Source organism: Streptomyces sp. NPDC058773, from assembly GCF_042746015.1.
Classification (GTDB): Bacteria; Actinomycetota; Actinomycetes; order Streptomycetales; family Streptomycetaceae; genus Streptomyces.
This window is the reverse complement of record NZ_JBHYPE010000029.1, coordinates 1-56,123: the sequence shown is the minus strand read 5'-3', so window position 1 is coordinate 56,123 and position 56,123 is coordinate 1. Positions and strand designations below refer to the sequence as shown.

At 71.5% G+C, this 56,123-nt stretch carries 52 protein-coding genes, 5 pseudogenes and 1 riboswitch; of the genes and pseudogenes, 32 read left to right on the top strand and 25 right to left on the bottom strand.

The window, feature by feature from the left end; all coding sequences use genetic code 11:
• Positions 1-15: 15 nt before the first annotated feature.
• Genes ACFW5B_RS23750 through ACFW5B_RS23725 form a run of 6 tightly spaced genes read right to left on the bottom strand, consistent with a single transcriptional unit; the run spans position 16 to position 5,304 of the window.
• Complete coding sequence (locus tag ACFW5B_RS23750; RefSeq protein ID WP_386442973.1) at positions 16-768, bottom strand: SDR family oxidoreductase; 753 nt, start codon at positions 766-768, stop codon at positions 16-18.
• The gene (locus ACFW5B_RS23745; RefSeq protein ID WP_386442971.1) at positions 761-1,282 is read right to left on the bottom strand and encodes a cupin domain-containing protein; all 522 of its coding nucleotides are present in this window, start codon (positions 1,280-1,282) and stop codon (positions 761-763) included. Before ACFW5B_RS23745 ends, ACFW5B_RS23750 begins: the two co-directional genes overlap by 8 nt.
• Positions 1,273-2,070, bottom strand: coding sequence for an alpha/beta fold hydrolase (locus ACFW5B_RS23740; RefSeq protein WP_386442969.1), 798 nt, complete (start codon positions 2,068-2,070; stop codon positions 1,273-1,275). The genes ACFW5B_RS23745 and ACFW5B_RS23740 overlap by 10 nt, the downstream gene beginning before the upstream one ends.
• Positions 2,067-2,861 (bottom strand): aspartate dehydrogenase domain-containing protein, encoded by a 795-nt coding sequence (locus ACFW5B_RS23735; RefSeq protein WP_386442966.1) that lies wholly within the window; start codon positions 2,859-2,861, stop codon positions 2,067-2,069. The genes ACFW5B_RS23740 and ACFW5B_RS23735 overlap by 4 nt, the downstream gene beginning before the upstream one ends.
• Positions 2,858-3,763 (bottom strand): VOC family protein, encoded by a 906-nt coding sequence (locus ACFW5B_RS23730; RefSeq protein WP_386442964.1) that lies wholly within the window; start codon positions 3,761-3,763, stop codon positions 2,858-2,860. The genes ACFW5B_RS23735 and ACFW5B_RS23730 overlap by 4 nt, the downstream gene beginning before the upstream one ends.
• 17 nt (positions 3,764-3,780) lie before the next feature.
• The gene (locus ACFW5B_RS23725) at positions 3,781-5,304 is read right to left on the bottom strand and encodes an aldehyde dehydrogenase (RefSeq protein ID WP_386442961.1); all 1,524 of its coding nucleotides are present in this window, start codon (positions 5,302-5,304) and stop codon (positions 3,781-3,783) included.
• A gap of 320 nt (positions 5,305-5,624) precedes the next feature.
• On the opposite strand from ACFW5B_RS23725, the gene ACFW5B_RS23720 reads away from it, so the two are divergent.
• Positions 5,625-7,010, top strand: a complete 1,386-nt coding sequence (locus ACFW5B_RS23720; RefSeq protein ID WP_386442958.1) for an MFS transporter — start codon at positions 5,625-5,627, stop codon at positions 7,008-7,010.
• 151 nt (positions 7,011-7,161) lie between these two features.
• On the opposite strand, the gene ACFW5B_RS23715 is transcribed toward ACFW5B_RS23720, so the two are convergent.
• Positions 7,162-8,805, bottom strand: coding sequence for a histidine decarboxylase (locus ACFW5B_RS23715; protein ID WP_386442955.1), 1,644 nt, complete (start codon positions 8,803-8,805; stop codon positions 7,162-7,164).
• 746 nt (positions 8,806-9,551) lie between these two features.
• Positions 9,552-10,514 carry a helix-turn-helix transcriptional regulator gene (locus ACFW5B_RS23710; protein ID WP_386442953.1) on the bottom strand — a complete coding sequence of 321 codons (963 nt, stop codon included), beginning with the start codon at positions 10,512-10,514 and terminating at the stop codon, positions 9,552-9,554.
• 95 nt (positions 10,515-10,609) lie between these two features.
• Here ACFW5B_RS23710 and ACFW5B_RS23705 point away from each other — a divergent pair, with 95 nt between their 5' ends.
• The 4 genes and pseudogenes from ACFW5B_RS23705 (at position 10,610) to ACFW5B_RS23690 (ending at position 14,054) form a co-directional block, all read left to right on the top strand.
• The gene (locus ACFW5B_RS23705; RefSeq protein ID WP_386442951.1) at positions 10,610-11,353 is read left to right on the top strand and encodes an alpha/beta fold hydrolase; all 744 of its coding nucleotides are present in this window, start codon (positions 10,610-10,612) and stop codon (positions 11,351-11,353) included.
• 483 nt (positions 11,354-11,836) lie between these two features.
• Positions 11,837-12,132 (top strand): annotated as a pseudogene (locus tag ACFW5B_RS23700) (transposase); the annotation flags it as partial.
• A pseudogene (locus ACFW5B_RS23695) lies at positions 12,102-12,188 on the top strand (IS5/IS1182 family transposase); the annotation flags it as partial. The pseudogenes ACFW5B_RS23700 and ACFW5B_RS23695, both read left to right, overlap by 31 nt.
• Before the next feature lie 237 nt (positions 12,189-12,425).
• Positions 12,426-14,054 (top strand): class I adenylate-forming enzyme family protein, encoded by a 1,629-nt coding sequence (locus ACFW5B_RS23690; RefSeq protein ID WP_386442948.1) that lies wholly within the window; start codon positions 12,426-12,428, stop codon positions 14,052-14,054.
• A 35-nt stretch (positions 14,055-14,089) separates the two neighbouring features.
• On the opposite strand, the gene ACFW5B_RS23685 is transcribed toward ACFW5B_RS23690, so the two are convergent.
• The gene (locus tag ACFW5B_RS23685; protein ID WP_386442945.1) at positions 14,090-14,749 is read right to left on the bottom strand and encodes a hypothetical protein; all 660 of its coding nucleotides are present in this window, start codon (positions 14,747-14,749) and stop codon (positions 14,090-14,092) included.
• Between the two features lie 37 nt (positions 14,750-14,786).
• Entirely contained in the window at positions 14,787-15,269 is a 483-nt protein-coding gene (locus ACFW5B_RS23680) for a YfbM family protein (protein ID WP_386442942.1), read from the bottom strand.
• A 402-nt stretch (positions 15,270-15,671) separates the two neighbouring features.
• Here ACFW5B_RS23680 and ACFW5B_RS23675 point away from each other — a divergent pair, with 402 nt between their 5' ends.
• The 3 genes from ACFW5B_RS23675 to ACFW5B_RS23665 all read left to right on the top strand — a co-directional run bounded on the left by ACFW5B_RS23675 (position 15,672) and on the right by ACFW5B_RS23665 (position 17,496).
• Positions 15,672-16,010 (top strand): hypothetical protein, encoded by a 339-nt coding sequence (locus ACFW5B_RS23675; RefSeq protein ID WP_386442939.1) that lies wholly within the window; start codon positions 15,672-15,674, stop codon positions 16,008-16,010.
• Between the two features lie 136 nt (positions 16,011-16,146).
• Positions 16,147-16,317: a 50S ribosomal protein L32 gene (rpmF, locus tag ACFW5B_RS23670; RefSeq protein WP_363157731.1), complete on the top strand. Its 171-nt coding sequence runs from the start codon at positions 16,147-16,149 to the stop codon at positions 16,315-16,317.
• Positions 16,318-16,326: 9 nt separating this feature from the next.
• Positions 16,327-17,496, top strand: coding sequence for a GTP-binding protein (locus tag ACFW5B_RS23665; protein ID WP_386442935.1), 1,170 nt, complete (start codon positions 16,327-16,329; stop codon positions 17,494-17,496).
• Between the two features lie 84 nt (positions 17,497-17,580).
• On the opposite strand, the gene ACFW5B_RS23660 is transcribed toward ACFW5B_RS23665, so the two are convergent.
• A complete protein-coding gene (locus tag ACFW5B_RS23660; protein WP_386442933.1) occupies positions 17,581-17,976 on the bottom strand; it encodes a hypothetical protein in 396 nt (131 codons plus the stop codon).
• Positions 17,977-18,033: 57 nt separating this feature from the next.
• Positions 18,034-18,270: a hypothetical protein gene (locus ACFW5B_RS23655; protein ID WP_386442931.1), complete on the bottom strand. Its 237-nt coding sequence runs from the start codon at positions 18,268-18,270 to the stop codon at positions 18,034-18,036.
• Between the two features lie 202 nt (positions 18,271-18,472).
• Between ACFW5B_RS23655 and ACFW5B_RS23650 the strand changes: the two genes are divergently transcribed.
• From ACFW5B_RS23650 to ACFW5B_RS23640, 3 genes are all read left to right on the top strand, one after another.
• Complete coding sequence (locus ACFW5B_RS23650; protein ID WP_386442929.1) at positions 18,473-19,108, top strand: ATP-dependent Clp protease proteolytic subunit; 636 nt, start codon at positions 18,473-18,475, stop codon at positions 19,106-19,108.
• Positions 19,109-19,114: 6 nt separating this feature from the next.
• Positions 19,115-19,423: a hypothetical protein gene (locus ACFW5B_RS23645; RefSeq protein WP_386442926.1), complete on the top strand. Its 309-nt coding sequence runs from the start codon at positions 19,115-19,117 to the stop codon at positions 19,421-19,423.
• A 277-nt stretch (positions 19,424-19,700) separates the two neighbouring features.
• Positions 19,701-19,898: riboswitch (cyclic di-AMP (ydaO/yuaA leader) on the top strand.
• Between the two features lie 4 nt (positions 19,899-19,902).
• A complete protein-coding gene (locus ACFW5B_RS23640) occupies positions 19,903-20,376 on the top strand; it encodes a C40 family peptidase (protein WP_386442923.1) in 474 nt (157 codons plus the stop codon).
• A 253-nt stretch (positions 20,377-20,629) separates the two neighbouring features.
• Here ACFW5B_RS23640 and ACFW5B_RS23635 read toward each other — a convergent pair whose 3' ends face one another.
• Positions 20,630-21,289: a LysE family translocator gene (locus ACFW5B_RS23635; protein WP_386442920.1), complete on the bottom strand. Its 660-nt coding sequence runs from the start codon at positions 21,287-21,289 to the stop codon at positions 20,630-20,632.
• A 71-nt stretch (positions 21,290-21,360) separates the two neighbouring features.
• Here ACFW5B_RS23635 and ACFW5B_RS23630 point away from each other — a divergent pair, with 71 nt between their 5' ends.
• A complete protein-coding gene (locus ACFW5B_RS23630; protein WP_386442917.1) occupies positions 21,361-22,278 on the top strand; it encodes a LysR family transcriptional regulator in 918 nt (305 codons plus the stop codon).
• Positions 22,279-22,302: 24 nt separating this feature from the next.
• Here ACFW5B_RS23630 and ACFW5B_RS23625 read toward each other — a convergent pair whose 3' ends face one another.
• A complete protein-coding gene (locus ACFW5B_RS23625) occupies positions 22,303-22,731 on the bottom strand; it encodes an ATP-binding protein (RefSeq protein WP_386442914.1) in 429 nt (142 codons plus the stop codon).
• Positions 22,732-23,065: 334 nt separating this feature from the next.
• Positions 23,066-24,268 carry an 8-amino-7-oxononanoate synthase gene (locus ACFW5B_RS23620; protein WP_386442911.1) on the bottom strand — a complete coding sequence of 401 codons (1,203 nt, stop codon included), beginning with the start codon at positions 24,266-24,268 and terminating at the stop codon, positions 23,066-23,068.
• A 156-nt stretch (positions 24,269-24,424) separates the two neighbouring features.
• Between ACFW5B_RS23620 and bioB the strand changes: the two genes are divergently transcribed.
• From bioB to ACFW5B_RS23600, 4 genes are all read left to right on the top strand, one after another.
• Positions 24,425-25,579: a biotin synthase BioB gene (gene bioB / locus ACFW5B_RS23615; RefSeq protein WP_386442908.1), complete on the top strand. Its 1,155-nt coding sequence runs from the start codon at positions 24,425-24,427 to the stop codon at positions 25,577-25,579.
• A complete protein-coding gene (locus ACFW5B_RS23610; protein WP_386442905.1) occupies positions 25,572-26,876 on the top strand; it encodes an adenosylmethionine--8-amino-7-oxononanoate transaminase in 1,305 nt (434 codons plus the stop codon). Before bioB ends, ACFW5B_RS23610 begins: the two co-directional genes overlap by 8 nt.
• Positions 26,877-26,995: 119 nt before the next feature.
• Entirely contained in the window at positions 26,996-27,712 is a 717-nt protein-coding gene (gene bioD, locus ACFW5B_RS23605) for a dethiobiotin synthase (RefSeq protein ID WP_386443112.1), read from the top strand.
• 189 nt (positions 27,713-27,901) lie between these two features.
• Entirely contained in the window at positions 27,902-28,573 is a 672-nt protein-coding gene (locus ACFW5B_RS23600) for a class I SAM-dependent methyltransferase (protein WP_386442902.1), read from the top strand.
• A 39-nt stretch (positions 28,574-28,612) separates the two neighbouring features.
• On the opposite strand, the gene ACFW5B_RS23595 is transcribed toward ACFW5B_RS23600, so the two are convergent.
• From ACFW5B_RS23595 to ACFW5B_RS23580, 4 genes are all read right to left on the bottom strand, one after another.
• Complete coding sequence (locus tag ACFW5B_RS23595; RefSeq protein WP_386442900.1) at positions 28,613-28,984, bottom strand: fic family toxin-antitoxin system, toxin component; 372 nt, start codon at positions 28,982-28,984, stop codon at positions 28,613-28,615.
• Positions 28,981-29,253, bottom strand: a complete 273-nt coding sequence (locus ACFW5B_RS23590) for a toxin-antitoxin system HicB family antitoxin (RefSeq protein ID WP_386442897.1) — start codon at positions 29,251-29,253, stop codon at positions 28,981-28,983. The genes ACFW5B_RS23595 and ACFW5B_RS23590 overlap by 4 nt, the downstream gene beginning before the upstream one ends.
• 136 nt (positions 29,254-29,389) lie before the next feature.
• Positions 29,390-30,019 carry a CAP domain-containing protein gene (locus ACFW5B_RS23585; RefSeq protein WP_386442894.1) on the bottom strand — a complete coding sequence of 210 codons (630 nt, stop codon included), beginning with the start codon at positions 30,017-30,019 and terminating at the stop codon, positions 29,390-29,392.
• Positions 30,020-30,593: 574 nt separating this feature from the next.
• Positions 30,594-32,057: a cytosine permease gene (locus ACFW5B_RS23580; protein WP_386442892.1), complete on the bottom strand. Its 1,464-nt coding sequence runs from the start codon at positions 32,055-32,057 to the stop codon at positions 30,594-30,596.
• Between the two features lie 551 nt (positions 32,058-32,608).
• On the opposite strand from ACFW5B_RS23580, the gene ACFW5B_RS23575 reads away from it, so the two are divergent.
• The 4 genes and pseudogenes from ACFW5B_RS23575 to ACFW5B_RS23560 all read left to right on the top strand — a co-directional run.
• On the top strand, positions 32,609-33,034 hold the full coding sequence (locus ACFW5B_RS23575) for a GNAT family N-acetyltransferase (protein WP_386442889.1): 426 nt from the start codon (positions 32,609-32,611) through the stop codon (positions 33,032-33,034).
• A gap of 231 nt (positions 33,035-33,265) precedes the next feature.
• Positions 33,266-34,609 (top strand): hemolysin family protein, encoded by a 1,344-nt coding sequence (locus ACFW5B_RS23570; protein WP_386442886.1) that lies wholly within the window; start codon positions 33,266-33,268, stop codon positions 34,607-34,609.
• Positions 34,606-35,625, top strand: a complete 1,020-nt coding sequence (locus ACFW5B_RS23565; protein WP_386442883.1) for a hemolysin family protein — start codon at positions 34,606-34,608, stop codon at positions 35,623-35,625. The genes ACFW5B_RS23570 and ACFW5B_RS23565 overlap by 4 nt, the downstream gene beginning before the upstream one ends.
• A 92-nt stretch (positions 35,626-35,717) precedes the next feature.
• Positions 35,718-36,962: pseudogene (locus ACFW5B_RS23560) on the top strand (FAD-dependent oxidoreductase); the annotation flags it as partial.
• Positions 36,963-37,031: 69 nt separating this feature from the next.
• Here ACFW5B_RS23560 and ACFW5B_RS23555 read toward each other — a convergent pair.
• A complete protein-coding gene (locus ACFW5B_RS23555) occupies positions 37,032-37,655 on the bottom strand; it encodes a TetR/AcrR family transcriptional regulator (RefSeq protein ID WP_386442880.1) in 624 nt (207 codons plus the stop codon).
• 124 nt (positions 37,656-37,779) lie between these two features.
• Between ACFW5B_RS23555 and ACFW5B_RS23550 the strand changes: the two genes are divergently transcribed.
• The 3 genes from ACFW5B_RS23550 (at position 37,780) to mug (ending at position 40,686) form a co-directional block, all read left to right on the top strand.
• Complete coding sequence (locus ACFW5B_RS23550; protein ID WP_386442877.1) at positions 37,780-38,580, top strand: SGNH/GDSL hydrolase family protein; 801 nt, start codon at positions 37,780-37,782, stop codon at positions 38,578-38,580.
• Between the two features lie 103 nt (positions 38,581-38,683).
• The gene (purB, locus tag ACFW5B_RS23545) at positions 38,684-40,117 is read left to right on the top strand and encodes an adenylosuccinate lyase (RefSeq protein ID WP_386443109.1); all 1,434 of its coding nucleotides are present in this window, start codon (positions 38,684-38,686) and stop codon (positions 40,115-40,117) included.
• An 11-nt stretch (positions 40,118-40,128) separates the two neighbouring features.
• Complete coding sequence (mug, locus tag ACFW5B_RS23540; RefSeq protein WP_386442875.1) at positions 40,129-40,686, top strand: G/U mismatch-specific DNA glycosylase; 558 nt, start codon at positions 40,129-40,131, stop codon at positions 40,684-40,686.
• Positions 40,687-41,022: 336 nt separating this feature from the next.
• Here the strand turns inward: mug and ACFW5B_RS23535 are convergent, their stop codons facing one another.
• Both ACFW5B_RS23535 and ACFW5B_RS23530 read right to left on the bottom strand, forming a co-directional pair.
• On the bottom strand, positions 41,023-41,739 hold the full coding sequence (locus ACFW5B_RS23535) for a response regulator (RefSeq protein WP_386442872.1): 717 nt from the start codon (positions 41,737-41,739) through the stop codon (positions 41,023-41,025).
• Positions 41,736-42,989: a sensor histidine kinase gene (locus ACFW5B_RS23530; RefSeq protein ID WP_386442869.1), complete on the bottom strand. Its 1,254-nt coding sequence runs from the start codon at positions 42,987-42,989 to the stop codon at positions 41,736-41,738. The genes ACFW5B_RS23535 and ACFW5B_RS23530 overlap by 4 nt, the downstream gene beginning before the upstream one ends.
• 449 nt (positions 42,990-43,438) lie before the next feature.
• Between ACFW5B_RS23530 and ACFW5B_RS23525 the strand changes: the two are divergent.
• From ACFW5B_RS23525 to ACFW5B_RS23505, 5 genes and pseudogenes are all read left to right on the top strand, one after another.
• A pseudogene (locus tag ACFW5B_RS23525) lies at positions 43,439-43,921 on the top strand (type II CAAX prenyl endopeptidase Rce1 family protein); the annotation flags it as partial.
• Positions 43,922-44,196: 275 nt separating this feature from the next.
• Positions 44,197-44,283: pseudogene (locus tag ACFW5B_RS23520) on the top strand (IS5/IS1182 family transposase); the annotation flags it as partial.
• A gap of 217 nt (positions 44,284-44,500) precedes the next feature.
• Complete coding sequence (locus ACFW5B_RS23515) at positions 44,501-45,433, top strand: alkaline phosphatase family protein (protein ID WP_386442866.1); 933 nt, start codon at positions 44,501-44,503, stop codon at positions 45,431-45,433.
• A 3-nt stretch (positions 45,434-45,436) separates the two neighbouring features.
• Entirely contained in the window at positions 45,437-46,753 is a 1,317-nt protein-coding gene (locus tag ACFW5B_RS23510; RefSeq protein WP_386442863.1) for an MFS transporter, read from the top strand.
• 11 nt (positions 46,754-46,764) lie between these two features.
• A complete protein-coding gene (locus tag ACFW5B_RS23505; RefSeq protein ID WP_386443106.1) occupies positions 46,765-47,781 on the top strand; it encodes a TolB family protein in 1,017 nt (338 codons plus the stop codon).
• Here ACFW5B_RS23505 and ACFW5B_RS23500 read toward each other — a convergent pair.
• Positions 47,778-48,212, bottom strand: a complete 435-nt coding sequence (locus ACFW5B_RS23500) for a hypothetical protein (protein WP_386442861.1) — start codon at positions 48,210-48,212, stop codon at positions 47,778-47,780. The genes ACFW5B_RS23505 and ACFW5B_RS23500 overlap by 4 nt on opposite strands.
• Positions 48,213-48,384: 172 nt before the next feature.
• Between ACFW5B_RS23500 and ACFW5B_RS23495 the strand changes: the two genes are divergently transcribed.
• Positions 48,385-49,557, top strand: a complete 1,173-nt coding sequence (locus ACFW5B_RS23495) for an ROK family transcriptional regulator (RefSeq protein ID WP_386442858.1) — start codon at positions 48,385-48,387, stop codon at positions 49,555-49,557.
• Between the two features lie 84 nt (positions 49,558-49,641).
• Here ACFW5B_RS23495 and ACFW5B_RS23490 read toward each other — a convergent pair whose 3' ends face one another.
• Both ACFW5B_RS23490 and ACFW5B_RS23485 read right to left on the bottom strand, forming a co-directional pair.
• Positions 49,642-50,388 (bottom strand): GntR family transcriptional regulator, encoded by a 747-nt coding sequence (locus tag ACFW5B_RS23490; RefSeq protein ID WP_386442857.1) that lies wholly within the window; start codon positions 50,386-50,388, stop codon positions 49,642-49,644.
• A 358-nt stretch (positions 50,389-50,746) separates the two neighbouring features.
• Complete coding sequence (locus ACFW5B_RS23485; RefSeq protein ID WP_386442855.1) at positions 50,747-51,640, bottom strand: RNA polymerase sigma-70 factor; 894 nt, start codon at positions 51,638-51,640, stop codon at positions 50,747-50,749.
• A gap of 190 nt (positions 51,641-51,830) precedes the next feature.
• On the opposite strand from ACFW5B_RS23485, the gene ACFW5B_RS23480 reads away from it, so the two are divergent.
• The 3 genes from ACFW5B_RS23480 (at position 51,831) to ACFW5B_RS23470 (ending at position 56,005) form a co-directional block, all read left to right on the top strand.
• Positions 51,831-52,667, top strand: a complete 837-nt coding sequence (locus tag ACFW5B_RS23480) for an alpha/beta fold hydrolase (RefSeq protein ID WP_386442852.1) — start codon at positions 51,831-51,833, stop codon at positions 52,665-52,667.
• A 251-nt stretch (positions 52,668-52,918) separates the two neighbouring features.
• Positions 52,919-54,529 carry an alkaline phosphatase D family protein gene (locus ACFW5B_RS23475; RefSeq protein ID WP_386442849.1) on the top strand — a complete coding sequence of 537 codons (1,611 nt, stop codon included), beginning with the start codon at positions 52,919-52,921 and terminating at the stop codon, positions 54,527-54,529.
• Between the two features lie 84 nt (positions 54,530-54,613).
• Complete coding sequence (locus ACFW5B_RS23470) at positions 54,614-56,005, top strand: GNAT family N-acetyltransferase (protein ID WP_386442846.1); 1,392 nt, start codon at positions 54,614-54,616, stop codon at positions 56,003-56,005.
• Positions 56,006-56,123 lie beyond the last annotated feature (118 nt).

The window sequence follows — 56,123 nt, the reverse complement described above, 5'->3', positions numbered from 1 at the left end:
CGGTTCTCCAGTCGCTCAGTTCATGGTGAAGCCGCCGTTGACGGCGATGGTCTGTCCGGTGAGGTAGCGGGAGGCGTCGCTCAGCAGGAAGGAGACGAGGCCGGTGAGGTCGTCGGGCTGCTGGGGGCGGGAGACGGCCCGGTTCAGGCGGTAGAGGTCGTGCCGCTCGGCGGGCACGGTCTCGGTCGCCTCGCATGTGGTGAGGCCGGGCGCCACCGCGTTCACGGTGATGCCTTCGTCGCCCAGCTCCCGGGCCATGCCCCGGGTGAGGGCGATGACCGCGCCCTTGGAGGCGATGTAGTGGGCCAGCCGCGGGGAGCCGTACAGGGCGGCGTCCGACGCGATGTTGATGATCCGGCCGGGGGTGGTGAACAGCGGGCGGAGGGCCTTCGACACGAGCCAGGGGCCGCGGGCGTTGACGGTCATCAGCCGGTCCCAGGCCTCGATGCCGAGGTCCCAGAACGCCTTGCCGCCGACGCCGTCGGCGAGCCCGGCGTTGTTGACCAGGCCGTACAGCCGCCCCTCGGCCCGTACCGCGTCGGCCAGGCGGTCGACGGACCGCGGGTCGGCGACATCGCACCGTACGAAGCGGGCGTCGAGGCCGTCGGCGCGCAGCATCGCCGCCGCCCGCTCGCCCCGCGCGGCGTCCAGTTCGGCGACGACGACCCGGAAGCCGTCGGCGCCGGCCCGGCGGGCCATGGCCAGTCCCAGGCCACGGCCGGCGCCGGTGACGACGACGGTGCGGGCGCCGCCGGGGGTGTCAGTCACGGGTGACGCCGTGCATCGGGGAGTACGCGGGGTAGGACGGCACCTGCGGCTTGCGGGTGCCGATGACGACGCAGAACAGGGCGTCGGTGTCGCCCTCGTTCTTCAGTGAGCGGGTGACACCGGCCGGCACGACGATCATGTCGCGGTAGCCGAGCGTGCGGTACTCGGCCTCGTCGGGGCCGCGGTGGATGCCGACCCGCACCCGGCCCTCCAGGACGAAGAAGGCCTCTTCGACGTCGTGGTGGGTGTGGGCCGGGCCCTCGGCGCCGGGCGGCAGCAGCATGTTGGAGAAGGTGAAACCGCCGGAGGGGAGGATGCGGCGGTCGCCGTCGTGATTGCCGGTGGCGCCGGAGCCGACGTAGCGGATCTGGCCGCGCCGGTACTGCGGGCCCGCCTTCTCCTGGAAGGAGAGCGTGTCGAAGTCGGCGACGCGGGAGTCCTTGGTGGCGATGAGGGAGTCGGTGTAGGCGGCGAGGTCGCCGCCGTTGTCGTAGGCGCTGGTGGTCAGGGGCATGACGGGCCTTCCGGTTGCTCGGTGACGAGGTCGAGGTGGGACAGGACCCAGGCGTTGAAGTGCGCGGGCTGTTCCTGGTTGGCCAGGTGACCGGCGTCCTTGACGATCACGTAGGCGGCTTTGTGCAGGGCCCCGGCGAGGGCCTGGGAGGCTTCGACGCCGGTGACCCGGTCCTGGTCGCCGCAGAGGACGAGGGCGGGGGCGGTGAGGTCCGCCAGTTCGCCACGGAGGTCCGCCGAGGCCATGGACGCGGCGGCGTAGGCGTAGCCGGGCAGGCGGACGGCGGCGGCCATGGTGTCGATGACGTGCCGGACGAGCGCGGGCGGCGCGTGCGGTGAGACGAGCCGGGGGCCGCGCCGCTCGGCGAAGGCGGCCGGGCCCAGCTCGGCCAGCTCGGCGGACCGGGCCCGCATCGCGTCGGCCTTCGCCGGGTCCGTCCCCGACCCCGGACCGGAGTCGGCGACGATCAGCGAGTCGACGAGGCCGGGGTGGCGGGCGGCGAGCCGCAGCGCGATCACACCGCCCCAGGAGACGCCGAGGACGTGGGCGGAGGTGCCATGCGAGCGGATCAGTGCGGCGGCGGTGTCCGCGTACCCGTCGAGGTCCAGCGGTTCCGGCGGATCGGGCGACGTGGCGTATCCGGGCGCGTCCCAAGCCACCACCCGGGCGTGTGCGGAGAGCTCGGCGAGCTGCGGGGCGAAGGCCGCGGACGAGGAGCCGATGCCGTGCAGGCACAGCAGCAGCGGCCCGTGCTCGCCGGCTCGCACCGTGTGGACCGGGGCGCTCACAGGATCTGTCCCGTCCGTCCGGCGAGCGCGCTCAGCGAGCGCAGCACCGCGTACGGCACGACCTGGCTGGTGGCGGGGTTGTCCGGGTCCGGAAGGTGGGAGACCTCGAAGCGGTAGGAGCCGTGTGCGCCGGATGCCTCGATGACATGGCGGGTGTGGTGGGCGGCGGGGTCGGCGACGACCCGGACCCGGACCGCGTCCAGGTCGCCGACGGCGAGTGCGACCGAGGCGGCCACGTTCGTGGAGCGGGGGAACCGCGCCGGGACCTCGCGGGCGGTGCCGGACAGCACCTCGACGGGGCCGGTGGCGGTCCGCATCCGGGTGAGCAACGCGTCGTCCATCCAAGGCTGTTCGAGGGTGGCGGGCAGTTTGGTGGTGGTCAGCCGGACGTCGTCGAGGGGCCCGAGGGACCGTACGGCCTGGAGGAGGTCCAGACCGCCGACCGCGCCGCCGGTGAAGTAGACCCGGCCCGGCCCGGTGGTGCGCAGCCGCCGCGACAGTTCCTCGTCGGTGAGGGCGCCGGTCGAGGCGACCAGCAGGTCCGTCCCGGAGGCGAGGACCCGCTCGCCCCAGGCGCGGACCACGCCCGCTCCCGCGGCCTCCACGATCAGATCGCAGCGCTCCAGGGCGTCCTCGAAGGGGACCTGCGGCGCGGGCGCGGACTCGCCCAGCGGACGGTTGTCGACCAGGCACACCAGCTCGGCTCCGGGCACCTGCTGCCGGGCGAGGGCGGCGGCGACGACGCGGCCGATGGCGCCCCAGCCGATGAGTCCTATCTTCCGGGCCGTCATGCGCGCACTCCTTCAGGGGAGCCCGCCATGTGGCGGCGTATCTCGGCGCACGGCGGGCCCGCCGTGCCCCACAGGTCGGACAGTTCGGGGGTCCGCCGCCACACCTTGGCGATCCAGCGGTCCTCCACGACCTGTGCGACCTCGGAGGTGTACTCGCACACGAGCCCGGTCGGGTCGGTGAAGTAGGAGAACGTGTTGTTGCCGGGGCCGTGCCGGCCGGGCCCCCACTTCGGGGTGATGCCGTGGTGCCGGAGCCTGCCCAGTCCCCGCATGAAGTGGTCGACCGAACTCATCTCGTACGCCACGTGGTTGAGGGAGACCCATTCGGCCTGGTTGAAGGCGATGCAGTGGTGGTCGGCGTTGCAGCGCAGGAACGCCATCTGATGCTCGGACCAGTCGGAGACGCGCAGGCCGAGCACGTCGCGGTAGAAGGCCACGGAGGCGTCGATGTCGGTGGTGTTGAGGACGGCGTGGGTGACGCCGACGGGGACGCCGGCGTCCCGGCCGCGCGGGGGGACCGCCCAGGTGTCGGCGGACAGCTCGACCAGGCGTCCTTCGTGGTCGTGGAAGCGCAGGCCGTAGCCGCCGCCGGCCTGGTCGAGCGGGCCGGGCCCGGACACCGTCCGGATGCCGCGCGCGGCGAGCCGGCGGGCGGCCTCGTCGGCCTCCGCGGGGGTGGCGACGGCGAACGAGAGCCGGCCGAGGCCGGTCCGGTCGGAGCGGGTGAGCTGGAGTGCGTGGTGTTCGTCGCCGGTGCCGCGCAGCCAGCTCGCGCCGCCGTCGGCCTCGACGGTCTCCAGGCCCCAGGCCTCCTGGTAGAAGTCGGTGGCCTCGGCGAGGTGCGGGGTGAGCAGCTCGACGGAGCGCAGGGCGCGCAGCCGGGCGATCGGGGGGTGGGGCATCGGATCCTCCGGGGTTGTCAGCGGGCCCAGGGCAGCGGGGCTTCCGAGAGGCCCCAGTACAGGGACTTCTGGCGCTGGTAGGCGCGGATGCCGTCGCGGCCCTTCTCCCTGCCGAGGCCGCTGTCCTTCATGCCGCCGAACGGCGTGGCGGCGCTGAACTGCTTGTAGGTGTTGATCCAGACGGTGCCGGCGTCGATGCGGCGCGCGAGGCGCCAGGCGGCGCGGTGGTCGCGGGTCCAGATCCCGCAGGCCAGGCCGTAGACCGAGTCGTTGGCCTGGTGTACGAGGTCGTCCTCGTCGTCGAAGGGCAGGGCGACCAGGACCGGGCCGAAGATCTCTTCCTGGCAGGTGCGGGCGGAGTTCGGCAGGCCGTCGAGGACGGTGGGCAGGTAGTAGGCACCGTCGCGGTAGGCGTCGCCGTCGGGGACGGTCCCGCCGCAGAGCACCCGGGCGCCTTCCGCGCGAGCCAGGTCGACGTAGGCGGCGACCTGGTCGCGGTGCGCATGGTGCACGAGCGGCGCGACCTGGGTGCCGGGGTCCGTTCCCGGCCCGATGCGCAGCTTCCGTGCCCGGTCGACGAGGGCGGTGAGGAACTCCTGATAGCGCTCGCGGGCCACGAACAGCCGCGAGCCGGCGATGCAGGACTGGCCGGTGGACGAGAAGATCCCGTACAGCACGCCGGCCAGGGCCTGTTCGAGGTCGGCGTCGGCGAGCACGACGGTCGGCGACTTGCCGCCCAGCTCCAGCGAGACCGGCATCAGCTTCTCGGCCGCCGCGTGGGCGATGGCCCGGCCGGTGCGGGTGCCCCCGGTGAAGCTGATCCGGCCGACCTGCGGGTGGCGTACGAGGGCATCACCGACGACCCGGCCGGGGCCCGGCAGGACGGACAACAGCCCTGCGGGGAGCCGGAGTTCGGTGAGCGCCCGGGTGATCAGGCGTCCCAGGGCGAGTGAGCCGAGCGGGGTCCATGCGGCGGGCTTGAGCAGGACCGCGTTGCCGGCGGCGAGCGCCGGGGCGAGCTTCTGTGCGTCACTGGCGAGCGGTGAGTTCCACGGGTTGATCGCGCCGACCACGCCGATCGGCTCGTACCGGCTCATCGTGAGGTAGTCGCCGCGGGCGGGGGTGAGGACCTCCTCCGCCGTTTCGACGGCGGCCGCGGTGTAGCGGAAGGTGGCGGCGGCGCTGGCCACGAGGGCGCGGGTCTCGGTGAGCGCCTTGCCGGTGTCGGCGGTCTGGAGCGCGGCGAGCCGCTCGGCCCCGGTGTCGACCGCCTCGGCGATGCGGTGCAGCAGCCGGGCCCGCCCGTGGGCCGGCAGCGCACGCCAGACGGGGTCGGCGGCGGCGCGGGCGGCGCGATGGGCGGCCTCGTCGACGTCGCCGGCGTCGGCACCGGCCAGGGTGACGAGGGTGCGGCCGGTGGCGGGATCGGTGGTCTCGACCGGATCGCCGCCGCCGCGCCGCCACTCCCCCGCGACGAGGATCTCGTCCGGGGTGGACTCCGGTGCGGGCACCGGTTGCTGCGCCGGTTCTTCGACGGTCATCCGCGGCCTCCTGACGGCGACTTGAGGGAGTCGGGCGAGCCGCCCGGCGCACCGGACGGGTCCGGCCGCTTCTCCCTACTTGCTTCAGCACTAGAAATCTAAGCACTTAACTATCTTCTCGCAAGGGTCGACGTCGAAAAAAGTTCCGTTGGTCAAGCCCTTGACGACCGCACCCCTCAGATCGGTAGAACTTAAGGGCTTAGAAATTTTGCGCTTACGGACGGGATGCCCGAGCGAGCTCCAAACGGACCCCGAACCCCCCGACGCCCCCTCCCCCTCGTCCCTCACCCGCCGCACCGGCGGGTCTGGAGGAATCCCGGATGAGCCTCGACACCTCCCCGGACCGCGACGCCGGCGCCGCCCGCGCCGCCATCGCGGCCCGCTTCGAACGCCTCCCGCTGTCGCGCTGGCAGGTCACCGTCCGCGTCGTGATCGGCGCGGTGACCTTCTTCGAAGCCTTCGACCAACTACTGATCGCCTATACGTTGCCCCAGCTGCGACAGGAGTGGAGCCTGTCCACGGCGCAGTCCACCCTGGCCCTGACCGTCGGCTCGGTCGGGATGCTGATCGGCGCACTGCTCTCCGGACGGATGGCGGACCGCACCGGCCGGGTCAAGGTCATCGCGCTGTGCATCGCCGTCTCCGGCGCCGCCTCGCTCGCCCTGGCCGCCGCCTCCGGGCCGGGCCCCTTCATGCTGCTGCGGTTCGTCCAGGGCCTCGCCATCGGCGGCGAGGTTCCGGTGGCGGCCGCCTTCATCAGCGAGATCATCCGCAGCCACGGGCGCGGCCGCTTCGTCCTCCTCTACGAGCTGGTGTTCCCCGCCGGGCTCACCGTCGGCGCGCTCTGCGCCGCCTGGATCGTGCCGGTGCTCGGCTGGCGCTGGATGTATGCGCTGGCCGCCGTGCCCGGACTGCTGTGCGTGCTGGTGTGGCGCACGGTGCCGGAGTCGCCGCGGTGGCTCGCCGAGCGCGGACGGCAGGCCGAGGCGGAGGCGACGATGGACCTCATCGAGGCGAAGGTGGCGCACGCGACGGGCCGGCCGCTGCCGCCGGTGGCGCCCGCCGCACCCCTCGCCGCGGAATCCGGCGGCGGCACCGGCGGCCTGTTCGGCGGCCGTTACCGCCGCCGCACCCTCGTCGTCGGCAGCCTCTGGTTCACCGGCTACTTCGTCAACTACGGCATCACCTCCTGGCTGCCCACCATCTACGGGGCCCGCTTCGGGCTCTCGCTCCCCGACGCGCTGCTCTACTCGACCGTCACCTCGGTCGCCGGACTGCTGGGCTGCCTGCTGGCCGCGCTCACCATCGACCGGATCGGCCGCCGCCGGATCTTCGCCCTCTTCCTGGGCGGCGCGGCCGTCGTCCTCCTCGTCCTGGCCGCTCTGGGCGCCCGTACGCCGGTCCAGGTGCTGCTGTGGACGTCACTGGCCGCGGTCTGCTTCTTTGGCTCCAACATCAGCCTCTACCTCTACACACCGGAGCTGTATCCGACCCGGATGCGGGCGCTGGGCTGCAGCGTCGGAGGCGCGCTCAACCGCGTCGGCGTGATCCTGGGCCCTGTGCTGGTCGGCGCGGTCTACGCCGGGAGCACCGGACTGACCGGGGTCTTCACGATGCTGGGCGGGGTCGCGCTGCTGGGGGCACTGGTGGCGGCCGCGTGCTGCGAGGAGACGGCGGGTCGGACGCTGGAGGAGCTCTCGCCCTGAGGTCCAGGGCCGCGACCCCCGTTCACCCGCCCCACCCGCCCCACCCGCCCTCAACCATCAGCAGATCGCCTGTTGCCGCGCACGCGGGGATGGACGGGCAACATCCCCAGAAGGCGGGCAGTCGGTTACGGTCCGACTGCCCGCCTGCGGGTTAGCGTTGGTGGGGGAGCTGGGGTCGTTCGGCGTCTTGTTCGGCGGAGCGGTCGAATGCTCCGGGGCGGGAGAGGTCGTCAAGGAGCTCGTCGATGAGTTCCTGCGTGACGTGCGGCATCACGTAGACGTGGCTGTAGTCGTGCCGGCGGCCGCCGAGGTTGAGCGGCACGCAGGCGAGCGAGTACTTGTGTGTGATCTCGGCGCGGGGCTGCTGGAACCAGACGCTGAGCGCGTGATCGCCGTGTCCTACCTCGATGCCGTCCTCGGCCCAGGGCTCACCGCGTTCCTGCAACTGCACGCTCAGCTGGCGCAGGCGCTCGGCGGTGTACTCGGCGATCCGCAGGACCTCGGCGGCCTGGCGGACCTGCTGCTCCTCGCTGAACTGGGCGAGGTGATTCCACATGGCCAGGGAGGCGAAGCCGCTACGGGAGCCGGCGAAAGTGCTGTCGGGGGAGGAGACGACCGCCGGGTCGGACGGCGGGCGCAGTTTGGATCCCGCACGGGACATGTAAATCCCGGTGGGGACGGGCGCGCCGGGGTACTTGTGGCCGCTGGTGACGATCGAGGACACTTCGGGAATCCGGAAGTCGAAGACCGGGGGCGCGCTGTCGATGAGCCCGTTGTCGCGGGCCTTCTCCAGGTACGGGGCGTAGGCGCCGCCGAGGGCTCCGTCGACGTGGATCCAGTACCCGTTGCGGATACTGACGCGCTCGGGGTCGTCAGGGTCGAAGCGCACGGTGCGGTCGACGAGGCCGTGCTGCTCGAATACCGGGCGCAGGCGCTCGCAGGCGCCTTGGACGTCGTCGTAGGCGCCCTTGAAGACGCTGCCGATGTTGAAATTGACCAGGACGGGGTGGCCCTTGGCGGCGAAGAAGTCCACGAGGGCAACCAGGGCGTCGACGTCGACCGTGCCCGGCCCCTCGTCGCCACCAGTGGTCGGGACTCCGCCGAGCGGCCAGCCGTTGTACGCCTGCATCCCGGTGCCGGCCACGTCGATCGGGCACTCGCCTGGGTAGAGGCTGCCACCCAGGTCGTAGAAGGTCGGGATGTCCAGCACCCGCATCGCCTTGATGTGCGAGTAGTGGGTCTCCTGTGAGAAAAACGCCACCGGCATGTATGCGTTGGGGTTGTCGTCGGGGTGCTTGGCCCGTAGATAGCTGGTACGACAGCTGGCGTCCCCGGAGACCTCGTCGCGTACCAGAGCGTTGCCGTCGAGGTAGTCCCGCGCGTTCCACATGGCGTACAGGTTGCCCTCGGTGCTGCCCATGGACAGGACATACCCCCACCCGTCCTGATCCCCAGGGCTGGCCGGATCCTTGGGCAGGGGGGCATGCCACAGACGGGCGTAGTGCTCCAGGACAGCCCGCTCCAACCACCGCGAGTGCAGGCTGTAATTGCTGTCGACGAACGGGTCCCCGATGTTGTTGATGTGATAACCGAGGAAACGCCCCAGAGCGGCGTGGCCGTCGAGCGACAGGTTCACCTGGTAACCCAGAAGACGCCCGCTCTGCCCGCCCAGATACCTCTCCAGCTTGGCGAGGACCGCGGTCCGCTGCTCATCGGTGTAGGCGACGCTGCCCAGCCGGTAGTCGTCGTTGGCCGGCTGCGCCGTCAGTTGCGCATCGGAGTGTTCGGCAATCATTCTGTTTCCGATTCTGAAGGGTTGTGAGATGAGGTGTGAATCGCCGCCGGGCGGCACCGATCTCGACAATCGCTCGGATCCAAAGGGACGAAGCAGGCTGTGAGAATCAGCCGCCTTTATGAACTTCAACGGGCGGTAGTCGGAGTGGCCGGTCGCCGGACGCCGAACCGCCGCAGCAGTCATCGTGATGCGTTGCCGCCCTGCCCAGGGCCTCGCCACACACAGGATATGCATAATGCGATGCCCCGACTACCCACCTGTCTACCTTTATCGCCATCTAGTCATTTCGAGCGAGAAAAGGTTTGCTCTCAATTTCCCGGAGTTCCTTCAGGAGTGACGTTTCGGCAAGCGGCGGAGAGCATACTTGCGTCATTTGATTGCCCTCCTGAGCAAATGCGATCTCTTTCGGCCGCGACTACCCCGCTCGTGCCCAGGCCACCGTCGGCTGGCCGACCCTTCCCAGGCCGAGACGTGCTGGGCACAGGCCCGCGGCAGGCGCAGTCCGGCGAGCTGCGGCAGAACCCCGTGTGCCGGACCGCCAACCGCGCCGTTGGTCGCCCGTCTGCCCATGCAGGGATGGGCTGCGCAGTCTCACCCCTCAGGTATGGACCCGCAGGCCGGCTGGAAGATCGTTTCGCCGGTGAATCGAGCCGCCCGCCCGGTGAGTTGGCAAGCCGCACCACATTCAGGCACCGGCTGGGCAAGGCGGGCACCGGCGACCGTCTCGGTGGCCTCCACGGCCTGCTCTACTTCTGAGTGCCCTCAGGCGGTCGGTCGGCGGCGGCCGTGAGCTGTTGGGCCAGGTCCTTGAGCGATTGGCGCAGTTGGTCGGGGCCGTGGATGGTGAAGGGCCATTCCAGGGAGGCGAGCAGGCGAGCCACGCTGTCCAGCCGTGCGGCCTGCGCGCGCATCAGTACGCCGGTGGGGGTGGCGGTGAGGGTGGCGATCGTGCGGGGCAGCCGGCGCGCGATGTCCTCGATGGGGCCTTTGATCAGTACCTCGATCTTCCACGGTGCGGGTGTCCGGGCCAGAGATGCGGTGAGGTGGGTAACCGGGTCGAAGTCGTCGGGGGCGGTGAATTTCGCCGCGCGGGGAGTGGCGGATGCGATCCGGTCGATGCGGAAGGTGCGCAGGCCGTCACGGAGGTGGTCGTGACCGACGAGGTACCAACACCCGGAATGGAGGACCACGCCGTACGGGTCGACGTCGCGCTCTGTATGTTCCTGGTGCCAGGAGCGGTAACGCAGGCCGACGGTGTGACCGGAGCGGCATGCCCGCGCCAGGGGCAGCAGTATGCCCGCTTCGGGGGCCTGCGCGAGCACGGTGCTGTTGGTGAAGGACAAGGTGTCCCGCATGGCGGCCAGCGGCTCACGCAGGTCATCTGGGAGCACTCGTTCGATCTTGGCAAGGGCGCCGGCGCCTGCTGGAGCGGTGGTGCTCATGCCCAGGCGGTCTGCGGCGAGCAGGCCCAGCATGATCACGAGGGCTTCTTCGTTGGTGAGCATCAGCGGTGGCATCCGGTAGCCACGGGCCAGCCGGTAGCCACCGAAGCGTCCCCGGTCCGATTCCACCGGGATGCCCAGCTCGCGCAGGCGTGCTGCGTAGCGCCGCACCGTACGCACGTCGGCCCCCAGGCGGTCTGCCAGCTGTGCACCGGTCAGTCCTGGGCGTGTCTGGAGGAGTTCCAACAGGGCCAGGACGCGCGTCAAGGGATATGACATGGATCACTCGGAATTTCAGGGCGGAAACTGTCCTGTATGGACTCTACTCTCGCCAAAACCCCTTTAAGTCAAGGAGAAAACGTATGGCCACCTTCGTACTCGTCCCTGGCGCCTGGCTCGGAGCATGGGCGTGGGAGGCCACCGCGCATGCGTTGCGGTCGCGTGGCCACGCGGCGCTGCCGGTGACGCTGACCGGCCTGGGCGAACGATCCACCCTCGCCACCCCGGAGGTGGGCCTGGACACTCACATCGACGACATCACCGCGTTCGTCATGGAGCGGGGCCTGCACGAAGTCACCCTCGTGGCGCACAGCTACGCGGCGGTCCCCGTCACCGGTGCTGCGGGCCGCCTCGGGTCGCGACTGGAACGCCTGGTCTATCTCGACAGCGCTCCCTTCGCAGAAGGCACGTGCCTGCTCGACGTCATGCCGGACGACACGGTGGACCAACTGCACCAGCAGGTTGCCGAGCACGGAGACGGATGGCAGTTGCCCTTGCCGCCCTTCGGCCTTCTCAGCACATTCAGCTCTCTCGAAGGGCTCAGCGAGGACCAACTCGACCTCATGCGCACCCGAGCCACGCCCCAGCCGTTCTCCACCTTCGCGCAGCGGCTGGCCCGCCCTGGTGAGCTCGACGATGACGTCGACCACGTGATGGTCGCCTGCCACGACGCACAGGCCCTGCTGGATGCCGGAATGCCGACCCTGGCCTTCCTCAACCAGCCACCGTGGCGGCGTTTCTATCTGCCCACCGGGCATTGGCCCATGCTGTCCGCGCCTGTCGAACTCGCCAAGACCCTCGACGCAGTCGTCTCTTCCGGATGCTGACAGCCATGACCAGCTCCCATGCGTCCCCTGCGCGTTGTGGATCGCCTGTCATGTGCCCTCGCACAGAAAGTCGCCGGCGACGAAGGTGCCAAGAGCTTGGGGAAGGGCGGGCCCGCCTCGTTCGGGAGCGTTGAGAACGGTCTTGTCGTCCGGGTGAAGACGGATGGCCGGGCCGCCCAGTGCACGCGACCGGGACTCGCCTTCAGGAGTCCGAGCCGGGCTTCGGTTCCCGTTTCGGTGCTGCCGAAGTTCAAGCGCCAGTCGTTCCCCTCGAACGGTCCGCACTGCCTTGGTCATCCCTCGATTGCGTCACCGAGGCGGCACCGGCCCCTCGGCGAGCGTTTATCAACATGCCGGTCGGTCGATCCTCAGACGCTTCTGCGAAGCCACCGGCTCCGGCTCGGACAGAAAGGACAAGTAGGCCTCGGCCCTGTCGAGAAGTGGCCGTTAAGAGCGATGAGGTGGATCGGTCTTGGTGGGGGAAGACGGTTCAGATATCCAGGCCGCAAGCCAGCCCCGGCCCGGCAGGTGCTGTGCGGGATCCTGTTCGTACTGCACGCCGGCATCCAGTGGGAACACCTTCCCCAGGAGCTTGGCTTCGGGTCCGGTACGACGTGCTGGCGGCGGCTGCGGGACTGGAAGGAGACCGGAGTTTGGCACCGGCTCCACGAGGTGCTGCTGGCCGAGCTGAACGCGGCGGCCGCCTCGACTGGTCGCGGGCGGTCGTCGACTCCAGCCACGTCAGAGCGTTAAACGGCCACCAGGCGGCGAACTCGCCCTCACCCCACGCACCGTCAACCGGGCCCTGGCCGCGACCAGGCCGCCGGTGTCGAAACCGGACGCGGAGCGCAGCGCCGGCCCACCTCCACCTGCGCGGAGAGCACACCGCCTACTCCCACGGAGAGCGGTTCCCCAGCCACGATGACGGGCGTACTGTGCACGCTCTCAAGCGCTCAACTGACCTGCGGATACCGATTCTCCATCAAGGCATGGGCATGGTACTCCGCCAGCTGATGGCCGAAGGTGGCCCCCGTGAGGCCACGGCTTCTGAGCAGCATGTTTGGATGTGTTGGTGATTGTTAACGCACAGCAAACATCCGAGCCGCGGACGTACTTAGACCGCATTCTGGAGCACTGGTACAAGGACGAGGACGCCGAGGCGCTCGTCCAAGGGGTGCAGCGGCTGACCAGGGGAGAGGCCCGTCGGCGGCTGTTCGAATTGGGGCATGCGCTGCGCGGGCAGGGTCTCGCGCCCGGCGACGGAGTGGGCCTTTTCCTGGCCAACCGTGTGGACTCCGTCCTGGTGCAGCTCGCCGTCCATCTCATCGGCTGCCGTGTCGTGTTCCTGCCGCCCGAGCCAGGGCCCGGCGAACTCGCCGCGCTGGTCGAGCAGTCCCGGGCGCGCGCCGTGGTCACCGACCCGCTCTTCGCGCAACGGGCCGCCGACGCGGCCGGCCGCAGCATGCACACCCCCGCACTGCTCAGCCTCGGGCCGTGTGAGCAGCAGTGCACCGACCTGCTGGCCCTGGCAGCCGAGTGCCCGGACACGCGCCCCGAGGGCGTGCCCGCCCCGGGAGCGGACGAAGTCGTCACCGTGCTCTACACGGGCGGAACCCTGGGCCGCCCCAAACTCGCCTCGCACAGCCACCGGCTCTACAACATGCTGGTGGACTTGGTGGATGACGCCCAGCAGGGCTCCGGCTCCACGTTCTTCCCGAACATGGACCAAGGCACGGACAGGGTGCTCGCCGCCACACTGCTCACGCACGGCAGCGGCCACCTCACCTCGCTCCAGGCTCTGGTGACGGGGTCCACCCTCGTCGTGCTGCCCGAGTTCGAAGCGGGCGCGGCGCTGACGGTACTCCGGGAGGAGCGGATCACCGCCACCATGTTCGTACCGCCCATGCTGTACGCGGTTCTCGACCACCCGGAGTGCGAGCCGGGCGCGCTGCCCGAGCTGCGGCGGATCGTCGTCGGCGGTGCGGCCACGTCGCCCAGTCGGCTGCAGCAGGCGGTCGAGGTGTTCGGGCCCGTGATCGGCCAGGGCTACGGGCAGTCGGAGGCGCTCGGTATCACCGCGTTCGGTGCGGAGGATCTCGCCTCGGAGGGAGCCGGGCGCCCCGAGCTCTGGCGCAGCTGCGGCCGTGCGATATCCGACGTCGAGATCGAGATCCGTGGTGAAGACAGCACGGCGGCACTCCCCGTCAGGCAGGTCGGCGAGGTGTGCGTCCGTGGCGAGACGGTGATGCTCGGCTACTACGAGGACCCGGAGCGCACCGCGGCGGCGCTGCAGGACGGCTGGCTGCGCACCGGGGACATGGGCTATCTCGACGCCGAGGGGTACCTCTACCTCGTCGACCGGGCCAAGGACATCATCGTCACCGGCCGTACCAGCGACAACGTCTACTCCCGGGTCCTGGAGGACTTCCTGCTCACGCTGCCCGGTGTGCGCAACGCGGCGGCCCTGGGCGTGCCGGACGAGGAGTACGGAGAAGCCGTACAGATCTTCCTGGCCACGGCCGAGGGCGGCCCCGACGTCGACCCGGAGGCGGTCGGCGCGGCTGTGACCGGCGAGTTGGGCGAGTTGTACACGCCCCGAAGGACGGTCCTGCTGGACCAGCTGCCGACGACCAAGGTCGGCAAGGTGGACAAGAAGGCGCTGCGCACCGCGTGGGCGAGCGGGAGCTTGGACACGCCGTAGGCTCCGTTGTTGTGGAACACCCGGCCGGTGCGGGGTCAAGTGCGTTGGGAAGACAGGGTCTTTGTGGCGCATCTGGACCGGCCCCCTTTCCCCTGTGAAAGGGGAAGGACGGCGCTGCTGTCCCCTGGGTGCCCTGTGGGGAGGTCGCGGGAGCTGCGTCCGCACCGGAGCTTCCCGGCCTCGATCTCTTCACCGAGGGGCACGTCGCCGGCTGGATCCCGGACGGGTGGCTCGCCCTCGGTGAAGAGCATGCCGAACTGAGGAAGCCCATCCGGCGTTCCCGGAGTGCGCGAAGGGCGTTTCAGAGCTGGCCGTTCCCGGACATAGAGATCGACCTGGGGATGGGCGGCGCGAGCGAGGCGCGAGAAAGCCGGGGCCGTGATGCTGCCGAATACGCATAGGACTCCTCGGTCCCCATCGAGATCGTGGAGCTTGCCGATGAACTCCTCGACCGTCGCAAGGCCGACCGCGGTCTCCAGCCCCCGCTTGCACACACCCCGCCGCACCCCGCGCGCGAGCCGGATAGACAGATGAAGCAGCAACCACAACCCGGCCGGCATCGGCAGCACCACGAACACGGAATCCGCGACCACCCCCAGCCTGTACAGCACCGGCGGCACCGCCATCAGCAGCACACCGACGGCGAGCCGCCCGGCGGCATCTCGCTTCAACAGACCGGAGTTGTGCCGCAGCACCTACGCGATATCGGGTGCCACCGGCGTCTCCGCATCCTCAGAAGCTGAACTCCATGAACGCCCCATATCCCCCCTCGGCCGCTTCGGTGAAGAACGTGACGACCTCCTCGTACGCGTCCTTCAGCCATTCCAGTTCGCCCTCGCAGTCCCAGACCCGGGGGTAGATGTTCTCCGCCAGCATCTTCTCCGGGTCGAAATGGACCGCCAGTTGCTCCCACGGGAGCGCTCGCAGCCGCTTCGCCAGGCTCGCGACCTGCTCCGGCGGCCAGGCGAAAAGGGTGCCGTCCTCCAGGAGCATGTCCCCGTCCATCAGGAATTCGAGGCTCACATCGTCAACCTGGCCGAGCAGGTACTCCAGGCCCGCCCATGCCTTGTCAGGGCCGCCGCAGGGGCGGTCCGGCGTGGAGAACTCTCCGTCTCCCCAAAGCCCATCGATGAAGTCCTCGACCCACCCGGGATCCTGCTCGCCCTTGTCCAGCTCTTCGAGCGTCGCGGCGGTGAAATGGATGGTCATGCCCATGGAAGTCAATCCCCCTTGTCGCAGCGGCAGTTCGAGCCGCTGCTCGTACAGTCACTGCGAGTGTGGCACGGGGGTCTGACAAGAGGCCGGGCCCCCGCGCGCATCATGCGCGTCACACCACTTGTCTGGGCAAAAAACGCACTCTCGGAGCCGGGCCCCTGCAATCCGCAGCCACAACCGCCGGGGAGCTGTTGGAGCGGCTGAGCGCGCGGGCGGGACTGAACCGTCGCGTCGGGGCGCACATGGCCCGCCGGGCGTTCGCCCCGAGCGTCGCCGACGCCGGCGGTGGGCCGGATGAGGTCCAGGCGGTGCCGGGGAAAAAGAGCCCTGTGTCGCAGGGGCCATACCGGTTCCCCGACCCGGGGCGGGTACGAGCGGCGGTCGAGCGGGTGCCCTTGCCTCGTGGGATTGACGGTGCGGAGGCGCCGCGCGGACAAGGCGATCTGCACCACCCGCGACCTGTCCGTCGACGGCCGCTGGGCCGTCTGCTCGACGCACCAGCGGAAGACGTTGCTGTGGGAGACGCATCGCCCGACGACCCGGCCGGTCGAGTGCGCGGACACCTCGGGCCGGCACGCCCCGGTCTTCAGCGAGAGCGGGCGCAAGCCGGCCGTACCGGCCGAGCGCCATCTGCCGCTCTGGTCCATCGGCCCCTGGCGCATGCTTGCCGTGGCGGAACGGGGAGGCCGCATCACGCTCCTGGACGTCAGCGGTGACACCCCACCGCGGCCCGGACGGTGACGGAGGAACGGACGGTGGCAGGGCAGAGGGCCGAGGTGGTTGTGCGACCCGGCAGCCGCCCATCCCCGCCAGTTTGGAAATGGAAGTCATTTTCATATAAGCTTTGCCCGTCACCTACTCGTGCAGGAGGTCGGCCATGGCCGTACCCAAGCGGAAGATGTCCCGCAGCAACACCCGCCACCGCCGCGCTCAGTGGAAGGCGGCCACCCCGCAGCTCGTGCCCGTCACCGTCGACGGCACCCCCTACCTCGTCCCGCAGCGGCTGGCCAAGGCGTACGAACGCGGGCTGCTGCGCCCGGAGAGCTGAGACCACGGCATGACGCACAACCGACTGCCCGTCACCGTCCTGTCGGGCTTCCTGGGCGCCGGCAAGACCACTCTGCTCAATCACGTCCTGACCAACCGGGAGGGCCTTCGGGTCGCGGTCATCGTCAATGACATGAGTGAGGTCAACATCGACGCGAGCCTGGTGCGTGGCGGCGAGGCCGCTCTCTCGCGTACCGAGGAACGCCTCGTCGAGATGACCAACGGCTGTATCTGCTGCACGCTGCGCGATGACCTGCTCGAAGAGGTCGACCGGCTGGCCCGCGAGGGCCGCTTCGACTACCTCCTCATCGAGTCCAGCGGCATCTCGGAACCGATGCCCGTCGCCGCCACCTTCGCCTTCCCGCGCGACGACGGAGCGACCCTGGGCGACCTGGCCAGGCTCGACACGATGGTCACCGTCGTCGACGCCGCCAACTTCCTGCCGGAGCTGGCCGGCGGCGACGGGCTGGCCGAGCGGGGGCTGGACCAGTACGAGGACGACGAACGCACCGTCAGCGACCTGCTGATGGACCAGATCGAGTTCGCCGACGTCATCATCCTCAACAAGATCGACCTGGTCGATGCGGAGAACGCCGAACGGCTCGAGGCCACCCTCGCCCGCCTCAACCCGGCCGCCCGCATCGTGCCCGCACTGCACGGCCGGGTGAGCCCCGGCGAGATCCTGGGCACCGGACTGTTCGACCTGGAGCGGGCACAACAGGCCCCCGGCTGGGTGCGGGAGATCAACGGCGACCATGTCCCGGAGACCGAGGAGTACGGCATCTCCAGCACGGTCTTCCGTGCCGGTGCGCCGTTCCACCCGGGCCGGCTGTGGACCTTCGTCACGGAGGGGCTGGACAGCGGCGCCTACGGTCAGATCCTGCGTTCCAAGGGCTTCTTCTGGCTGGCCAGCCGCCCGAACGTCACGGGCTTGTGGTCGCAGGCCGGAGCGGTCGCCCGTTTCGAGCCGTCCGGTGCCCGCGGCACCGGAGACAGCCAGGGGCAGGAACTGGTCTTCATCGGCACCGGGTTGCGCGCTGAGGCACTGCAAGCAGCCTTGGCCGACTGCCTTCTGGCCGACGGGGAACAGCTCTCCGACGACCCGTTCCCCGTCTGGGACACGTACGGAATCGACGACGCCTGCGAGCACGAGCACCCGGAGCTGGTGCCGCAGGCATGACAGGCTCCGGGTTGGGCGGTGGTCGCAGCCACGGCACCGCCCAACCCGGCAACTCACAAGGTGCGCACACCGGTGCCCCTGTGCTCATGCGGAGCACGGGGGCACCGGTGCGTCCGAGCTGCTGCACTGCACCCTGCGGTGGCGGAGACCAGGCGAAGGTGCGCACGACCGGCATGCCCTGGACGATTTGTCGACCTTGCCGAGGGCGGTGCGTGGGAAGGCCGGCAACACCACGACGTCGTCGGGGAGTTTGTAAGCCGCGAGCCCGCGTTCGGTGAGATAGGCGGTCAGGTCGGCACGCGGCGGTGGGGTGCCGAGGGCGATGACACAGGCACAGCTGCGCTCCCCCAGCTGCGCGTCGGGGAGCCCGATGACGGCCACGTCGTGGAGGGCGGGGTGGGCGAGCAGGTGGTTTTCGACTTCCTCGACGGGGACTTTCTCGCCGGCCCGGTTGATGACGTCCTTGAGGCGCCCGGCCACGACGAGGTGTCCGCCGGGCAGCCGACCACGAGATCGCCGCTGCGGTAGCAGCCGTCCTCAGTTGGCCATGCCGAAGACCTGCTGGAGCCGGCAGCCGAGGGCCGGGGTGATGCGCCGGGCGGTCTCGGGCTGGAGCCGGGAGCCGCCCACCTGGAGGAGCTGGAGGCTGTCGAGGTCGCCGGCGGCCCATTCCGTGGCCTCCAGCCACAGCAGTGCCGGGAGGGAACGAGGGCGGTGACGGTGATCCGTTCGCGGGCGATGAGGGGGAAGGCGGGCACCACGAACACCCCTCACCCCATCATCATCCGGAGTGGCACATTCCTGCCCTCAACGTCCCCGTCAATGTGGACGTCGGTGACCGCGATGTGAGATAGGCACCCCTCAGCCAGGAGCAGAAAACCCCTCTGACCTGTGCATTTGACTTGATCACCAGAATCGGGTCCTATTCTCACTGGACGTACGTCCTGTACATTTTTTACGGAAGAGAGGAGCAGGCATGCTGCCACCGACGGCCCGTTATGTCCTTCCGGAGTTCACCGAGCGCACGTCCCAGGGGACGCGCACCATGGACCCGTACTCCAAGCTGCTGAGCGAGCGCATCATCTTCCTGGGCACCCCGGTCGACGACGCCTCCGCCAACGACGTGATGGCGCAGTTCATCCACCTCGAACACGCCGCGCCCGAGCAGGACATCGCGCTCTACATCAACTCCCCCGGCGGCTCGTTCACAGCGATGACCGCCATCTACGACACGATGCGCTTCGTGTCGTGCGACGTGCAGACCATCTGCCTGGGCCAGGCCGCCTCCGCCGCCGCGGTCCTGCTGGCCGCCGGCACCCCCGGCAAGCGGCTGGCCCTGCCCGGCGCCCGGATCCTGATCCACCAGCCGTCGCTCCCCGAGCCCGTCCAGGGACAGGCGACCGATCTGCAGATCGAGGCGGAGGAACTGCTGCGCACCCGCGACATGCTGGAGCGGATGCTGGCCGAGCACACCGGCCAGCCGCGGGAGCGGATCGCCGCCGACATCGAACGCGACAAGATCTTCGACGCCCCCGCCGCCCAGGAGTACGGCCTGATCGACGGACTCACCCGGCAGCGCAAGCAACCCGTTGCCCAACTCGGCGCGCGGTGAGTCCGGATGCTTCCGCCGGAACTGCCGCCGCTGCCCGCCCTGACGCGTGCCGAGGGCGAGCTGATCGACCGTTACCTGGAGGTACTCGACCTGCTGGGCAGGATCAACCCGGCCCGCAACAGCGGCACGTACACCGGACTGCGCGCCGCCCAGGCACTGGTCACCAAGGCCGCCGCGCTGCGTGACGCGTTGACGGTGATGCACAACCGCGGCGAGAGCGAGCTGCACGGGGAGACCTTGGCGCGGGCGCTGCGGGTACTGGACGGTGAGCGCCGGGCCGGCCTCGTGACCGTGCCGCCACCCGCGGACAACTGACCCGACACGCGTACCGGGCTGCGCATACGGCGTAGCGTCCGGGCCCGATGTGAGGAGGCGACGAATTGCGCGGGGCGAACACAATTCCTGGGACCTTTGATGTTTCGCCCCTGGTCCCAGGGGTGCGACACCCCGCGCCACGGCACTTGAGGGAACAAATCTAACCATTCAGGCGAAATGTGACCCATCTCACATACGGCATTTTCAGCTCGGAATTCAGGTGGCGGGTGCGTGACGATCCCTTCGACGGCAAGACCCCGCCACAGCGACGGGGCGGTCCGGACGGGCGCCTAATCCCGCCGCCGTACCGGATGTCAGGTCGACGTTGTGGACCGGCGGGAGCGGAGGACCCGAGCAGGACGGGGTCCCGGCCTCAGGGCCGAGACTCCTTGGGGTGAAGCCGTACGCACGGCCGGGCATCTTCGCCTGCCCGAACCCGACAGGTCTTCCTTCGCAGGCGGCTGACGAAGGGTTTGCGCATGACTGTGCGCATGCAGACGCCGAATCTGCTGGCGCGTGCCGGCACCGTCACCGCTCTGACGCTGGTCACCTTGGGCGGGACAACCGCGGCCCAGGGAACGGCCGGGAGCGCCGACGCCGCGTCCGTTTCCACCTACGCACTCCAGATCGCGGCCTCCAAGAGCGGTGCTCCCTACCGGTACGGAGCCCAAGGGCCGCACGCCTTCGACTGTTCGGGGCTGACGCTGTACTCGTTCAAGCGCGCCGGACGGGATCTCCCGCGCACCGCCGCCGCGCAGTACGGCCGCACCCGGCACATCCCGGCCACCCTGCGCCGCCGCGGCGACCTGGTCTTCTTCCGTTCCGCAGGCGGCATTTACCACGTCGGCATCTACGCGGGCCGCGGCCAGATGTGGCACGCGCCCAAGGCCGGAAGCGTGGTGCGGCTGGAGCGGATCTGGAGCCGGTCGGTCTCGTACGGCCGGGTGGGCTGATCGGTAGTTCGTCCTACGTGTGATCAATTGTCAGTGGGCCCGGTTGAGTTGACCGGGTGAGTTCGCCACTGAGCAAGCTGCCGGCGGCCGCGGCGCGCGGAAGCTTCCCGCCCGCGGACGGATCGGTGACGGTGCTGCCCGCGCCGTCACCGCGGGATGCCGGAGTGCTGTTCCTTGTTCGTGCCGGTGGGCGCCGAGGTTCTGATGGTGCCGCACGGCGGCCGCGGTTGAGCGGCCGTCCCGGGCCCGTCGTTCAGGCGAGCACGAGCTCGATGAGCAGGATGCCGCCCAGCGCGGTGAGCAGTGCTCCGGTGACGCCCTCCAGGGTGCGGGTGACCTGGGGGCGGCGCAGCCAGTTCCCGAGCCGGTCGACCAGCAGGGCGACGGCGGGGAACCACACCAGGGCGATGGCGACGACCATCGTGGCGAGCAGCAGCGTCCGGGGCAGTGCGGGCTCGCCGGCCGGGACGAACTGCGGGAGCAGGCTGAGGAAGAGGACCGGAGCCTTGGGGTTGAGGGCATTGGTCAGGAAGCCCTGGCGCAGGCTCTGGGCGGTGCTCAGGAGCGCGGGCGGGTGGTCGGCCGGCGGGGCGGCCGGGCCCGACGCGTCGTCCTCGCCCGCCTTCCCGCGCCGGACGACCGCGAGCAGCGCGCCGACGCCGAGGTACAGCAGATAGAGCCCGCCCAGGAGTTGGACGGCCCCGAAGAGCGCGGGCACGGCGACCAGGACCGCCGCGAGCCCGCCCACCGCCAGTGCGGTGTGCACCAGCAGTCCGCCGGCGACTCCGACGGCCGTCGCCACCCCCGCCCGGCGCGAGTCGAGCGCGTTGCGCACCACGACTGCGAAGTCCGCGCCCGGCATGGTGACCATGCCCGCGGCGACTCCGGTGAAGGCGATCAGCTGTCCGTCCATGGGAGCAGCTTCGCTGGTCAGGGCCTTTAATAGGTAGTGGCAATGTTCTTGGGCCGCCTAAAGAGGTTCTTATGTACGACCCCACGCGGCTGGCCGCTCTGGTGGCGGTGGCGGAGGCCGGATCGATCTCCAGGGCCGCCGACCGGCTGGGCTACACCGCCCCCGCGCTCTCCCAGCAGCTCGCCAAACTGGAGCGGGAGGCCGGGACGGCGCTGCTGGTGCGCCACCACCGCGGGGCACGGCTGACGGCGGCCGGTGAGCTGCTCCTCGTCCGGGCCCGGCGGGTGCTGGACGAGCTGGATCAGGCGCGGCACGAGCTGTCCCGGCTGACGGGGCTGTCCGGCGGCCGGCTGCGGGTCGGCACGTTCATGACCGCCGGGACGCATCTGCTGCCGCCCGCGCTCAGCGCGTTCCGGCGGGCGCACCCCGATGTGGAGCTGAGCGTCACGGAGTACGTACCTCCGCAGGCCACCGCGGCGGTGGCGCTGGGCGAGGTCGACCTGGCGCTCACACACGAGTATGTGCCGGGCGAGGCGATGCCGCCGCCGGACGGGGTGAGTCTGGAACCGCTGCTGACCGAGGAGCTGGTGCTGGTCACCGCGCCGGGCCATGTCCTGTCGGCGGGCGCCGGACGGCTGCCGCTCGCCGAGCTGGCCGGTCAGCCGCTGGTCAGCATGGCGCCGGCCAACCCCAACCGGCGCGCGGTGGAGGCGGCGCTGGCGGCCGCCGGGGCGAGTGTGGCGGTGCGCTGTGAGTCGCCGAGCTATGCGGTGGTGTGTGCGCTGGTGAGCGCGGGGCTCGGGGTGGCGGTGGTACCGGAGATGATGGCGGAGGGCTCGTTGACCCCGCTGGGCATCCGCCGACTGGACCCGCCGGAACTGCGCCGCCGGATCGCGGTGGCCTACCGCCCCGGCGGCGGAAACCCTGCCGCGGACACCCTGCGGGCCCTGCTGCGCGGGGCCTTCACCCGCCACTCCCCCACGCCGTAGCCCGCCGCCGGTGCGCCGATGCCCTCAGCGGACGGCGGTCGGCCACGGCAGGGTGATCCAGACGGTCTTTCCGCCGGAGTCGGTGGGGACGACCGAGAAGCGGCCGCCGGCCTCCGCGGCGAGGGAGCGGATGATGACCAGGCCGCGGCCGTTGTCCTGCTGGACCGCGGCGGGCAGCCGGCGCGGGCGGCGGGGATGGCTGTCGGTGATGCCGACCCGCAGCAGTTCGTCGCGCTCCAGACGCAGTTCGACGGTGAAGTCCGGAGACCGGCCGAAGGTGTGCACGACCGCGTTGGTGGCGAGTTCGGAGATGATCAGACGGACGGCATCGGCGAGTTCGGAACCGGCGGGCAGACCCCATTCGGTGAGCACGGCGAGGACATGGCCGCGGGCGGTGCGGACCGAGGCGGGGACGCTCGGCAGAGTCAGTGCGGATTCCTGGTGGTCTGCCATCGAGGCGCCGTCCCTTTCCCGCCGAGGCCCGGCTCCGGCCCGTTGACCGGCGAGCCTGGATGCCGCTCCGGACACCGGTGCGGCCTCGGCCTGATGCTGGCCGCCAGACTGCCACCCCTGCCGTCGATGGGGTACCCGATCCACCCACATATACGGGGTTCTATCGCTCGTTGCGGTGAACCCCGCTGTGCGCGACCGGATGTGGGAGCTGCGTCACCGGATTCCGGATGCGCGGGACCGGTCCGACGGCGGCCGACGCCCAGGCACGCGAGCGCCGGCCGGGGCATACCCGTCAGCCGGGATGTCGTACGTGCCGGCCGGAACGTCGTACGCGTCAGGCCGCCGGCGCCGTGGCCACGATCGTGCCGACCGCCGTGTCGAGCTGGGCGTCCGTCAGGTCCGCCCGGGCCGTCAGCCGCAGCCGGGAGATCCCGTCGGGCACGGACGGCGGGCGGAAGCAGCCGACCGCGAGTCCGGCCGCACGGCAGTCGGCGGCCCAGCGGACCGCCGCCTCCGGTGAGGGGGCGCGGACCGAGACCACCGCGGCGTCCGGCCGGACCGCGGCCAGTCCCGCCGCGGTGAGCCGGTCGTGCAGTTCCCGGGCGACCTGTCCGGCGCGGGCGGCGCGCTGCGGTTCGCGGCGCAGCAGCCGCAGCGCGGTCAGTGCACCACCCGCCGCCGCCGGGGCGAGGCCGGTGTCGAAGATGAACGACCGGGCGGTGTTGACCAGATGCTCGATGACCCGGGCCGGGCCGAGCACCGCACCGCCCTGGGAGCCGAGCGACTTGGAGAGCGTCACGGTGGTCACCACGTCGCCGTCCCCGGCGAGACCGGCGGCCCACGGCGCACCGCGGCCCCCGTCGCCCAGGACCCCCAGGCCGTGGGCGTCGTCGACGAGCAGTGCGGCGCCCGCCGCCCGGCAGGCCTCGGCGAGGGCGGGAAGCGGCGCGGCGTCGCCGTCGACCGAGAAGACCGTGTCGGTCACGGCGATCGCCCGGCCGTCGTGGCCGGTCAGCGCGGCGCGCACGGCCTCCGGGTCGGCGTGCGGGGCCACTTCGGTACGGGCCCGGGAGAGCCGGCAGCCGTCGATGAGGGAGGCGTGGTTGCCGGCGTCGGAGACGACCAGGGTGCCGGGGGCGGTCAGCGCGGTGACGGCGGCGAGGTTCGCGGCATAACCGGACGACAGCACCAAAGCGGCCTCGAAGCCGCAGAACGCGGCGAGTTCCGTCTCCAGTTCGGCGTGCAGCTCGGTGCTGCCGGTGACGAGCCGGGAGCCGGTCGCGCCGGCGCCCCAGCGGTGTGCGGCGGCGGCCGCGCCACGGGTGACCTCGGGGTGCCGGGCGAGCCCCAGATAGTCGTTACTGGCCAAATCCAGCAGCGGGGAATCGGCGGGGCGGGGGCGCAGCGTGCGGACCAGACCGGCACGATGGCGTTCGGCGCGGGCCGTGTCGATCCAGTCGAAGGCCGCGGCGGTGGGCTCGCCGGGGGTCGCCGGCGGGGTGTCGTGGAGCAGCGACGGGGCGGAGTCCTGCGGCATCGGCGTCCTTCGTCCTTCGGCCTCGATTGTGGGCTGTCGATAGACGTTAGCGGTCGTTCCGCACGGCCACGGTGTGGTGATACACACACCTCGATCCGGGGGCATTGTGGGAATCCTCCTTGGCCGGGGGCGGTGGCGTAGGCCAGGATCAACGCCATGGACCTGCTGAACACACTGGTGGACAAGGGACTGCGGCGCGAGTTGCCGACCCGCGAAGAGGCGCTGGCCGTGCTGGCGACCTCCGATGACGAACTGCTCGATGTCGTGGCCGCGGCCGGAAAGGTGCGCCGCCAGTGGTTCGGGCGGCGGGTCAAACTCAACTATCTCGTCAACCTCAAGTCGGGTCTGTGCCCCGAGGACTGCTCCTACTGCTCCCAGCGACTGGGGTCGAAGGCCGAGATCCTCAAGTACACCTGGCTGAAGCCGGATGACGCCTCCAAGGCGGCGGCCGCCGGGGTGGCCGGCGGCGCCAAGCGGGTCTGTCTGGTGGCCAGCGGCCGGGGTCCCACGGACAAGGACGTGGACCGCGTTTCGGAGACCATCTCCGCCATCAAGGAGCAGAACGAGGGCGTGGAGGTCTGCGCCTGTCTCGGTCTGCTCTCCGACGGCCAGGCCGGCCGGCTGCGCGCGGCGGGCGCCGATGCGTACAACCACAACCTCAACACCTCGGAAGCCACATACGGCGACATCTGCACCACACACGACTTCTCGGACCGGGTGTCGACCGTCCAGCAGGCCCAGGCGGCCGGTATGTCCGCCTGTTCCGGTCTGATCGCCGGGATGGGCGAGAGCGACGCCGACCTCGTCGATGTGGTCTTCGCGCTGCGTGAGCTGGACCCGGACTCCGTTCCGGTCAACTTCCTGATCCCCTTCGAGGGCACCCCGCTCGCCAAGGAGTGGAACCTCACCCCGCAGCGCGCCCTGCGCATCCTGGCGATGGTGCGGTTCGTCTGCCCGGACATCGAGGTCCGGCTGGCCGGCGGCCGTGAGGTCCATCTGCGCAGCCTGCAGCCGCTCGCGCTGCACCTGGTCAACTCCATCTTCCTCGGCGACTATCTGACCAGTGAGGGCCAGGCCGGCAAGGACGACCTGGCGATGATCGCGGACGCCGGCTTCGAGGTCGAGGGCGCGGACACCACGACGCTGCCCGAGCACCGCCGGCCGGGCTGCGGCGATGCGCACGCACCGTGCACCGACGACGCTGCCGCCGAGGCACCCGCCGCCGTCCCCGCTCCCTCCGACGAGGACCGCCGTGATCTGGTCTCGGTGCGCCGCCGCGGTGCCGGTACCGACCTGCCGCCCAATGCCTGAGCCGCTCTCCCCCGGCGAACTGCTCGCACTCGACCGGCAGCATGTGTGGCATCCGTACGGGCCGATGCCCGGCCGGACCGCACCGCTGCTGGTGGAGTCGGCATCCGGGGTCCGGCTCCGGCTGGCCGAACCGGTCGAGGGCCGGGACGAGTTGGTGGACGGCATGTCGTCCTGGTGGTCGGCGGTACACGGCTACAACCACCCGGTGCTCAATGACGCCGCACGCAGCCAGCTGGGGCGGATGAGCCATGTGATGTTCGGCGGGCTCACCCATGAGCCGGCCGTCCGTCTGGCGAAGCGGCTGGTCGACATCACCCCGGAGCCGCTGGAGCATGTCTTCCTCGCCGACTCCGGTTCGGTGTCGGTCGAGGTCGCCGTCAAGATGTGCCTGCAGTACTGGCGCTCGCTCGGGAAGCCGCGCAAACAACGGCTGCTGACCTGGCGGGGCGGCTACCACGGCGACACCTGGCAGCCGATGTCGGTGTGCGATCCGGACGGCGGGATGCACGAGCTGTGGCAGGGGGTGCTGCCGCGGCAGGTCTTCGCGGACACCCCGCCGGCCGGCTTCGACGCGGCGCCGGACGAGGCGTACGCGGCCCAGCTGCACGAGCTGATCGCCCGGCACGCCGAGGAGCTGGCAGCGGTGATCGTGGAGCCCGTGGTGCAGGGCGCGGGCGGGATGTCCTTCCACTCCCCCGGCTATCTGCGGGTGCTGCGGGAGGCCTGCGACGCCCATGACGTGCTGCTCGTCTTCGACGAGATCGCCACCGGCTTCGGGCGTACGGGCGCGCTGTTCGCCGCCGGACACGCGGGCGTCACCCCCGATGTGATGTGCCTCGGCAAGGCGCTGACCGGCGGGTATCTCACGCTGGCGGCGACGCTGTGCACGGCGGCGGTGGCGGACGGGATCTCCCGCGGCGCGCTGCCGGTGCTGGCGCACGGCCCCACCTTCATGGGCAACCCCCTGGCCGCGGCCGTCGCCGAGGCCTCGATCGAACTGCTGCTGTCCCAGGACTGGGCACAGGAGGTCAAGCGGATCGAGACCGGACTGCGGAACGGGCTGGCGCCGGCCGGGGACCTCCCCGGGGTGCGCGAGGTGCGAGTGCTCGGCGCGATCGGTGTCGTCCAGCTCGACCACGAGGTGGACATGGCGGCCGCGACCCGGGCGGCGGTCCGGGAGGGCGTGTGGCTGCGCCCGTTCCGGGATCTGATCTACACCATGCCGCCGTACATCACCGGCGACGACGATGTGGCGCGGATCTGCGCCGCGGTGTGCGCGGCGGCCCGCGAGGGCTGACCGCACGGGCGGCGGCGGTTGGTGGTCCGCACCCCGCCGTCGCCTGGCCACCGGTGCCGGTGAGTTACGGGCACACCGCACCCCCTGCACAACTACCGCGCGCGGGACCGGCCGCGCAGATTCGGAGACACACCATGTCGGTGCTGTTCGTGACGGGCACGGGCACGGAGATCGGCAAGACCGTGACCACGGCCGCGCTCGCCGCGGCGGCGCTCGCCCGGGGCCGTTCGGTGGCCGTGCTCAAGCCGGCCCAGACCGGGGTCACCACCGACGAGCCGGGTGATGTGGCGGAGGTCGAGCGGCTGGCGGGACCGGTCACCGGCGTCGAACTCGCCCGTTTCCCGGAACCGTTGGCGCCGGCCACGGCCGCACTGCGGGCCGGGCTGCCGCCGGTGGGCCCCAAGGAGATCGCCGCGGCCGCCGCCGAACTGGCCGCCTCGCACGACCTGGTGCTGGTCGAGGGCGCGGGCGGGCTGCTGGTCCGCTTCGACGCGGACGGCCATACCCTCGCCGACGCCGCGCGGCTGACCGGCGCCCCCGTCCTGGTGGTCGCCCAGGCAGGCCTGGGCACCCTCAACGCCACCGCGCTGACCGCGCTGGCCCTGCGCTCGTACGGCCTCGACTCACCGGGCGTCGTCATCGGCAGCTGGCCGGCCGAGCCCGATCTCGCCTCCCGCTGCAATCTGGCGGATCTGCCGGAGGCCGCGGGCGCCCCGCTCCTCGGTGTGATCCCGGCGGGCTCCGGCGGGCTGGCGCCGGAGGCCTTCCGCGCCGCGTCCCCGGACTGGCTGGCGCCGGCGCTCGGCGGCTCGGACGCGTTCCGTATCCCGTCCTGACGCCGTTACGGCCGCGGCACCGCCGCGCGGAGCGAGGACGGGCGCGCCGGGAGGACACTCCTGGTACGACGGCCGACCGGGCCTCGTACGGATTTCCGTGCGGCGGACGGGGTGGCTCCCGGTGACTCCCTGCCCGCCCGGTGGGGAGACTGATCCCAGGAGCGGGCATCGTCGGCGAAGGGGTCCGTCATGTGGCAGCGCAGAAGAGTTCCGCACGGCACGGTGCACCATCCGGTGTTCGCCCGTTTCTATGCGAGCTGCTGTGGTCCGGCCGCCGATGCGCGGGCGGGGGTGGCCGCGCTCCGGAAGGAGCTGCTGACCGGCGCCGGCGGCCGGGTCATCGAGGTCGGCGCGGGCACCGGGCTGAATTTCGCCCACTATCCGGGGACCGTCTCGGAGGTGGTGGCGATCGAGCCGGAGCCCACCCTGCGGGAGGTGGCCAGGTCGGCGGCGGCGCATGCGGAGGTGCCGGTGGATGTGGTGCCGGGGGTGGCGGAGGCGCTGCCGGTCAAGAGCGAGGCGTTCGACATCGCGGTGGCGTCGTTGGTGCTGTGTTCGGTGCGTGAGGTGCAGCGGTCCCTGGCGGAGCTGCGGAGGGTGCTGCGACCGGGCGGTGAGCTGCGGTTCTTCGAGCACGGGCGGGCCGCGGGGCGGGGGCTGGCGGCGGTTCAGTGGTCGCTGGACCGGACGGTCTGGCCGCTGCTGATGGGCGGCTGTCACACCGGCCGGGACCCGCTGGGCGAGATCCGTACGGCCGGGTTCGAGGTGCTGCGGGTGCGCCGGCTGACGGTGCCGGAGCGCGGGCCCACCCTGCCGACCTCCCCGGCGGTGCTGGGCTCGGCGCGGCGGCCGGCCGACTGAGCGGCCCGTGCGAGGGCCGGCTCGCGGGCACGGCGGCCCTCACACCGTCCAGGTGCGCAGCTCGTCCGCGATGACGCGGACGTCGGCCGTTCCGTCCTTGACCAGGCGGGCGAGGTCGCGGACCTGCTCGGGGGAGGTGGTGACCTTCAGTCCGCTGGCGACGAGGTAGCCGTAGGCGACGGCGGTCGCGAACATGGCGTTCGCCCCCTCCAACGCGGGTACCTGGAGCAGGAGTTGGAGCAGCGCGGCGGCGCGTTCCTGGGGCTCGGTGTAGACGGGCACCCCGAATATCTCGGCTTCATGGCGGCTGACCGCGGCCACCAGGGCGCCCCAGTCGGTGACCTGGGGGTCCCCAGGGGTGTGCTGTTCGGCGATGAGCAGGAGCCAGGCGAGGTCGATGCGGAGTGTCACGTGGTGCCCGGCAGTCCTTCGTGATCGGTGGTGCCCGGGGTGGCAGGGGTGCTGCCGGGGTGCAGGCCGAATTCCTCGGTGAAGACGCGCTCGTACTGCTTCATGAAGTCGGCGGCGGCCTCGACGAAGGTCTGGCCGACCTCGCCGGCGTCCTTGAGGACGAGTTCCTCGATATAGCGGTTCATGCTCACTCCCCGCTGCAGAGCACGCTCTCGCGCCGCTTCGGCAGTGGCTTCGTCCACCCGCACGTTCAGCTGCGTCTTCGCCACCCCTTAAAGCTAGCGCGCATCCGCTAGCAGCGGCAAGCGACGGGGGCGGGCCCCGGCGGGGACGTTCCGGAGAGGGGCCGCCCGTCCGATTGCCCAGCTACTCGGCATCCGGGCGGGCGGCACCCCTGGTCCGGCTCTACTTGTAGCCGAAGTCCTGGGTCCAGTAGGCCCGGTGCTTGCCGCCCATGGCGACACCTATGCCGGTGGCCTTGGAGCGGCAGCCGAGGATGTTGGCCCGGTGGCCGGGGCTGTGCATCCAGGCGTCGAACGCGCCCTGGGGAGTCGTCGGCCAGGCGTCGATGTTCTCCGCCGAGGCGTCGTTGTACCCCTGCGCCTCCATCCGCTCCTTGGGGTCCTTGCCGTCGGTGGAGGTGTGCGAGTAGTGGCTGTGGCGGGCGCTGTCCTGGCTGTGCAGCCGGGCGGCCCGGTCCAGGCGGGGGTCGCGGCGCAGCGGTTCACAGCCGTGCTCGACCCGGGCCTTGTTGACCAGCCGGTTGATCTCCGCCTCATAACGGTCGACTTTGGTGTTCCCCGACTCGGTGGCCCTGGGCGCGGGGACCGGGGGCCGGTCGCCCGTCGTTGCCTTGGGGGTGGCGGGGTGCGAAGCCTGGGGGAAGGCTTCATTTGCCTTCGCGTTGTCCTGCGAGTTGAACACGGCCAGCGATCCGCCGAGGACACCGACCGAGGCCAGAATGCCGACCGGAATCATCCGGGCCCTGCGCCGGTGCGTGCCGCGCACCTCGCGCTTCACCGAAGAGAGTTTCACGTTCAACTAAATCGTCTCCATGGGGGAATGCCGGAACGGAAAGCGGCGGGCACACGAAAGCGCCCGCCACTGACCGGAGGCACGTCCGGTCACCCGAACTGCCTTTCCGAGAACAGGGGTCACCGTAACAAAGCATTCCAGCCACGAAAGTCGGCCGAAGTTGCACCTACACGCTCCAAACGCGGCCGGAATCATGCAACATGACCGTTTTCAGCCCTCCTTGAAAGACAGATGGCTCCACGCCCGCCCCTCACCCATCCCGCCAGAAAACCCAATACCCCCTTGGAATAGGGGAGTTGAGGGGACCGGTGCGCATCGGATTCGGTGAATTGCGGGAGTTGGTTGGGTATCACCCTCGGAACACCTTCGGCACAAAGGAACTTGTACCTGAGATCCGGTGGCGATTCGCGTATCGGCCGGAACGTCCGTAGGATGCCGCTCCGCCTTTTCGCGAGGGGGCAGAGAAAGGAAATTGAGGCCCAGGCACAGAATTTCTGTGCCTGGGCGGGAAGCCGGTAATCGCGGTGCGGTAAGCCGGAATCGGGGTGGGGCCGGTCCGCCGGTACCGGCACGCCTAACGGGTGTCCGCGAAACCGCGTACGTCCTCGGGGTACAGGGGCCGGAGCGGGTCGAGAATGCGGGCGGCCTGCTCGCGCATGCCGAGCACCGCATCCTCGCACTGCCGCCGGGACCGCGCCCACAGGGAGTACAGCGGCACGGTCACGGTCAGCCCGACGAGCCAGGACAGCTCCGCGCCTCCGAATGACGCGCCCTCCGGGCCCGGGTACAGACCGGGGGTGAGGAACGGAATCTGGACGCCGAGGCCCACGGCGTACGAGCCCGCCGCGACCGGGGCGAAGCGGCCGTAGTGGCCCGCGTCCGGGGCGCAGAGCTCATCGGAGGCCTGACCGCCGTACCGCCGCAGAGCGATATCGCCGAGGGTGATCGCGGCCCAGGGCGTCAGCACGGCCAGCAGCGCCAGGGCCAGAGCCCCGAAGCGCGTCACGAAGTCCCCGGCCAGACCGAGGGCGAGGGCCGGCCCGCCGGTCAGCACGAGGGCGCCGACCGCGCCACGGGCCCAGGCCCGGGACCGCCAACGGGACCGGAGTGTCTGCCCGATGACGAGCGTCGCCTGCACCGCCCCGTAGAGGTTGAGCACAGTGCCGCCGAGCACGCTGAAGAGGAAGAGCACCAGCAGCACCGGCCCGAACGCCCCCGCCACGGCGCCGAATCCGGCGGCGGTGACCGGCCCGGACCAGGCCGGTGCGGCCATCGCACCGGCCAGGAAGGGCAGCAGGGAGCCCAGGCAGCAGCCCGCATACGTCGCCCAGAAGGCGCCGGGGGTGCGGACGGTCCGGTCCGGCAACTGCACGGGGTCCACGGCGTACGCGGAAAGGGCCGGCCGCCACAGGGCGCTGAGCGCGACGATCGCCAGCCAGCCGGCGAAGGTGAAGCCGCCCCGGGTGAGGAAGTCGCCGGGCAGGCCCCGGACCACGAGCAGCGCGAGGCCGCCCACGACGCCGAGGCCGAGGGCCACCGCAGCCGCCCTACCGAGGGCGCGGCGGTGGCCGAGCAGGCAGAGCACCACGGAGCCGGCGGCACCGAGCAGGATGCCCGTGCCGACCGGCAGGCCGGGCGCGAGGACCTGCAGTGACTTCCCGGCGAGCACGAGGTGAGCGGCGAAGAACACCACGTACAGGACGGTCGCGACGGCCAGGCCCGGCACGGCGCCCGGCGAGCCGGACCGGCTTCGGCTTCGTGACAGCCGGGGAAGACGGAGCCCCGGCGCCCGGTCCGGTACCGGGAACGCTCCGCCGAGCAATTGCCCGAGGAGCACCGCCAGGACGCCCGACCACAGCGGCTGATGGCACACCTGCACCGAGATCGCGCCGGTGACCAGCGCCATGGGGGCGGTATGGGTGCCGAAGCCGAGGGTGAACAGCGCACGGGTACTCCCGTGCCGTGGGTGCTCCGGCGCCTCGTCGACGGGGTGGGGTCCGACCGCGGCGGGCTGCGCGGCTCCGTACCGATCGGTCACGGCGGCCTCCTCGTGGCTGGCCCGCGCGGGCTCGCGGGCAGGTGGGTGACGGGACGGCCAACCGGCGGCGGGCAGCGGGGAACTGCCGGAGGACCGGTGGGGCGGCGGCCGACGAGGGGGGCTGGACGCAGTCTCGGGCACCCCGGCCACGAGGTCAATGACCAAGATCAGGTCTCCCCCGGATCTCCATTTCGGTGCGGAGTACGCGGTCGGGCGGGGCTCACCGTGCACACGGCGACACCCCGGACCGCCCGTACGACGCAACTGCCGCTGCATCCACCGCCGTTCGAACGGATCATGGTTCGATGAGGCGTCGGCCGGCCGTGGTCGACGGCGACCGCTGATCGGCACGCCGTCGAGATCGCCGGGCAACTGCGGGAGCACCGTGAGCGGTTCGGGTTCTCCTACATCACCGTGCTGGAACCGTTCCTGGAGGCGTTGGCGCCGGTGGTGACGGAACTCGCGGGCAGCTGAGGGCGGCGCCGGGCGGCGGGGGCCCACGGAGTGAAATCCGTTCGACGCCCGGCGCCGCCCGCTGATGGGATCCCGGTATGGACGATCTTCAGGTGCGGGCCGGGACGCCGGCCGATCTCGATGCCGTACTGGCCTTCTGGAAATCCGCCGCCGAGGGCACCAGCATCAGCGACGACAGCGACGGGGTGGCCCGGCTGGTGGCCCGGGACCCGGAGTCGCTGCTGCTGGCCGAGCGGGACGGTGCGCTGGTGGGCACGGTGATCGCCGGCTTCGACGGCTGGCGCTGTCACCTCTACCGGCTGGCCGTCCACCCCGGCCACCGGAGGCAGGGCATCGGTGGCGCCCTGCTGGCGGCGGCCGAGGAGCGGTTCCGTGCGCTGGGCGGCCGGCGCGGTGACGCGATGGTGCTGGACCGCAACGAGTCGGCGCAGCATGCGTGGCGCGCGGCCGGTTACGCGCCCGAGCCGCAGTGGAGCCGCTGGGTCAAACACCTCGACGGCTGAGCGCGCCGTCCGGAGAGCGCGTCACCACCGTCCGCAGGACACGAGCCCGTCCCGACCCGGGGCGGGCTCTTCACCCCCAGCCACTTTGCCGATCCTTTACCATGGTGTTCCTCCTCCTCAGTGAAAGGTGTGTGAGCGTCCAGCCATGGGCGAGCCTCCCAGTTGTCGATCATCCTGCCGACAGAGCGCGAACCTCCCGATCCTGTTCGATCATGGGACGGAGGTGACTCGATGACCGACCTGCTCTTTCTGGGTGTGGCGCTCCTCCTGACCCTGGCCTGTGGTGTCTTCGTCGCGGCCGAGTTCTCGCTGACGACCGTCGAGCGCAGCGAACTCGAGCGCGCCGCCGAGCGCGGCGAGCGGGGCGCGGACAGCGCCCTCAAGGCGGTCCGCGGTCTCACCTTCCAGCTCTCCGGGGCACAGCTCGGCATCACCGTCACCGGCCTGGTCATCGGCATGCTGTCCAAACCGGCCATCGCCACCCTGCTGGCGGGGCCGCTGGACGCGCTGGGCCTGCCGCGCTCGGTGGCGAACTCGCTGGCCCTGGTCCTCGGCACGGCGATCTCCACGGTCGTCCTGATGGTCGTCGGCGAGCTGGTCCCGAAGAACTGGGCGATCTCCAACCCGCTGGGCATCTCGAAGAAGGTCGCCACCGCCCAGCGCGGTTTCAGCGCCGCCTTCCGGCCGCTGATCCGGCATCTCAACAACACCGCCAACCGCACGGTCCGCCGGATGGGCCTGGAGCCCGCCGAGGAGCTGGCCTCGGCCCGCGGGCCGCAGGAGCTGGTGGCGCTGGCGCGGCACTCCGCCAGGGAAGGCGCACTGGAGGCCGACACCGCCGAGCTGTTCGTCCGCACCCTCAGCCTCGCCGAGCTGACCGCGGAGAACGTCATGACGCCGCGGGTGCAGATGATCGCGCTGGAGGTGCAGTCCACCGCGGAGGACGTGGCCAACGCGACCCGGGCGACCGGGCTGTCCCGTTTCCCCGTCTACCGTGGCAGCCCGGACAGCGTCGTCGGGGTGGCGCACATCAAGGACGTACTGACCATCCCGGCCGAGCGGCGCCCCCGCCATCCGGTCTCCGAGATGGTGCGCGAACCGCTGCTGGTGCCCACCACGCTGACCGTGGACCGGCTGCTCGACCGGCTCTCCGGCCGGCGCACGATGGCCGTGGTCATCGACGAGTACGGCGGCACGGCCGGTGTGGTGACGCTGGAGGACATCGTCGAGGAAGTGGTCGGCGAGGTCCGCGACGAGCACGACCCGCTGGAGACCCCCGACCTGGCGCCGGCCGGTGCCGACGCGGAAGGCCGCAAGGCCTACCAGGCCGACGGCGCCGCCCGCACCGACCAGCTGGAGCGGATCGGCCTGCGGCTCCCGGACGGCCCGTACGAGACCCTGGCCGGCCTGATCGCCACCGAGCTGGGCCGGATACCCGAAGCCGGCGACACCCTGGAGGTGGCCGGCTGGTCGATGGATGTCCTGGACGCCGCCGGCCACCGCGCGGCGCGCGTGCTGCTGCACGCCCCGCTGCCGGGCAGCACCGACGAGCACGAGACGGAGGCCGGCCGATGACCGCCCTCCAGCTCTTCGTGGGTCTGCTGACCCTGGTCGTGAACGCCTTCTTCGTGGGCGCCGAGTTCGCCCTGATCTCGGTGCGCCGCAGCCAGATCGAGCCGTACGCCGAGCAGGGTGACCGCCGGGCGACCAGCGTGCTGTGGGGTCTGCAGCATGTCTCGGCCCTGCTCGCGGCGGCCCAGCTGGGCATCACCCTGTGCACCCTGGTGCTGGGCGCGGTCGCCGAGCCGGCCATCGCCCATCTCCTGGAGCCGGTGTTCCATGCAGTGGGCATCCCGGTCGCACTGACCCACCCGATCTCGTTCGTGATCGCGCTGGCGCTGGCGACGTATCTGCACATGCTCCTGGGCGAGATGGTGCCGAAGAATGTCGCGCTGGCCGAGCCGGTGCGCAGCGCCCTGATGCTCGGACCGCCGCTGGTCGCCCTCACCCGGGCGCTGCGCCCGGCGATCTTCGCGATCAACGCGCTGGCGAACGGGCTGCTCAAGCTGATGCGGGTGGAGACCAAGGACGAGGTGGCCGCGACGTTCTCGGACGACCAGCTCGCGAAGATGGTCGAGGATTCCCGGGCGGCCGGTCTGCTCGACGAGCGGGCACAGGAGCGGTTGCGCGACGCACTGGAGCTGGGCCGCCGCCCCGTCCGGGACGTGGTACTGCCGGTCGAGAAGGTGGTTTCGGCACGGATGGGGATCACCGCCGAGGAGCTGGAGGGACTGGCTGCCGATTCGGGCTTCTCCCGCTTCCCCGTGGTCGACGACACCCGGCGCATCCTCGGCTATCTGCACGTCAAGGACGCCCTGGACGTCAGCCCCCGCACGCTGCCGTTCCCGGTCTCCGCGCTGCGCCCGATCGCCCGGGTGAAGGCCTCGACGCTGCTGGACGACGTGCTGACCGCGATGCGCGGGTCCAGTACGCATCTGGCCGCGGTGATCGGCGACGACGGGCGGCTGACCGGGCTCGTGACGATGGAGGACGTGCTCCGGGAGCTGGTGCTGCAGCGCCCCGCGGGCTGACGCGGGGGCGGCATTCACGACGACTGACCGATCGGTTAGATTACTGACCGATCGGTCAGACGCGTTTCGGTGTCCGCACCGGTCGCCATCGCATGCGTACGCGAGGAGGGGGCACAGACATGGGCACTGGCCTGGACCGGGCATCGCACCGGACGACGGACCGCACCACCTGCTGCATCGTGGGCGGCGGGCCCGCGGGAATGATGCTCGGACTGCTGCTGGCACGCGCCGGGATCGAGGTGACCGTCCTGGAGAAGCACGCCGACTTCCTGCGGGACTTCCGCGGCGACACCGTCCATCCGTCGACCCTGCGGCTGCTGGACGAACTCGGCCTCGGCGCCGCCTTCGCACGGCTGCCGTTCGCCAGGCTGGAGGAGATGCGGGCACAGATCGGCGGCACCACGGTCGTGCTGACCGATATGCGGCGCATCCCCGGCCGGCACAAGTACTTCGCCATGGTCCCGCAGTGGGACTTCCTCGATCTGCTGGCGACCACGGCCGCCGAGGAGCCGCACTTCACCCTGCGGATGCGCACCACGGTCACCGGACTGCGCACCGAGGGCGGCCGGGTGACCGGGGTGCGGTTCACCGACGCGCAGGGCAAACCCGGCGAGCTGGCCGCGGATCTGACGGTCGCCTGCGACGGGCGGCACTCTGCGGTACGGCGGGCCGCCGGGCTCCGGCAGCGGCAGTTCGAGGTGCCGATGGACGTCTGGCAGGTGCGGGTGGACGCTCCCCCCAGCTCTCAACTGCGTCCGAGCAGGGCGGATGCCCGTGCCGACCGTCTCTCCGGCCGGGTCTTCGCGCACTTCGGCGACGGCCAGGTCGCGGTCACCATGGACCGGGGTACGTACTTCCAGACCTCGTATCTGATCGGGAAGGGCCGGGACGCGGAGCTGCGCGCCCGGGACGTCCAGTGGCTGCGGGACCGGCTGGGGGCGCTGTTCGGCTGGGGCGACGAGGTGACCGGCGGGATCGCTTCCTGGGACGACGTCAAGCTGCTGGAGGTCACCTTCGGGCGGCTGCGCCGCTGGTACCGGCACGGGCTGCTGTGCCTCGGGGACGCGGCGCACACCATGTCGCCGGTCGGCGGCGTCGGGGTCAACCTCGCGCTCCAGGACGCGGTCGCCGCGGCCCGCATCCTGGCGGGGCCGCTGCGCCGCGGCACGGCCGGAGTGACCGATCTGGCCCGGGTGCAGAAGCGGCGGCAGCTGCCGGTGGCCGTGATGCAGAGCTCGCAGCGGGCCGAGCACACGATGATCCGCTCCGCACTGGCCGGCACGCTCGACGGCGGCCGGCTGCCGGTGCCGGTGCGGCTGCTGAAGCGGGTGCCGCCGCTGCGGACGGTGACCGGCTATCTGGGCGGGTACGGGATACGCCCGGAGCGCGCCCCGCGTTCGCCCGGGTCAGCCCCGGCGCTCGATCGCGTTGAGGGTGAACTGCTCCAACTCCCCGGCCGCGGCGTCCAGATCCAGGTCCGGGTGCGCCAGCCAGTGCGCGATCACCCCGTCGATCGCCCCGCCGATCGCCAGCGCGACGGTCTGGGGATTGAACTCCCGCAGCACGCCTGCGCGCTGACCCTCCGTCAGCAAATCGGCCAGGGCCTGCCACCGGCCATGGGTGTCATGGGAGCCCGGAGTCTTGAGCCGGGTACCACCGTCATCGTCGAGCAGCATCTCGGTGATCACCCGGACCTGGCGGTGGTTGGCCTGCTGGTAGCCGATCATCGCCCGCACATAGGCGACGATCGCGTCCCGCGGGCCGGCCGCCCGCGCCAGCCGCTCGGTGACATAGGCACTGAACTGCTCCATCACCTGTTCCAGCGCCGCCCGGGTCAGCTTGTCCTTCGAGGAGAAGTGGTAGAGCACCGCGGCCTTGGACAGCCCGGCCCGCTCAGCGATCGCCGACAGCGAGGTCGCGGGGTAACCCCGGGTGGAGATCAGGTCGATGGTGGCGTCGATGAGCTGTTGGCGGCGGGCCGATTCCGTGAACGTCGGCGCGTCGGGGCCGTCGCCCCGGCGGGGAGTCATCGCGCGGCCACCTGCTCTCTTTCCTCGCCATCCGGACGACTTCAGACCGTACACGGCGGGGGCCCGCCGCAGCCCGGGGACCAGGCATACCGCGCGGTACGGCGAACGGTAGGATCACCGCGCCATGGAGATGAATGCCCGCTACACCAGTTTCGTCGCGGTCGGCGACAGCTTCACCGAGGGGATGTCGGACGCCCTGGCGGACGGGTCGTACCGCGGCTGGGCCGATCTGCTGGCCGCCCGGCTGGCGGCCGCGGCCCGGCCGTCCGCCGGGGAGCCGGACGCCGGGCCGGGCTTCCGCTACGCCAATCTCGCGGTCCGCGGCAAGCTCATCGGGCAGATCGCCGACGAGCAGTGCGGACCGGCGGCCGCGATGGGCGCCGACCTGGTGACGCTGGTCGGCGGGCTCAATGACGTACTGCGTCCCAAGTGCGAGGTGGACCAGGTCTGCGCCCGGTTCGAGGACGCCGCCGGGCTGCTGGCCCGGGGCGGCGGACAGCTGGTGCTGATGCGCAGCCCAGGGCGGAAGGGGCCGGTGCTGGAGCGCTTCCGGCCGCGCATGGAGCGGCTGTTCGCGCGGATCGACGAGGTGGCCGCGCGGCACGGTGCGGTGGTCGTGGATCTGTACGGATCGCGGGCGCTGTCCGATCCGCGGCTGTGGGCCGACGACCGGCTGCATCTGAACGCCGACGGGCACCGCCGGGTGGCGGAGGCCGTCTGGCAGGCGCTCGGGCTGGACGCCGAGGCGGACTGGGACGCGCCGCTGCCCGCCGCCGCACCGCCGGGCTGGGCTGCGCGGCGCACCGCGGACCTGCGGTTCGCGCGCGAGCATCTGGTGCCGTGGATAGGCCGGCGGCTCACCGGCCGGTCCTCCGGTGACGGGCGTCCGGCGAAGCGTCCCGAGCTGCTGCCGTACGAGGGCTGACGCCGGGTTCCGGACCACCGGGCCCCGGCTTGGAGGAACATACAGCCGGGGCCGGGGCGCTGGCCTGCGCAAACCGCCAGTAGACTCTGACCACGTGACTGCTGTGTCTGCGAAGCCTCGCATCCCCAATGTTCTGGCCGGCCGCTACGCCTCCGCGGAGCTGGCCGTGCTGTGGTCCCCCGAGTACAAGGTCAAGCTGGAGCGGAAGCTGTGGCTTGCCGTGCTGCGTGCCCAGAAGGACCTGGGGGTGGAGGTCCCCGAGCAGGCGCTCGCCGACTACGAGCGGGTCCTGGAGACCGTCGACCTGGCCTCGATCGCCGAGCGCGAGAAGGTCACCCGGCACGACGTCAAGGCCCGCATCGAGGAGTTCAACGCCCTGGCCGGCCATGAGCAGGTCCACAAGGGCATGACCTCCCGCGACCTCACCGAGAACGTCGAGCAGCTGCAGGTCCGGCTGTCGCTGGAGCTGATGCGGGACCGTACGGTCGCCGTCCTGGCGCGGCTCGGCTCGCTGGCCGGCCAGCACGCCGAGCTGGTGATGGCGGGCCGCTCGCACAACGTCGCCGCGCAGACCACGACGCTGGGCAAGCGCTTCGCGACCGCCGCGGACGAGCTGCTGGTGGCGTACGCGCGTCTGGAGGACCTGCTCTCCCGTTACCCGCTGCGCGGCATCAAGGGCCCCGTGGGCACCGCCCAGGACATGCTGGACCTGCTGGGCGGGGACGCGGCCAAGCTCGCCGACCTGGAGCAGCGGATCGCCGCGCACCTGGGCTTCGGCCAGGCCTTCACCTCCGTCGGCCAGGTCTACCCCCGGTCGCTGGACTACGACGTGGTGACCTCGCTGGTGCAGCTGGCCGCCGCCCCGTCGTCGATCGCCAAGACCATCCGGCTGATGGCCGGCCACGAGCTGGTCACCGAAGGCTTCAAGCCCGGCCAGGTCGGCTCCTCGGCGATGCCGCACAAGATGAACACCCGGTCCTGCGAGCGCGTCAACGGCCTGATGGTGATCCTGCGCGGCTACGCCTCGATGGCCGGTGAGCTCTCCGGCGACCAGTGGAACGAGGGCGATGTGTCGTGCTCCGTGGTGCGCCGGGTCGCGCTGCCGGACGCGTTCTTCGCGCTGGACGGCCTGCTGGAGACGTTCCTGACCGTGCTCGACGAGTTCGGCGCCTTCCCCGCTGTCGTCGCCCGCGAGCTGGACCGCTACCTGCCCTTCCTCGCCACGACGAAGGTGCTGATGGGCGCGGTGCGCGCCGGTGTGGGCCGCGAGGAGGCACACGAGGCGATCAAGGAGAACGCGGTGGCGTCGGCGCTGGCCATGCGCGAGCAGGGCGCGGAGCGCAACGAGCTGCTGGACAAGCTCGCCGCGGACGCGCGGATTCCGCTGGACCGGGCGGAGCTGGACGCGCTGATGGCGGACAAGCTCTCCTTCACCGGTGCGGCGGCCGACCAGGTGGCGTCCGTCGTCGCCCGGATCGAGGAGATCGCCAAGCAGCACCCGGAGGCCGCGGCGTACACCCCCGGCTCGATCCTCTGACGCGAGGGACCGTGGGCTTCACCCCCGAGGAGCTGGCAGCCGCTCGCGACCGCGTCGTTCCGGACGTGGCCGCGAGTGGCCTCCGGGTGCTCTTCTGCGGGATCAACCCCGGGCTGATGACGGCGGCCACCGGCCACCACTTCGCCCGCCCCGGCAACCGGTTCTGGCCCGTCCTGCACGCCGCCGGCTTCACCCCGCGCCAATTCCGGCCCGCCGAGCAGGACGAGTTGCTCGCGCACGGCCTCGGTATCACCAATGTGGTGGCGCGGGCGACGGCCAAGGCCGATGAACTGACCGCGGAGGAGTACCGCGAGGGCGGCCGGCTGCTGGCCGCGAAGGTGGCGCGGCTGCGCCCCCGTTGGCTCGCCGTCGCCGGTGTCACGGCGTACCGCGTCGCTTTCGACGACAAGAAGGCCGCCATCGGGCCACAGCAGCGCACACTGGGAGACACCCGTATCTGGGCGCTGCCCAACCCCAGCGGACTGAACGCCCATTGGACGGTCGCGACCATGGCGGAGGAGTTCGGGCGGCTGCGCGCGGCGGCGTTCGCGGAGGGTGACGGCGCATAAGGCATCGTTTTCTTGTGTGGTGTTGCTGTCCGTTGAGCAGTGCATGACGGATCTGGTTGAGCGGTTGGTACCGGAGAAGTTGTAGGTGCCCTTCAGGCGGGTGGTGCCTGTGAGGGAGACGGAACGTCCGCAGCGCGGCGGCCGACGTCGAGCAGGTGACCACGAGGGGTCGGCGGCGCGTGCGTTCGTCGCCACGTCGGGCTGCACCCGGAGGCAGCCGCCTCCGGTCTTCGGTCCGGGCCGGCAGACGGCCTACCGGCGTTTCGCCCGTTGGAGCCCAGACCGGGTCTGGGCCCGGCTCCACCGTGTCGTCCGACGATCTGCTGTTGTGGGCTATCAGGGCCTGGCCGGTGTGGGTGACTGGTCCTGGTCAGTCCATCCGTCCGGATCGACCACCCCGGTTTCGAAGGCCAGGACGACCGCCTGGGTGCGATTGCCGACGCCCAACTTCGCCAGCACATTGCCCACATGCGTCTTCACGGTCTCCAGGCTCACCACCATCCGGGCGGCGATGTCCTGGTTGGACAGCCCGCGCGCCATGAGACGCAGCGTCTCTGTCTCACGGCCGGTGAGCGCAGTGGTCACCGAGGCGTCTCGTCGAACGGGCCGGCCCGCGGCCATCCGGCGGACCGCATCCGGGAACAGCACGGAGTCGCCGGCCGCCACCAACCGGATGGCGTGCGCAATCTGCTGGGACGGGGCCCGCTTTCGGATGAACCCGCTGGCCCCGGCTCGCAGGGCATCCCAGACGTACTCGTCGTTCTCAAACGTGGTGATCACCACGACCTTCGGCGGATCGGGCAGCGCCCGCAGCCGCCGAGTGGCCTCGATCCCGTCCACCCGCGGCATGCGCACATCCATCAGCACCACGTCCGGTCGCAGCCGGGTCACCACGGCAACCACCTCGGCGCCGTCGTCGGCCTCGCCCACCACGTCCAGGTCGGGCTTGGCCGACAGCAGCGTCCGCAGACCGGTGCGGGTCAGTTCGTCGTCGTCCACGACGAGCACGGTCACGGGCTCGACGTCCGGGCCCGGAGCTGCAGAGGCGTTCATGACACCGACCGTAGCGGTATCCGGACCAGGAGCCGCCACCGTCTCTCCCCCGGGTCCCGGCCGCCCACGCCGCTCCCACAGCCGTCGCCGCAGTCCCCACCGCGGCAGCCTCCGCAGCCGCCCTCCACGACTCCGGCGTGCGTCGTTCCCCGCAGCAGCCGCACCCGGTCCCCGATCCCCTGCACCCCCTGTCCCCCGGCCCGTTGCCGGGCAGGTCCCCTCATAGCGACCGGATTGGTCAGCTCCAGCTCCAGCCACCCGTCCCGCATCGTCGTCCGCAGCCGGATGCCGGCTTTCCCACCGTGCCGCAGTGCGTTGGTCAGGCCCTCCTGGACGACCCGGTACGCCTCCCGCGACACCGTGGCCGGCACCAGGGCCAGGTCGCCGTGAACCTGCACTGCCAATTCCGCGCCGGCTCCACGAACACGCTCCACCAGCGGACCGAGGTCCGCGAGGGTCGGCCGGGGCACTGCGGACGGCCGTTCTTCCCGCAGCATCCCGAGCACATGATCGAGATCGTCCATGGCTGCCCGCGATGTCTCCTCAATGCTGTTCAGTGCGCGCCTGGCCCCCGCCGGGTCACTGTCCATCAGCTCAACCGCCACCGCGGCCTGGATCGTGGACGCCGTCAGGGTGTGGCCGATCGAATCGTGCAATTCCTGTGCCAGCCGGTTCCGTTGCGCCAACAGGTTCATCCGTTCCTCGGCGGCGGCCAGCCGCTCGCCGGGCCGGTGGCCGAGGAGCACGGCCGCAAGCCGTCGAAGCAGCACCGCACCGCCGAGGGTGACCCCGGCCGCAAGCGCCAGACATCCCATGGCCGGCAGCAACGCCCACGTCCCCCGCCACCCCTCCCCGATCCACAGGGACAGCCCGAAGACGGTCATGCGCTCCTCACCGCCCAGCCAGACCGAGGGAAACGCCACGGCTCCGAACACGGCCAGGCAGGAGACCGCCGTCACCACCCCGCCGAGCACCATGTGCGGCACCAGCCACACCGCGGTGCGCAGCCGGTTGACCCAGCGCGGTCCCGTCGTCTCCACTGGCGCGGGCAGACCGGCCCCCAGCAGCCCGTTGGCCAGCCACACACTCACGCGCCTGGCCGACTGTGGAGCGCCCATGGCCGCGGTCACCACGGCGAACGCACACACGAAGCCCAGCACACGGAGCCCCGCCGGCCAGCTCGGCGGCGCGAACAGCAGCGCCGCCGTCAGCGGCGGCAGGCTCAAGGCCGCGCCGAGGGCTGCAAACACCCAGTCCCGGAACCCGGTCCCGCACGAAAGCGGGCGAATTAATTTCTCCACGGTCGGACCGTACCCCGGCGCCGCACCCAGCTGCCTCCCCCGAAAGTGCCAGAACGCGCCCCGAAATAGAGGGAGTCAGTATTCGCTCTCGACAGCGATACCAAACCCCCAGGCCTGATGTGAGAGTGGGGAGACCACCGACGCAGAGGAAACGGCGCCGGCAAGAAGAAGTCACCCACAGGTCCCGCCATGCCGAACGCGGATAGCGGAATCCCCACCCCGAAAAAGACGAAAGGCAAGAGTCAGTGCTCACCGACCACACGAAAGCCGTCACCCGCAAAGGCGTGACGGTCTTCCTGCTCATCTCCTTCGCCGGAACCTGGCTCTGGCTGCTGTTCGCGCGAGCGGCCCTGGGCCTGTCCCCGCTCCATCCCCTCCTGCAACTACCCGGCTTCTGTATGCCCGGAATCGCCGCAGTGGTGGTCCGCCGCTGGATCACGAACGAAGGCTTCGCCGACGCCGGACTGAAACTCCACCTCAAGACGGCCTGGCGCTACTACGGCGTGGCCTGGCTGGGCCCTCCGCTCATCGCGGCGGCCACCCTTGCGCTCGCCGCGGCGCTCGGCCTGTGGGACCCGGACCTGTCCGGCCCGGGCGGCTTACCCGGAACAAAAGAACTGGCGACCGTCCTCGGCCTCATGATGGTGGCCCTGTTCCTGACCCCCCTCTACTCGGGCGAGGAATTCGGCTGGACCAGCTACCTCAGGCCGCGCCTTTTCAGCGGCCGCACGGTGCCCTCCACCATCGCCACGGGGCTGATATGGGCGACGTGGCACTTTCCACTCGCCTTCATCGGCTACGTCGAATTCACAAACCTGGTGATCGGCCTGGCGGTGTGGACCCTGTCCTTCCAGCTCCAGGAGATCATTCTCATGTGGCTGTACCAGCGCAGCGGCAGCGTCTGGGTCGCGAGCCTGGCCCACGCCGGAAACAACATGGTCCTCTTCCTGATCCTCGGCGAAACCCTGGACGGGAGGAAAGGCCTGGGCACGGTCGCCCCCATGCTGCTGACCCTCGTCCCCCCTGGCCGTCATCTGCCTGTGGCTCGTCAGCACCCGAAGACTGACCCGCGATCACCGGACACCGAGGCCGCAGCCCGCACGGCACGTTGCCGGAACGGATTGAGGTCGTACAGCATCGATTTCTCAAGGCGACGGCGGCGAAGCGTCCGCAGGGCGGAGACCGGCACCGAGCAGGTGACCGCGAGGCGACGGCGGCGATCGTGTTCGTGGCCACGTCGGGCATCAAGGCCGATGGCTTCCTCGGCTTCGTCGCCCTAGCCGCAGGCCGCATCTGCCAACGCCTCCTCACCACATGAAACGACGTCTAAGGCGCAGGCGGCGGCGCATAAGGACGTCCGCCGTTCGGCCGGGCGCCATCTTGAAGGCATGTACATGCCCGGGTGACAGCTCTACTCTGGCGCCGCCCGCGCAGCCTTCCCCCCTTGTACGGAGACTCCCGTGCCTGCTACGCCCGCGTCATCTTCCTCCGCCGGATCCCCCGCCTCCCACCGCAGCCGCCGCTCAGGCCGCCGCAAACTCACCGCGCTCGCCGGGGCGTTCACCCTCGCCACCGCCGGTCTCGGCGTCTGGGCCGGCAACGGCTTCGGCGCCGAGGCCGCCACGACCGCCGTGCCGACCCCGGACCACGTCGTCGTGGTGGTCTTCGAGAACCACGCCTACGACCAGGTCGTCGGCAGCTCCAGCGCCCCCTACATCAACTCCCTGGCCTCCGGCGGCGCCGGCCTGACCGCCTCCTACGCCGAAACCCACCCGAGCCAGCCCAACTACTACGCGCTCTTCTCCGGCGACACCCAGGGCGTCACCGACGACAGCTGCGTCACCCCGGGGTTCAGCGACGCCCCCAACCTCGCGTCCGAGCTGACGGCGGCGGGCAGGTCCTGGGCGAGCTACAACGAGTCGCTGCCGTCCGAGGGCTCGACCACCTGCAAGAGCGGCAACTACGCGCAGAAGCACAACCCGTGGTTCGGCTTCAGCAACGTCTCCACCAACTCGGCACACACCTTCGGCGCCTTCCCCAGCGACTTCACGAAGCTGCCCACCGTGTCGTTCGTGGTGCCGAACCTGTGCAGTGACATGCACGACTGCTCGGTGTCCACCGGTGACACCTGGCTGAAGAACAACCTCAAGAGCTATGCCGACTGGGCCAAGACCCACAACAGCCTGCTGCTGGTCACCTTCGACGAGGACAACCGGCTCAGCGGCAACCGCATCCCGACCGTGCTGTACGGCCAGTCCGTGCAGGCGGGCTCCACCTCGGCCACCACCTACAACCACTACGACGTGCTGCGCACCCTCGAGGACATGTACGGCACCTCGCACGCAGGCCACGCTGCCGACGCCAAGGACATCGACGGAATCTGGGCCGGCTGACCCGTGTATCTCGCAGACGGCCGCCCGGCACCCTCCGCTTCTGGCACGCCGGGCGGCCGGCGCGCCGGTAGAATCCGCCGCGCCGGAGCCGCCGTACCCTCCACGGTGCTGGTCCTGGGCACCGTCAGCCTGATCACCGACATCTCGTCGGAGATGGTCACGGCCGTGCTCCCGCTGTACCTCGTCGCCGAACTCGGGCTGTCCCCGCTGGGGTTCGGCGTGCTGGACGGGATCTACAACGGGGTGAGCGCGCTGGTCCGGCTGGTGGGCGGGCGACTGTCGGACCGGGGCGGGGGCCGCGGACACAAAGCAGTGGCCGCGGTGGGATACGGACTCTCCGCGCTCTGCAAGCCTCTGTTGCTGATGGTGCACTCGTTGCCGCTGATCGGCGCGGTGCTGGCGGTGGACCGGACCGGCAAGGGGCTGCGGACCGCGCCACGGGACGCGATGATCTCCCTGGCCGCCGAACCTGCCGTCCGCGGCCGGGCGTTCGGGGTGCACCGGGCAATGGACACCGCGGGCGCGCTGTGCGGCCCGCTGGTGGCGTTCCTGCTGCTGCGGGCCGCGGCGGAGGGCTATGACGCGGTGTTCACGGTCAGCTTCTGTGTCGCCGTGCTGGGCGTGGTCGTCCTCCTGCTGTTCGTCCCCGGCCGCGCCCTGCCCGCCGCGAAGGACACCGCCGAAGGAACACCGGCCGGGCCCGGGACGCCGGTGCGCGACCTGCTGCGCCGACCGCAGGTCCGCCGGCTGACCGCGTGCGCCGTGCTGCTCGGGCTGACCACCGTCAGCGACTCCTTCCTGTATCTGGCCCTGCAACGGCGGCTGGACCTCCCGGCGGCGTGGTTTCCGCTGCTCCCGCTGGGCACCGCCGCGGCGTTCCTGTCGCTGGCGGTCCCGATGGGGGCGATCGCCGACCGGATCGGCCGCCGGCGGCTCTTCGTGGCCGGGCATCTGCTGCTGCTGGGTGCCTACGGGCTGCTGCCGGCTCCCCTCGGCGGCGGCACGGCGCTGGTCTGTGGCGTCCTCGTGCTGCACGGCGCGTTCTACGCGGCGACCGACGGGGTGTTGGCGGCGGCGACCGCCGACGCGGTGCCCGAGGACGCCCGCGGCAGCGGTCTGGCGGTGGTGCAGACCGGCCAGACGGCCGCTCGCTTCGTCTGCTCGCTCGCCTTCGGCGCCGCCTGGACCGCCTGGGGCGACCGCACCGCCGTCCTCACCGCGGCCGGCGGACTGGCCCTGGCCGCCGTCCTCAGCGCCCGGCTGCTGCGTCCGGCCGGATCTGCGGCGGCCCCTGACTCCCCCTCGGAGCACACACCGTGAACCGCATACCGTTGAGCCGCACCGCGCGCCTGCTCCTCCTGCTCGGCACCGTCCTCGTCCTCGGCGGGGTCGCCGTCGGCGCGACCCTGCATGCCGCGGGGCGCGCCGACCGGAAGGACCGCGCCCAGTCCGGTGGGCCGGAGGTCACATCCGGCGCCGTACGCCTGGACGCTCCGCACCGCGGCCTCTTCCGCAACATGGCCTGGGGCCCGCACCGCGACGAGATCACGGCCGTGCCGGACGGGCGGCTCGACGGCCCGCGCACCGCGTCCGGGGTCCACTGTCTGCGGTTCCACGCGGCCGCCGGAACCGGCATCTGCCTCCAGGCCGTGCACGGCAAGCTCCGGGACACCTATCGCGCCGTCCTCCTGGACAACCGGCTGCGCGAACTGCGCCACTACGACCTGGCCGGCGCCCCCACCCGCGCCCGGGTCTCCCCCAGCGGCCGCACCGTCGCCTGGACCGTCTTCGTCAGCGGTGACTCCTACGCGGGCACCGCCTTCTCCACCCGCACGTCCATCGTCGACACCCGCGGCCGGCGCCTGGACGCCAACCTGGAGACCTATGCGGTGACCGTCGGCGGACGCCGGGTCCGCGCCGCGGACATCAACGTCTGGGGCGTCACCTTCGCCGACGACAACCGCTTCTACGCCACCGCCGCCACGGGCGGAAAGACCTATCTCGTCCGCGGCGACCGGAGCACCAGAACGCTCCGCGCCCTGCACTCCAACGTCGAATGCCCCTCGCTGTCCCCCGACGGGACCCGTATCGCCTACAAGAAGCGCGTCGCGGGCGCCGACCCCGACGCCCCCTGGCGGCTCTACGTCCTCGATCTGCGCACCCTGCGCGAGACCGCGACCGCCGAACGCCGCAACATCGACGACCAGGCCGTCTGGCGCGACGGCCACACCCTGGTCTACTCCCTGCCGGGTGACTACGGCTCCGATCTCTGGACCGTCCCCGCCGACGGCACCGGCTCCCCGCACCGCCTCCTCTCCGCGGCGCTCGCCCCCGCGTTCTCCCGTTAGGGCACTGCTTCCGCGACGGCCACCAGCAGGTGGAACGGCAGCTCGCGGGCGCCCTGCCCCAGCCCCACGCCGATCCAGCGGCCCTGCACCCGCCAGGTGTGCATCCGCGGGACATAGCCGCACAGGGTGTCCAGCGGCGGCCGGACCGGGAGGCCCTGCGCGGTCCGCTCCAAACAGGCCGTGAGATCGACCGTTTCGGGCGGGCCCCACCGTAACGACAGCGCCTGCACCAGCGCCGTCAGCTCGGCCGTGAACTCCTCCTCGGTCTCCGTCACCTCGGTCACGTCCGCGTCCCAGAACTCCCCGCTGACCCGCAGGCCGGCTATGCGGAAGCCGGGTCCGCTCTCGACCGTCGCGGACCGGCCCGGGGCCGCCGGGAACTCCCGCAGCCGGATGCGGTCGATGACCGTCAGATGCTCGTCAATGGTCATGCCGTCAGTAAACCGCGCGGGTCTGACAATTGGCCTTCCCGCGGTCGCGCGCGGGCGGACCCGGAGCCCACCGAGCGGGCTCCGTGGCGGGCCGGCCCCTTCCCGCGGGACTCGCCGCGCACCCTGCGACCGGCTACGATCCGCCCCACACGCACAGTGAGGGAGACGGACGTTGGGGCGGCTCACCGGCGGGGACCCGTCCCTGCTGCGACGGATCAACTCCGCGGTGGTGCTGCATGCGCTGCGCGCCGCGGACTCCGCCACGCTCACCGATCTCGTCCGGACGACGGGCCTGTCCCGGCCGACGGTCGAGGGGGTGGTCGAGGGGCTCATCGGGACCGGTCTGGTGGTCGAGGCGGCCGCCGAGGAGGGTGAGACGCGTCGCCAGGGGCGGCCGGCCCGCCGGTTCCGGTTCCGTGCGGAGGCCGGTCATCTGCTGGGCATCGAGATCGGCCCGCACCGCGTCGCCGCCCTGCTGTCCGATCTGGGCGGCCAGGTGCTGGACTCCGCACAACGGTCGGTCGAGCAGAGCGCACCGGCCGACGAGCGCCTGGAGCGGGTCCGCGCCGTGGTGGCCGATCTGCTGCGCCGTACGGGCGTTCCGCGCAGTTCGCTGCGGGCCGTCGGGGTCGCCGGACCCGGCATCGTGGAGGCGGACGGCACCGTCCGGCTGAGCACCGCGCTGCCGGGCTGGACGGGTCTGCCGCTGGGAGAGCGGCTGCGGCGGTCGTTCCGCTGCCCGGTCCTGGTCGAGAACGACGCGAACGCCGCCGCGGTGGCCGAGCACTGGCAGGGCGCGGCCACCGGCACCGATGACATCGTTTTCGTGCTGGCGGGACTCAGCCCGGGGGCCGGCTCGCTGATCGGCGGCCGGCTGCACCGTGGCTTCGGCGGGGCCGCCGGGGAGATCGGCGCGCTGCATCTGCTGGGCCGGGAGGCGACACCGGAGAAGCTGCTGTCGACGACCGGTGAGCCGCTGCATCCGCTGGACGAGGCGCAGGTGGCGGCGGTCTTCGCGGCGGCGCGGGACGGCGACACGGAGGCGCGGGAGGCGGTGGACCGCTTCATCCGGCGACTGGTGCACGATGTCGCGGCGCTGGTGCTGGCGCTGGACCCGGAGCTGGTGGTGATCGGCGGCTGGGCGGCGGGCCTGGCGGGCGTACTGGAGCCCCTGCGCGGGGAGTTGGCACGCTACTGCCTGCGCCCGCCGCAGGTCGCTCTCTCACAGCTCGGCGAGGCGGCGGTGGCCACCGGGGCGCTGCGGCTCGCGCTCGACCACGTGGAGGGCGAACTCTTCGCCGTGGAAGGCACGGTGACGGGCCGTCCCCGCACCGCGGCGCACTGACAGCGCACCGTTGAACCCGGCGCGGACGACGGCGCACCACTGAGCCCCGGCGCGACGACGAACCCGGTCAACTGCCGTGCGGGCTCAGCCCGCGAGCAGCGCGACCGTTTCGCTCTCGCCGAAGGTCAGCCGGCAGGTGTCCGCACGGTAGGTGGAGACCGCGACGGCCGTGGTGCGGCCCCCCGAGACGTAGCGGGTGGTGACGACCAGCACCGGGGCGCCGGGCAGCCGGTCCAGCTGCTTGGCGTCCTCGGCGCGGGCCGAGCCGAGCTCGACGGTACGGTCCTGGCCTTCCAGTTCCAGCGACTGAAGCTCCTGGAGGACCGCGTAGGCGCGGGCCGGGCCGGTCAGCAGGGCGATCTCCGGGCGTACGGGAACCATGGCCACCGGGAGGTACAGCAACTCGGCGGCGAGCGGCCGGCCCTCGGTGTCCCGGCTGCGGCGGACGATGTGCACCCGGTCGCCGGCGGCCGTCTCCAGCAGGCGGGCCACCGCCGCGGGCACCCTCTCGCTCTCGACGGCGTCGACCGGCTGCCAGTCGTCACCGGCGGCGCCGGGCCAGGTGTGACGGGCGGGGGTGACGGGGACACCGACGCGGGGCGGGGCGACCGTGGTGCCCACGCCACGGCGGCGCTGCAGTCTGCCTTCGAGTTCCAGCTGCTCCAGCGCCTGCCGCAGCGTGGCCCGTGCGACGCCGAACCGGGCCGCCAGATCACGTTCGTTGGGCAGAATCTCGCCGACCGCGAACTCCGAGTCCAGCGCCTCGCTGAGCACGGTCTTGAGATGCCAGTACTTCGGCTCCGGCACCGTTTCGAGCTGCGTGGTCCCCACCCTGTCCTCCGCACTGGCCGTTACCGGGGCTGCTCCCCCAGGGAAGCCGGGCCGCACGCGCCCGGGAGATCTGGGCCCGCCGCGCGCCCGAATATGAGCGCTTCTTTATGAAAGGTTGTTGCAGTATCCCGACGATATGGCCGCCCCCATCCTTGGTCAAGACCAATCCGGTATCCGTTTCACCCGCCCGTCAGGCCCGAACGGGCATGACGGAGGAGGACCGCGGAAGCCTGAGAAATACCGCCGGGGCAGCACCTGACGTCTTCGAACTCCCGGCCCGGGCAAGGGTGCAGAGGCTCGCGGAGCCACCGCTCAGCCGACCGTGGCTCCGGCGGGCCACCGTCCATCAGGCCGCCGCTCAGCCGCCCGCGAGTGATCCCAGCTTGTCCGGGTTGCGGACGATATAGACGGTCTGGATGCGGCCGTCGACGATCCCGAACTGGAGAACGGCATCCGGCGCCCCGTCCAGCCGCGCCAACAGGGCGATGCCGCCGTTGAGTTCGAGAACGCTGAACTCCAGACCGGCCGGCACGGACCGGGTGACGGCGAAGAGGAAGCGGCCGACCTTGTCCGCGGACTCGATGACCCGCAGCGGTGCCTTGGCCTTCCCTCCGCTGTCCCCGACCAGCCGGGCGTCCGCCGCCAGCAGCCGCAGCAGCCCGTCCAGGTCGTCGCCGGCCGCCGCGGCCAGGAACCGCTCGGTCAGATCCCGCTGCCGGTCCGGATCGACCTCGTAGCGCGGTTTGCGCTCCTCGACATGCCGCCGGGCCCGGCCCGCCAGTTGGCGGACCGCGGCCTCACCGCGGTCGAGGACGGTGGCGATCTCCGCGTACGGATAGCCGAAGGCCTCGCGGAGCACGAACACCGCGCGCTCCAGAGGGGAGAGCGACTCCAGGACGACGAGCACGGCGAGGGTGACCGATTCGGTGAACACCGCCCGCTCGGCGGTGTCCGGGGCGGTGCCGCCGAGATCGGTCCGCAGCGGCTCCGGCAGCCAGGGCCCCACATAGGACTCGCGCCGCGACTGGACCTGGCGCAGCCGGTCGATGGCGAGCCGGGTGGTGATCCGTACGAGGAAGGCCCGCGGCTCGCGGACCTCCGCCCGGTCCGCGCCCGCCCAGCGCAGCCAGGCGTCCTGCACCACGTCCTCGGCATCGGCCACCCGGCCGAGCATCCGGTAGGCCACCCCGAAGAGTGTGGAGCGGTGCTCCTCGAAAACGGCGGTGACCTCGGTCGCGGAATCCTTCAGCACCCCTCCATCCCACCCGGCCGACCCGGCCTTGTCCAGCGGAAAACCGTGGCGCGGCGCCGCCCGCGGACGTGGGGTGCGGCACATTCCCCCGCATCCCGGCCGCCCCATACCGAACGGTAGTCCCAGCTGGCATCGTGTCAGCGCACGCCCGGCAGTACCGAAAGTCCCGCACCATCAGAGGAGTTCGCCCATGGCCGCCCCGGTTTCTTTCGCCCGTGTCAGCCCCGCGGACCGGCCGCCGTTCACGGTCGCCTACGAGCGCAAGGGCGCCGGCGAGCCCGTCGTCCTGCTGCACGGCATCGGCCACCACCTCCAGGCCTGGCGCCCGGTGTGCGACATCCTCGCCGCCTCCCACGAGGTCATCTCGCTCGACCTGCCGGGGTTCGGGGCCTCCCCCGCACTGCCCGACGGCTCGTCCTACGACCTGTCGTCGGTCATCCCGCTGCTCACCGCGGCGTTCACCGAACTCGGCGCCGAGCGCCCGCATGTGGTGGGCAACTCGCTGGGCGGGCTGCTCGCGCTGGAACTGGGCCGTACCGGCGCCGCGCGGTCGGTCACCGCGCTCTCACCCGCGGGCTTCTGGACCGCGGCCGAGCGGCGGTACGCCTTCGGGGTGCTGCGCGGGATGTACGCCGGCGCCCAGGCGCTGTCCGAGCCGGTGGTGGAGTCGCTGGCCCGGAGCGCCCTCGGCCGGGCGTCGCTCACCGGCACCATCTACGCCCACCCCGGCCGCCGCTCGGCCGAGGCCGTCGTGGCGGAGACCCGGGCGCTGCGCGAGGCACCCGGTTTCGCGCCGACGCTGGCGGCCGGCCGGGAGGTGCGGTTCACCTCCGATGTGCCCGGCGTCCCGGTGACGATCGCCTGGGGCAGCCGCGACCGGCTGCTCCTCCCCCGCCAGGGCGTACGTGCCAAGCACACCATCCCGGCCGCCCGGCTGGTACGGCTGCCGGGCTGTGGGCATGTGCCGATGAACGACGATCCGGCGCTGGTGGCGCGGGTCGTCCTCGACACGGTGGGCCGGCCGTGACATCGCCGTCTCCGGGGGCCACCGTTCCGGCGGCGCGTATCGGGTCCGTATGTGCCGTGGCGGCATCCTGGCGATCGGGCCGCGGTCTTGCGAGCATGGCCCGGTTCCCGCGGTCGCGGGGCCGCGGCCCGTACAGGCCAGCGGCACTCCGTGGTCCGTGAACGGGCCGGAGTTCACCGTCCGTTCGACTGCGGGGCACCGGACAGCGATACGAACAGGTCGGCAAGGTCGTCGAGGCATGGAGGTTGGAGATGGCCCAGGGATCCGGCGGCGGCTTCGGACGGCGGTCGCTGCTGCAGGGGGCTGCGGCGGGTTCGGCGGCGCTGGCACTGCCCGTGCTCCCCGGTGCCGCGCCGGCCCAGGCCCGCGGCGGGCGCCCGAGCGCCGACTGGGGCGTCCAGGTCGGGGACGTCACCACCTCGTCGGGGCTGGTGTGGGTGCGGTCCGACCGGCCGGCCCGGATGGTGGTGCAGACCGCGGCGACCGAGTCGTTCCGCAACGCCCGGTCCTGGCACGGGCCGGTGGTCGGGCCGGACACGGACTTCACCGGCGTGACCTCGCTGCACGGGCTGCCGTCCGGTGAGCAGATCCACTACCGGGTGCTGCTGGCCGACCCGGACGACCCGCGGCGCACCGGCGAGCCGGTCGCCGGCACCTTCCGCACGGCCCCGACGGGACGCCGTGCGGACCTCCGCTTCCATTGGTCCGGCGACCTGGCCGGCCAGGGCTGGGGCATCAATCCGGACCGCGGCGGCTACCGCATCTACGAGGACATGCGCCGCCGGAACCCGGACTTCTTCCTGTGCAGCGGCGACAACATCTATGCCGACAACCCGATCCCCGAGCGGGTGACGCTGCCGGACGGCCGGATCTGGCGCAATGTGACGACCGAGGAGAAGTCCAAGGTCGCCGAGACGGTCGCGGAGTTCCGTGGCGCGTTCCGCTACAACCTGCTCGACGAGAATCTGCGCCGCTTCAACGCCCAGGTCCCGACGGTCACGCAGTGGGACGACCACGAGGTGCACAACAACTGGTACCCGGGGCAACTGCTCGACGACGACCGGTACACGGAGAAGCGCACCGATGTGCTGGCCGCGCGGTCGCTGCGGGCCTTCAGTGAGTATTTCCCGATCCGTACGCTGCGGCCCGACGGTGGGGGTACCTCCCGCTCGAGCGGAGCCGGGAGTGGGGGAGGCCGGGTCTATCGCGTGGTGCACCACGGCCCGTTGCTCGATGTCTTCGTCCTGGACATGCGCCGTTACCGGAACGCCAATTCGCCCGGCCGGCAGACCGATGACCCGCAGGGCATCCTCGGGGCGGAGCAGCTGCGCTGGCTCAAGCGGGAGCTGTCCCGGTCGCATGCGGTGTGGAAGGTGATCGCCTCCGACATGCCGCTGGGCCTGGTCGTCCCGGACGGCAAAACCAACTTCGAGGCCGTGGCGCAGGGCGATCCGGGTGCTCCCCTGGGGCGTGAGCTGCAGCTGGCCGAGCTGCTGCGGCACATCAAGCACGCCCGGGTGACCGGCACCGTCTGGCTCACGACGGACGTCCACTACACCTCGGCGCAGCACTACGCGCCGGAGCGGGCCGCGTTCAAGGACTTCGAGCCGTTCTGGGAGTTCGTGTCGGGGCCGCTCAACGCGGGCGGCTTCCAGGCGCTGGAGCTGGACGGAACCTTCGGGCCGGCGCAGCCGTTCATCAAGGCGCCGGACCGTGCCAACACCTCCCCCGCGGAGAGTCCGCAGTACTTCGGCGAGATCGACATCGACGGGGGCAGCGGGGAGCTGACGGTACGGCTGCGACAGGAGGGCGGCCAGGTCTTGTTCAGCAAGGTGCTGCAACCGGGACGGGTAGGACAGTAGGAGCCAATGCGCCGATTGCGTCTTTTACCCGTCGGACACAATGTGTTGGCGATCAGGCAATACCTGTCCGCCAGGCTTGTGTGCATGACTGAAGCATCCTCTGCCCGTTCCGCCCGCCGCCCGCAGCGGCGGCATGTCCTCGAACTGGCCGCGCTCTGCACGGCCGTGGCGGCGGCCGACGCCCTCGCCCACACCCTCACGCACGGCCCGTCGGGCCCGCTGCTGCTGTGCGCCGCCGCGGTGGCGGTGCTCGCCACGGCCGGTTTCCACCTCTGGTGGTCACGACGCCACGGAAACGCCCCGCCTCCGACCGATACCGGCGCCACGGCGCCGTCCGCCGAGCGGGCCCACGGGGCCGACGGCCAGGAGACGGTGCTGTGGCGCATGCGGACCACGGTCCGGGACGAGCCGGGCAGCCTGGCCGCACTGTGCACGGCGCTGGGCGCGCGCCGGGTGGACATCCTCAGCCTCCAGACCCATCCGCTCTCCGACGGCACGGTCGACGAGTTCCTGCTGCGCGCTCCGGCCACGCTGACCCCCGACGCGCTGACCCGTACGGTGGCCGGCGCGGGCGGCGCGCACAGCTGGCTGGAGCGGGCCGATGCCCACGATCTCGTCGACGCGCCGACCCGGATGCTGAGCCTGGCGACCCGGACCGCCCTGGACTCCGCCGAACTCCCCCTGTCGCTCCGGCAGTTGCTGGGGCGCTGCACCATCCATTCGGTGCCCGCGCGCTCGCTGCACGGCCGGCCGCTCGCCGAGCAGGTCCCCACCGAGGGCGTGCTGGACGAACACCGGATGAAGTTCCGCGACCCCTCCGGGGGTTCGCTCACCATCGAAAGGCCCCAATTGCCCTTCACTCCCACCGAGTTCGCCCGGGTGCGCGCGCTGGTCGACCTGGACGCCCGGCTCGGCCAGCGGGTGCCCCCGCGGCGCGACGTGCTGACGCTGCCCGAGGGCAACGAGATCACGGTCCGCCGCGCCGGCACCACCGATCTGGCCGCGGCCCGGGAGATGCACGACCGCTGCTCCTCGAAGACCCTTGGACTGCGCTACCACGGCCCGGTCGGCGACGCGGACCGCTATCTCGGCCATCTGCTCAGCCCGCGGTTCGGCCGCACCCTGGCCGTGGAGACCGCCTCCGGCAGGCTGGTGGCGCTCGGTCATCTGCTGTGGGACGGCGACGAGACCGAGGTCGCACTGCTGGTCGAGGACGCATGGCAGCAGCGCGGTATCGGCGCCGAGCTGCTGCGCCGGCTGATGGCGATGGCGGCCGAGACCGGCTGCGAGAGCGTGTACGCGATCACCCAGGCCTCCAACACCGGCATGGTGGCCGCGATGCGGGGCCTCGGGCTGCCGCTCGACTACCAGATCGAGGAGGGCACGCTGGTGATCACCGCCCGCCCGACGGGTGTGCCCGCCTCGCGGATACCGCGGGGGAGCGTGCGTCTCCATGACGGCAGCGGGCGCCGCTGAGCGCCCCCAGAGGCCGCGGCCGGCCGGGCCGGGGGCGCCCCCCCCGCCCGCGGCGCCCCCCCCGGGGCCCCCCCCCGCCGGGGGGGTTTTAAAAAAAGGAGGGGGCGCCCGCGCGGAG

Excerpts from the sequence above, each read along its gene's own strand:
- ACFW5B_RS23575 (WP_386442889.1), top strand. The coding sequence starts at position 32,609 with ATGGACGATCTTCAGGTGCGGGCCGGGACGCCGGCCGATCTCGATGCC.
- ACFW5B_RS23735 (WP_386442966.1), bottom strand. The coding sequence starts at position 2,861 with ATGACGGCCCGGAAGATAGGACTCATCGGCTGGGGCGCCATCGGCCGC.
- ACFW5B_RS23470 (WP_386442846.1), top strand. The coding sequence starts at position 54,614 with ATGACTGAAGCATCCTCTGCCCGTTCCGCCCGCCGCCCGCAGCGGCGG.
- ACFW5B_RS23500 (WP_386442861.1), bottom strand. The coding sequence starts at position 48,212 with ATGACCATTGACGAGCATCTGACGGTCATCGACCGCATCCGGCTGCGG.
- ACFW5B_RS23565 (WP_386442883.1), top strand. The coding sequence starts at position 34,606 with ATGACCGCCCTCCAGCTCTTCGTGGGTCTGCTGACCCTGGTCGTGAAC.
- ACFW5B_RS23715 (WP_386442955.1), bottom strand. The coding sequence starts at position 8,805 with ATGATTGCCGAACACTCCGATGCGCAACTGACGGCGCAGCCGGCCAAC.
- ACFW5B_RS23535 (WP_386442872.1), bottom strand. The coding sequence starts at position 41,739 with ATGAACGCCTCTGCAGCTCCGGGCCCGGACGTCGAGCCCGTGACCGTG.
- ACFW5B_RS23570 (WP_386442886.1), top strand. The coding sequence starts at position 33,266 with ATGACCGACCTGCTCTTTCTGGGTGTGGCGCTCCTCCTGACCCTGGCC.
- ACFW5B_RS23640 (WP_386442923.1), top strand. The coding sequence starts at position 19,903 with ATGACTGTGCGCATGCAGACGCCGAATCTGCTGGCGCGTGCCGGCACC.
- ACFW5B_RS23635 (WP_386442920.1), bottom strand. The coding sequence starts at position 21,289 with ATGGACGGACAGCTGATCGCCTTCACCGGAGTCGCCGCGGGCATGGTC.
- ACFW5B_RS23625 (WP_386442914.1), bottom strand. The coding sequence starts at position 22,731 with ATGGCAGACCACCAGGAATCCGCACTGACTCTGCCGAGCGTCCCCGCC.
- ACFW5B_RS23705 (WP_386442951.1), top strand. The coding sequence starts at position 10,610 with ATGGCCACCTTCGTACTCGTCCCTGGCGCCTGGCTCGGAGCATGGGCG.
- ACFW5B_RS23600 (WP_386442902.1), top strand. The coding sequence starts at position 27,902 with ATGTGGCAGCGCAGAAGAGTTCCGCACGGCACGGTGCACCATCCGGTG.
- ACFW5B_RS23730 (WP_386442964.1), bottom strand. The coding sequence starts at position 3,763 with ATGCCCCACCCCCCGATCGCCCGGCTGCGCGCCCTGCGCTCCGTCGAG.
- ACFW5B_RS23745 (WP_386442971.1), bottom strand. The coding sequence starts at position 1,282 with ATGCCCCTGACCACCAGCGCCTACGACAACGGCGGCGACCTCGCCGCC.
- ACFW5B_RS23645 (WP_386442926.1), top strand. The coding sequence starts at position 19,115 with ATGCTTCCGCCGGAACTGCCGCCGCTGCCCGCCCTGACGCGTGCCGAG.
- ACFW5B_RS23650 (WP_386442929.1), top strand. The coding sequence starts at position 18,473 with ATGCTGCCACCGACGGCCCGTTATGTCCTTCCGGAGTTCACCGAGCGC.
- ACFW5B_RS23630 (WP_386442917.1), top strand. The coding sequence starts at position 21,361 with ATGTACGACCCCACGCGGCTGGCCGCTCTGGTGGCGGTGGCGGAGGCC.
- ACFW5B_RS23475 (WP_386442849.1), top strand. The coding sequence starts at position 52,919 with ATGGCCCAGGGATCCGGCGGCGGCTTCGGACGGCGGTCGCTGCTGCAG.
- ACFW5B_RS23720 (WP_386442958.1), top strand. The coding sequence starts at position 5,625 with ATGAGCCTCGACACCTCCCCGGACCGCGACGCCGGCGCCGCCCGCGCC.
- ACFW5B_RS23550 (WP_386442877.1), top strand. The coding sequence starts at position 37,780 with ATGGAGATGAATGCCCGCTACACCAGTTTCGTCGCGGTCGGCGACAGC.
- ACFW5B_RS23725 (WP_386442961.1), bottom strand. The coding sequence starts at position 5,304 with ATGACCGTCGAAGAACCGGCGCAGCAACCGGTGCCCGCACCGGAGTCC.
- ACFW5B_RS23665 (WP_386442935.1), top strand. The coding sequence starts at position 16,327 with ATGACGCACAACCGACTGCCCGTCACCGTCCTGTCGGGCTTCCTGGGC.
- ACFW5B_RS23480 (WP_386442852.1), top strand. The coding sequence starts at position 51,831 with ATGGCCGCCCCGGTTTCTTTCGCCCGTGTCAGCCCCGCGGACCGGCCG.
- ACFW5B_RS23680 (WP_386442942.1), bottom strand. The coding sequence starts at position 15,269 with ATGGGCATGACCATCCATTTCACCGCCGCGACGCTCGAAGAGCTGGAC.
- rpmF (WP_363157731.1), top strand. The coding sequence starts at position 16,147 with ATGGCCGTACCCAAGCGGAAGATGTCCCGCAGCAACACCCGCCACCGC.
- ACFW5B_RS23555 (WP_386442880.1), bottom strand. The coding sequence starts at position 37,655 with ATGACTCCCCGCCGGGGCGACGGCCCCGACGCGCCGACGTTCACGGAA.
- ACFW5B_RS23620 (WP_386442911.1), bottom strand. The coding sequence starts at position 24,268 with ATGCCGCAGGACTCCGCCCCGTCGCTGCTCCACGACACCCCGCCGGCG.
- ACFW5B_RS23610 (WP_386442905.1), top strand. The coding sequence starts at position 25,572 with ATGCCTGAGCCGCTCTCCCCCGGCGAACTGCTCGCACTCGACCGGCAG.
- bioB (WP_386442908.1), top strand. The coding sequence starts at position 24,425 with ATGGACCTGCTGAACACACTGGTGGACAAGGGACTGCGGCGCGAGTTG.